58 protein-coding genes and 1 pseudogene (2 of these 59 cut by a window edge) are annotated in these 57,671 nt (G+C 42.3%); 49 read left to right on the forward strand and 10 right to left on the reverse strand.

What is annotated here, in order from left to right; genetic code table 11:
• Nucleotides 1–629, reverse strand: the 5' portion of a protein-coding gene (locus O3621_RS01770) for a hemolysin III family protein (RefSeq protein WP_002918829.1). It extends 19 nt beyond the left edge of the window; 629 of the gene's 648 nt are visible here — the first part of the coding sequence; it begins with the start codon at nucleotides 627–629; its stop codon lies beyond the left edge, outside the window.
• Nucleotides 613–1,074, reverse strand: a complete 462-nt coding sequence (locus tag O3621_RS01775; RefSeq protein WP_125331314.1) for a DUF1836 domain-containing protein — start codon at nucleotides 1,072–1,074, stop codon at nucleotides 613–615. The genes O3621_RS01770 and O3621_RS01775 overlap by 17 nt, the downstream gene beginning before the upstream one ends.
• 129 nt (nucleotides 1,075–1,203) lie before the next feature.
• Between O3621_RS01775 and O3621_RS01780 the strand changes: the two genes are divergently transcribed.
• From O3621_RS01780 to O3621_RS01855, 16 genes are all read left to right on the forward strand, one after another.
• The gene (locus O3621_RS01780; protein ID WP_049553324.1) at nucleotides 1,204–1,788 is read left to right on the forward strand and encodes a VanZ family protein; all 585 of its coding nucleotides are present in this window, start codon (nucleotides 1,204–1,206) and stop codon (nucleotides 1,786–1,788) included.
• 16 nt (nucleotides 1,789–1,804) lie between these two features.
• Nucleotides 1,805–2,533, forward strand: coding sequence for a peroxide stress protein YaaA (gene yaaA / locus O3621_RS01785; protein ID WP_371513458.1), 729 nt, complete (start codon nucleotides 1,805–1,807; stop codon nucleotides 2,531–2,533).
• A gap of 64 nt (nucleotides 2,534–2,597) precedes the next feature.
• The gene (locus O3621_RS01790; protein ID WP_371513459.1) at nucleotides 2,598–2,897 is read left to right on the forward strand and encodes a TIGR04197 family type VII secretion effector; all 300 of its coding nucleotides are present in this window, start codon (nucleotides 2,598–2,600) and stop codon (nucleotides 2,895–2,897) included.
• Nucleotides 2,897–3,256, forward strand: coding sequence for a hypothetical protein (locus O3621_RS01795; RefSeq protein WP_371513461.1), 360 nt, complete (start codon nucleotides 2,897–2,899; stop codon nucleotides 3,254–3,256). Before O3621_RS01790 ends, O3621_RS01795 begins: the two co-directional genes overlap by 1 nt.
• A complete protein-coding gene (locus O3621_RS01800) occupies nucleotides 3,247–4,881 on the forward strand; it encodes an ATP-binding protein (protein ID WP_371513463.1) in 1,635 nt (544 codons plus the stop codon). The genes O3621_RS01795 and O3621_RS01800 overlap by 10 nt, the downstream gene beginning before the upstream one ends.
• Before the next feature lies 1 nt (nucleotide 4,882).
• A complete protein-coding gene (locus O3621_RS01805) occupies nucleotides 4,883–5,515 on the forward strand; it encodes a hypothetical protein (RefSeq protein WP_268701666.1) in 633 nt (210 codons plus the stop codon).
• Between the two features lie 39 nt (nucleotides 5,516–5,554).
• Complete coding sequence (locus O3621_RS01810; RefSeq protein WP_371513465.1) at nucleotides 5,555–5,938, forward strand: hypothetical protein; 384 nt, start codon at nucleotides 5,555–5,557, stop codon at nucleotides 5,936–5,938.
• Nucleotides 5,939–6,012: 74 nt separating this feature from the next.
• Nucleotides 6,013–6,945: an IS30 family transposase gene (locus tag O3621_RS01815; protein WP_126434931.1), complete on the forward strand. Its 933-nt coding sequence runs from the start codon at nucleotides 6,013–6,015 to the stop codon at nucleotides 6,943–6,945.
• On the forward strand, nucleotides 6,935–7,114 hold the full coding sequence (locus O3621_RS01820) for a hypothetical protein (RefSeq protein WP_371513544.1): 180 nt from the start codon (nucleotides 6,935–6,937) through the stop codon (nucleotides 7,112–7,114). Before O3621_RS01815 ends, O3621_RS01820 begins: the two co-directional genes overlap by 11 nt.
• A gap of 240 nt (nucleotides 7,115–7,354) precedes the next feature.
• Nucleotides 7,355–7,870, forward strand: coding sequence for a hypothetical protein (locus O3621_RS01825; protein WP_371513467.1), 516 nt, complete (start codon nucleotides 7,355–7,357; stop codon nucleotides 7,868–7,870).
• Between the two features lie 299 nt (nucleotides 7,871–8,169).
• Nucleotides 8,170–8,835, forward strand: a complete 666-nt coding sequence (locus O3621_RS01830; protein ID WP_125331306.1) for a hypothetical protein — start codon at nucleotides 8,170–8,172, stop codon at nucleotides 8,833–8,835.
• A gap of 39 nt (nucleotides 8,836–8,874) precedes the next feature.
• Nucleotides 8,875–9,375, forward strand: coding sequence for a hypothetical protein (locus tag O3621_RS01835; RefSeq protein ID WP_371513470.1), 501 nt, complete (start codon nucleotides 8,875–8,877; stop codon nucleotides 9,373–9,375).
• A gap of 62 nt (nucleotides 9,376–9,437) precedes the next feature.
• Complete coding sequence (locus O3621_RS01840) at nucleotides 9,438–9,992, forward strand: ABC transporter permease (RefSeq protein WP_371513472.1); 555 nt, start codon at nucleotides 9,438–9,440, stop codon at nucleotides 9,990–9,992.
• Between the two features lie 101 nt (nucleotides 9,993–10,093).
• On the forward strand, nucleotides 10,094–10,636 hold the full coding sequence (locus O3621_RS01845; protein ID WP_371513474.1) for a hypothetical protein: 543 nt from the start codon (nucleotides 10,094–10,096) through the stop codon (nucleotides 10,634–10,636).
• The gene (locus O3621_RS01850; protein ID WP_002918844.1) at nucleotides 10,633–11,178 is read left to right on the forward strand and encodes a hypothetical protein; all 546 of its coding nucleotides are present in this window, start codon (nucleotides 10,633–10,635) and stop codon (nucleotides 11,176–11,178) included. The genes O3621_RS01845 and O3621_RS01850 overlap by 4 nt, the downstream gene beginning before the upstream one ends.
• A 31-nt stretch (nucleotides 11,179–11,209) precedes the next feature.
• Nucleotides 11,210–11,509, forward strand: a complete 300-nt coding sequence (locus O3621_RS01855) for a DUF4176 domain-containing protein (RefSeq protein WP_125331360.1) — start codon at nucleotides 11,210–11,212, stop codon at nucleotides 11,507–11,509.
• 101 nt (nucleotides 11,510–11,610) lie between these two features.
• Here O3621_RS01855 and O3621_RS01860 read toward each other — a convergent pair whose 3' ends face one another.
• Entirely contained in the window at nucleotides 11,611–12,159 is a 549-nt protein-coding gene (locus O3621_RS01860; protein WP_002895223.1) for an NADPH-dependent FMN reductase, read from the reverse strand.
• Between the two features lie 85 nt (nucleotides 12,160–12,244).
• Nucleotides 12,245–12,691 carry a MarR family winged helix-turn-helix transcriptional regulator gene (locus O3621_RS01865; protein WP_002930817.1) on the reverse strand — a complete coding sequence of 149 codons (447 nt, stop codon included), beginning with the start codon at nucleotides 12,689–12,691 and terminating at the stop codon, nucleotides 12,245–12,247.
• Between the two features lie 114 nt (nucleotides 12,692–12,805).
• On the opposite strand from O3621_RS01865, the gene O3621_RS01870 reads away from it, so the two are divergent.
• From O3621_RS01870 to O3621_RS01920, 11 genes are all read left to right on the forward strand, one after another.
• On the forward strand, nucleotides 12,806–13,294 hold the full coding sequence (locus tag O3621_RS01870; RefSeq protein ID WP_125331361.1) for a DUF5590 domain-containing protein: 489 nt from the start codon (nucleotides 12,806–12,808) through the stop codon (nucleotides 13,292–13,294).
• A complete protein-coding gene (locus O3621_RS01875) occupies nucleotides 13,291–14,472 on the forward strand; it encodes a pyridoxal phosphate-dependent aminotransferase (protein ID WP_125331362.1) in 1,182 nt (393 codons plus the stop codon). The genes O3621_RS01870 and O3621_RS01875 overlap by 4 nt, the downstream gene beginning before the upstream one ends.
• Before the next feature lie 264 nt (nucleotides 14,473–14,736).
• Nucleotides 14,737–15,210 carry a hypothetical protein gene (locus O3621_RS01880; RefSeq protein WP_371513480.1) on the forward strand — a complete coding sequence of 158 codons (474 nt, stop codon included), beginning with the start codon at nucleotides 14,737–14,739 and terminating at the stop codon, nucleotides 15,208–15,210.
• A gap of 232 nt (nucleotides 15,211–15,442) precedes the next feature.
• A complete protein-coding gene (locus O3621_RS01885) occupies nucleotides 15,443–15,862 on the forward strand; it encodes a hypothetical protein (protein ID WP_270622653.1) in 420 nt (139 codons plus the stop codon).
• Between the two features lie 14 nt (nucleotides 15,863–15,876).
• Nucleotides 15,877–16,470, forward strand: a complete 594-nt coding sequence (locus O3621_RS01890) for a hypothetical protein (protein WP_314449176.1) — start codon at nucleotides 15,877–15,879, stop codon at nucleotides 16,468–16,470.
• Between the two features lie 9 nt (nucleotides 16,471–16,479).
• Nucleotides 16,480–16,830 (forward strand): hypothetical protein, encoded by a 351-nt coding sequence (locus tag O3621_RS01895; RefSeq protein ID WP_314449173.1) that lies wholly within the window; start codon nucleotides 16,480–16,482, stop codon nucleotides 16,828–16,830.
• A gap of 179 nt (nucleotides 16,831–17,009) precedes the next feature.
• Nucleotides 17,010–17,375: a VOC family protein gene (locus O3621_RS01900; protein WP_002906354.1), complete on the forward strand. Its 366-nt coding sequence runs from the start codon at nucleotides 17,010–17,012 to the stop codon at nucleotides 17,373–17,375.
• A 22-nt stretch (nucleotides 17,376–17,397) separates the two neighbouring features.
• Nucleotides 17,398–18,744: an asparagine--tRNA ligase gene (asnS, locus tag O3621_RS01905; RefSeq protein ID WP_314449169.1), complete on the forward strand. Its 1,347-nt coding sequence runs from the start codon at nucleotides 17,398–17,400 to the stop codon at nucleotides 18,742–18,744.
• 125 nt (nucleotides 18,745–18,869) lie between these two features.
• Entirely contained in the window at nucleotides 18,870–20,057 is a 1,188-nt protein-coding gene (locus O3621_RS01910; protein ID WP_314449167.1) for an MFS transporter, read from the forward strand.
• Between the two features lie 96 nt (nucleotides 20,058–20,153).
• Nucleotides 20,154–21,896, forward strand: coding sequence for an ABC transporter ATP-binding protein (locus tag O3621_RS01915; RefSeq protein WP_314449165.1), 1,743 nt, complete (start codon nucleotides 20,154–20,156; stop codon nucleotides 21,894–21,896).
• The gene (locus O3621_RS01920; protein WP_314449164.1) at nucleotides 21,886–23,622 is read left to right on the forward strand and encodes an ABC transporter ATP-binding protein; all 1,737 of its coding nucleotides are present in this window, start codon (nucleotides 21,886–21,888) and stop codon (nucleotides 23,620–23,622) included. Before O3621_RS01915 ends, O3621_RS01920 begins: the two co-directional genes overlap by 11 nt.
• A gap of 90 nt (nucleotides 23,623–23,712) precedes the next feature.
• Here O3621_RS01920 and O3621_RS01925 read toward each other — a convergent pair whose 3' ends face one another.
• Together O3621_RS01925 and O3621_RS01930 are read right to left on the reverse strand one after the other, a co-directional pair.
• Nucleotides 23,713–24,921: a DNA helicase UvrB gene (locus O3621_RS01925; protein ID WP_314449161.1), complete on the reverse strand. Its 1,209-nt coding sequence runs from the start codon at nucleotides 24,919–24,921 to the stop codon at nucleotides 23,713–23,715.
• Between the two features lie 90 nt (nucleotides 24,922–25,011).
• Nucleotides 25,012–26,544 (reverse strand): ATP-binding cassette domain-containing protein, encoded by a 1,533-nt coding sequence (locus O3621_RS01930; protein WP_111675685.1) that lies wholly within the window; start codon nucleotides 26,542–26,544, stop codon nucleotides 25,012–25,014.
• Between the two features lie 617 nt (nucleotides 26,545–27,161).
• Between O3621_RS01930 and O3621_RS01935 the strand changes: the two genes are divergently transcribed.
• The 5 genes from O3621_RS01935 (at nucleotide 27,162) to O3621_RS01955 (ending at nucleotide 34,735) form a co-directional block, all read left to right on the forward strand.
• On the forward strand, nucleotides 27,162–27,353 hold the full coding sequence (locus O3621_RS01935; RefSeq protein WP_314449157.1) for a hypothetical protein: 192 nt from the start codon (nucleotides 27,162–27,164) through the stop codon (nucleotides 27,351–27,353).
• A gap of 113 nt (nucleotides 27,354–27,466) precedes the next feature.
• Nucleotides 27,467–29,257 carry a serine hydrolase gene (locus tag O3621_RS01940; protein WP_371513485.1) on the forward strand — a complete coding sequence of 597 codons (1,791 nt, stop codon included), beginning with the start codon at nucleotides 27,467–27,469 and terminating at the stop codon, nucleotides 29,255–29,257.
• Between the two features lie 35 nt (nucleotides 29,258–29,292).
• Nucleotides 29,293–31,077: a serine hydrolase domain-containing protein gene (locus O3621_RS01945; protein ID WP_314449154.1), complete on the forward strand. Its 1,785-nt coding sequence runs from the start codon at nucleotides 29,293–29,295 to the stop codon at nucleotides 31,075–31,077.
• A gap of 33 nt (nucleotides 31,078–31,110) precedes the next feature.
• Complete coding sequence (locus O3621_RS01950) at nucleotides 31,111–32,892, forward strand: serine hydrolase domain-containing protein (RefSeq protein ID WP_371513487.1); 1,782 nt, start codon at nucleotides 31,111–31,113, stop codon at nucleotides 32,890–32,892.
• Between the two features lie 64 nt (nucleotides 32,893–32,956).
• The gene (locus tag O3621_RS01955; protein ID WP_371513489.1) at nucleotides 32,957–34,735 is read left to right on the forward strand and encodes a serine hydrolase domain-containing protein; all 1,779 of its coding nucleotides are present in this window, start codon (nucleotides 32,957–32,959) and stop codon (nucleotides 34,733–34,735) included.
• Nucleotides 34,736–34,792: 57 nt separating this feature from the next.
• Here the strand turns inward: O3621_RS01955 and O3621_RS01960 are convergent, their stop codons facing one another.
• Nucleotides 34,793–35,533, reverse strand: coding sequence for an amino acid ABC transporter ATP-binding protein (locus O3621_RS01960; RefSeq protein WP_002895249.1), 741 nt, complete (start codon nucleotides 35,531–35,533; stop codon nucleotides 34,793–34,795).
• Complete coding sequence (locus O3621_RS01965) at nucleotides 35,533–37,701, reverse strand: ABC transporter substrate-binding protein/permease (protein WP_125341400.1); 2,169 nt, start codon at nucleotides 37,699–37,701, stop codon at nucleotides 35,533–35,535. Before O3621_RS01965 ends, O3621_RS01960 begins: the two co-directional genes overlap by 1 nt.
• Nucleotides 37,702–37,896: 195 nt before the next feature.
• Here O3621_RS01965 and O3621_RS01970 point away from each other — a divergent pair, with 195 nt between their 5' ends.
• The 8 genes from O3621_RS01970 to O3621_RS02005 all read left to right on the forward strand — a co-directional run bounded on the left by O3621_RS01970 (nucleotide 37,897) and on the right by O3621_RS02005 (nucleotide 45,786).
• The gene (locus O3621_RS01970) at nucleotides 37,897–38,841 is read left to right on the forward strand and encodes a CPBP family intramembrane glutamic endopeptidase (RefSeq protein ID WP_371513491.1); all 945 of its coding nucleotides are present in this window, start codon (nucleotides 37,897–37,899) and stop codon (nucleotides 38,839–38,841) included.
• 67 nt (nucleotides 38,842–38,908) lie between these two features.
• Complete coding sequence (locus tag O3621_RS01975) at nucleotides 38,909–39,856, forward strand: type II CAAX endopeptidase family protein (protein WP_314449146.1); 948 nt, start codon at nucleotides 38,909–38,911, stop codon at nucleotides 39,854–39,856.
• Between the two features lie 161 nt (nucleotides 39,857–40,017).
• Nucleotides 40,018–42,006: an excinuclease ABC subunit UvrB gene (gene uvrB / locus O3621_RS01980; RefSeq protein WP_002904675.1), complete on the forward strand. Its 1,989-nt coding sequence runs from the start codon at nucleotides 40,018–40,020 to the stop codon at nucleotides 42,004–42,006.
• Between the two features lie 19 nt (nucleotides 42,007–42,025).
• Nucleotides 42,026–43,891 (forward strand): DUF2971 domain-containing protein, encoded by a 1,866-nt coding sequence (locus O3621_RS01985; protein WP_049539146.1) that lies wholly within the window; start codon nucleotides 42,026–42,028, stop codon nucleotides 43,889–43,891.
• Between the two features lie 42 nt (nucleotides 43,892–43,933).
• Nucleotides 43,934–44,479 carry a DUF1697 domain-containing protein gene (locus tag O3621_RS01990; protein ID WP_314449141.1) on the forward strand — a complete coding sequence of 182 codons (546 nt, stop codon included), beginning with the start codon at nucleotides 43,934–43,936 and terminating at the stop codon, nucleotides 44,477–44,479.
• Entirely contained in the window at nucleotides 44,469–45,005 is a 537-nt protein-coding gene (locus O3621_RS01995) for a hypothetical protein (protein ID WP_061591690.1), read from the forward strand. Before O3621_RS01990 ends, O3621_RS01995 begins: the two co-directional genes overlap by 11 nt.
• Nucleotides 44,978–45,445: an 8-oxo-dGTP diphosphatase gene (locus O3621_RS02000; RefSeq protein ID WP_061591691.1), complete on the forward strand. Its 468-nt coding sequence runs from the start codon at nucleotides 44,978–44,980 to the stop codon at nucleotides 45,443–45,445. The genes O3621_RS01995 and O3621_RS02000 overlap by 28 nt, the downstream gene beginning before the upstream one ends.
• Nucleotides 45,446–45,489: 44 nt before the next feature.
• Complete coding sequence (locus O3621_RS02005) at nucleotides 45,490–45,786, forward strand: hypothetical protein (RefSeq protein ID WP_002904668.1); 297 nt, start codon at nucleotides 45,490–45,492, stop codon at nucleotides 45,784–45,786.
• Nucleotides 45,787–45,906: 120 nt separating this feature from the next.
• Here the strand turns inward: O3621_RS02005 and O3621_RS02010 are convergent, their stop codons facing one another.
• A complete protein-coding gene (locus O3621_RS02010) occupies nucleotides 45,907–46,440 on the reverse strand; it encodes a transcription repressor NadR (RefSeq protein WP_196756972.1) in 534 nt (177 codons plus the stop codon).
• A gap of 20 nt (nucleotides 46,441–46,460) precedes the next feature.
• Nucleotides 46,461–46,985, reverse strand: coding sequence for an ECF transporter S component (locus tag O3621_RS02015; protein WP_002914987.1), 525 nt, complete (start codon nucleotides 46,983–46,985; stop codon nucleotides 46,461–46,463).
• Nucleotides 46,986–47,259: 274 nt separating this feature from the next.
• On the opposite strand from O3621_RS02015, the gene O3621_RS02020 reads away from it, so the two are divergent.
• From O3621_RS02020 to O3621_RS02060, 9 genes and pseudogenes are all read left to right on the forward strand, one after another.
• A complete protein-coding gene (locus tag O3621_RS02020; protein ID WP_002920966.1) occupies nucleotides 47,260–47,598 on the forward strand; it encodes a zinc ribbon domain-containing protein YjdM in 339 nt (112 codons plus the stop codon).
• Nucleotides 47,599–47,605: 7 nt separating this feature from the next.
• Nucleotides 47,606–48,241, forward strand: coding sequence for a Pr6Pr family membrane protein (locus O3621_RS02025; protein ID WP_061591692.1), 636 nt, complete (start codon nucleotides 47,606–47,608; stop codon nucleotides 48,239–48,241).
• A gap of 266 nt (nucleotides 48,242–48,507) precedes the next feature.
• A complete protein-coding gene (pyrR, locus tag O3621_RS02030) occupies nucleotides 48,508–49,026 on the forward strand; it encodes a bifunctional pyr operon transcriptional regulator/uracil phosphoribosyltransferase PyrR (RefSeq protein ID WP_061591693.1) in 519 nt (172 codons plus the stop codon).
• A gap of 8 nt (nucleotides 49,027–49,034) precedes the next feature.
• Nucleotides 49,035–50,318, forward strand: a complete 1,284-nt coding sequence (locus O3621_RS02035) for a uracil-xanthine permease family protein (RefSeq protein ID WP_061591694.1) — start codon at nucleotides 49,035–49,037, stop codon at nucleotides 50,316–50,318.
• 107 nt (nucleotides 50,319–50,425) lie between these two features.
• Nucleotides 50,426–51,343, forward strand: a complete 918-nt coding sequence (locus O3621_RS02040; protein WP_002895276.1) for an aspartate carbamoyltransferase catalytic subunit — start codon at nucleotides 50,426–50,428, stop codon at nucleotides 51,341–51,343.
• Nucleotides 51,344–51,457: 114 nt separating this feature from the next.
• A complete protein-coding gene (locus tag O3621_RS02045) occupies nucleotides 51,458–52,534 on the forward strand; it encodes a carbamoyl phosphate synthase small subunit (protein ID WP_314449128.1) in 1,077 nt (358 codons plus the stop codon).
• Nucleotides 52,535–52,557: 23 nt separating this feature from the next.
• On the forward strand, nucleotides 52,558–55,737 hold the full coding sequence (gene carB / locus O3621_RS02050) for a carbamoyl-phosphate synthase large subunit (RefSeq protein ID WP_314449126.1): 3,180 nt from the start codon (nucleotides 52,558–52,560) through the stop codon (nucleotides 55,735–55,737).
• Between the two features lie 282 nt (nucleotides 55,738–56,019).
• Nucleotides 56,020–56,958: pseudogene (locus O3621_RS02055) on the forward strand (metal ABC transporter solute-binding protein, Zn/Mn family).
• A gap of 9 nt (nucleotides 56,959–56,967) precedes the next feature.
• A protein-coding gene (locus O3621_RS02060; protein WP_314449123.1) for a pneumococcal-type histidine triad protein crosses the window boundary here: on the forward strand, nucleotides 56,968–57,671 show its beginning. It continues 2,848 nt past the right edge of the window; the window shows 704 of its 3,552 coding nt (coding positions 1–704); it begins with the start codon at nucleotides 56,968–56,970; its stop codon lies off the right edge, out of view.

Consider the following 57,671-nt stretch of genomic DNA (forward strand, 5'->3'; position numbering starts at 1 on the left):
GCAAGGTATTGCAGGGCGGAAGCAGCTAGAATGAAAAGATGCCAAATCATGTGGAAGTAGGGCTTCTTTTGAGCATAGAAACCAGCTCCTACAGTATAGCAGAGACCACCAGCCAGCATGAGTCCCCAGAAGATAGGTCCAGTTTGACCGATAATCTGCGGAATGATAAAGACAACCAGCCAGCCCATAATCAGATAGAGAGCTAAGCTGAATTTTTCATTGACCTTCTTAGCGAAAATCTTATAGAGAATGCCAAAAATGGTCGTGCCCCACTGGATGGCAATGATGAGATAGCCAAACCAGTTATTCATCAGCGACAGCACGACTGGCGTGTAGCTGCCAGCGATAGCGATGTAAATCATGGAGTGGTCGATAATGCGCAAGATATACTTATGGGTCGAGCCATAGGACATTGAATGGTAGACAGTTGAAGAGAGGAACATAAGAAAGAGGCTGATAACAAAGATAGAAGTTCCGACAGCAGCCACCAATCCGTGCCCTTCATAGCTATAAATAGCTGAGATAGGCAGCAGAATAAGCATCAGAACAGCCCCTACCGCATGGGTAACAGCGTTAGCAATTTCCTCTCCGAAGGATAGTTTTTTACTGAGTTTAAGCGCGTAGTTCAAGATTTTCTTCCTCCTCATTTGGTACTTGGATTAGGGATAAGGTCTTTTGATAGAGTTTGACCGTCTGGCAGGCAGTGGAAATGATGGGTGCCACGTCTAGCTTGCTGCCATTCATGTAGTCAACGAAGTCATTATAGAGATCTTGCGAATCTGCTGATTTATGTAGCATATTTAAAGTAGCAGAAATTTCCTGGATAGAAAAGACCGTTTTTAAGGTCGTGATAGCAATCAAGCGAGCTACCTGGCGGCGTTGATATTTTTTCTTGACTGGCTTGGCAATATAGCCATGCTTGACATAGTTGTTAATCATAGAAGCGGTCAGTCCCTTGTCAGCAGCTGAAATAGAAGAGCCACAGACATTGTTTACATAGAGCAGAACTTGGTCCAAATATAGGTCTAGTTCTGGTAATTCGTCCCACTTGGGAAAAACTTGTTGAGAGTTCAAATCTTTATCACTTTCTTATCTAGTCTTTATAACTAGATGATAACATCTCTGTAAAACAAAGTCAAGCAAAAAATAGAATGTCCCATTGAAATTTGATATAATTTTAAAAAGAAGAAAGGGAGCTTTCAGATGAAAAAACAAACAATCTTTGATATGGCAGCCTTCCTAGGCAGTCTGATTTTTTGGTCTTGGCTCTATATGCGCTTTTTTTATGCCTACGTAGCCGTCGTCTTTTACAAGAATCAGCCAGAATGGAACCTGCTGATACCAGCTTCTATCATCCTGACTCTGACAGCCATTACCTCGCTTTTTATTCGTGGTCTCTACAGTCGGCACATTCCCCGTTGGCAGGTAGTGGCTAGTTACACCCTCTATTTTCTCATTCTATTTTATGCCCTCTTTTTGAAAAATATCGGCAGGCAGGGCTTCAGTCTGGACCTGCAGTCTTTTACCTATAATTGGATTTATGGAGATAAGCTGGTACCAACCATGAATATCATTATGTTCATTCCGCTGGGCTTTCTCTGCAAGTTGTCATGGAAACATGTGGCTTATTTTACCTTAGCTATCGGTCTGGTTGAGGGGAGCCAGTATCTCTTTCACCTTGGCATTTTTGACTTGGGTGATATCTTGACCAATCTGCTAGGCTTCATCATCGGCAGCTATCTACTAGAGACAGCCTTGGGTAAATGGGTTGTCCGCCATATTCACTAAATGAAAGAAGGAAACTATGAAAATTCTTATCCCAACTGCGAAAGAGTTGAATCTAACTGCTCCATCTGCAATCCCTAATCCACTTTCAGCACAAACTCAGGCTGTGTTGGATGAGTTGGCAACCATGTCAGTAACTGACTTGGCATCATTTTATAAAATCTCCCCAGAAAGAGCAGAGGTAGGGTGGCAAGCCATTCAGGCTTTGCGAGAAGGAACTGCGCAGCATGCTCCAGCACTTTATCTTTTTGACGGCCTCATGTACCGCCATATCAAAAGGCAGGACTATACCAAGGAGGAAAGTCAGTATATCGAGAAGCATCTTGCCATCACATCAGCGCTTTACGGAGTCATCCCAGCTCTGGAGCCCATAGCGCCCCATCGCTTGGACTTTATGATGCCACTCAAGCTAGATGGGAAGAGTCTCAAGGCATTTTGGAAAGAAGCTTATGACAAGACTCTGGCAGAAGATGAGGTGATTTTCTCCCTCCTGTCCAGCGAGTTTGAAACAGTATTTTCCAAGGAAATCCGTCAGCGCATGATAGGCTTCAAGTTTCTGGAAGACCGAGGCGGCAAGCTGAAAGTCCATTCGACCATTTCTAAAAAAGCGCGTGGTGAGTTTTTAACAGCTCTAATAACTAACCAAGTAACAGAAGTCGAACAGATGAAGAAATTAAGCTTTGCTGGCTTTACTTACCGACCTGATCTATCTAGTGAAAAAGAGCTTGTTTATGTCAAGGAATTATGAAAAGGAAAAATTGGTTCTTGTAATAATTTTGTAATATTTCCGTGATAAAATTGTTATAAAATAAATGAAGTTTCTAAGGAGTTTTAGAACTATGGGAAAAATTAAGTCGAGTACTATCTCTGCTCAGAATGCTATTAGTGAATTGGTTGGGGTAGATACAAGTGACAAGCAAAATCAACAGGTAGAGTTCAGCTATACTACAGAGATTGCTGGGATGGAAGCAGGCCGTCAGGCATGCAATCAAATGCTGCAGGCTGTCAGTGACTTTAGCGCAGCTGTCCTGGCTCAGGCTAATAAATTTCCTGATATAGCTTATAAAATTGAAAAGCGTGATGTAGATCAAGCGCAACGTTGGAGCAACTGATGATAAAAGATAAAAATCAAGAAAAACGTCAGCAATTACATAAGCAAATCATTCAGCTTGAGAATCAAGAAGAAGATCTTTTAGTTCTCAAAAGGCGTTATGAAGAGAAGGTAATGGATTTTCGTACAGATATTTGGACTATGAATGCCCAAATAGAAAACTTGATAGATTCCGTATCAGAGACTAGTTCTACCAATCGTAAAATATGGGAAGAAAACCAAGCCTTGCAGCAAACAATAGATAGCTACGTAGAGCAGGAGTTGGATAATGTTTCCAAACAAACAAGGGAAGTTCAGCAAAAATTAGATGAAAATCGAGAAAAATTGACGAAAGAAAGGAACTCTTTACCATGGGAGTAAAGTACAGTGCGTCAGAGTCTTCACAGCTGATGGAGGCCATGTCTAGTAATATTCAAGTGGCTAATGAGGTGACAGACCGATTGTCTCAGGGCTGTGACCACCTGATAGCCACCCTAGACTCTGGAGAACTCATGGGAGCAGCCTATACAGCAGGTAAGGGTCTCTTTTCAGAGATTATTATTCCTTCCATTAAGAAACTGCAGGAAGCAGTTGATGACATTCAAACGGAGTTAAATTCATACAGAGCTGCAGATGCTCAGGTAGCTGAGTATGGAAACCTCGATCTGGATCAGCTGAAGAAGACAAAAGAATTGAGAGAGCAGCAGCTAGCCTCTGTCAAAAAGGCTATTGAAGCCAAAGAATCTTTCTTAGAGCGTATGAAGTCTATTGCTACATTTAATATCGTTTCTCACATAGAATCTCTGGTGATTCTCTCTAGTGCAGAGTCGCAAATTGAATCACAGATTAAAGAATTGGAAGAGAAGATTGAAAAGCTGGAGTTCTTTGTCGCTCAAGTCTCCCAATATTTCAGCGATAGTCTAGAAGTCCTCCGTCTAGCTATCCAAGGAGCCAGCCAGCTAAGCCAAGTCCTAGTTGATAGTGATGGAAACTACTCAGTTGATGGTGTAGATATGAGTTGGGCTATTAAAATGAAGGGGCAGAAGATTGAGACATACATACCAATAACTAAAAAAGAGAAATTTATTCAAACTATTAGACAACAGTATGGATTTAGTCGAACTGAATCAGAGATATTACTAAATTTATATCAAAAGCTAGAAAAGGAATATGGATCCAAGAAAGCAAATATAGAATTCTTTAAAATAGTTGCATCTTACTCTTATGGTGATAAATCTTATGGAGCTTGGCAAGTGGTCGGTGGATTATATAGCCCGAATGGGGTAAACGGTATAAATGTTGGTATTAATTATAGAATGAAATCTGTTTTGAGAAAATATGGCTTAAAAGATGATGAAATTGATACGATTCAGAAAGCTATTCAGAATCAGCATAATTTTACTAACCTAAAAAAGATTCAGGAAACAGATTCAGAAGCAGAACTTACTCAAAAACTAGATGCTGGTGCTTCAAAGGCATATGGGAAAGATGTTAGATATGCCGATTTAGATGCCAATCAAAAATCTAGAATAAGAGAATTACTATCTCAATTTGGAGGAACCACAGACTATTCCCATATGGCCGCAACTATTTCCGCACATTATACAGGTAATCATTTTATTGAAAATGAAGATGATTTAGCGGGATGGCAAGGTGATGTAGCTGGTACTATGGGACTTCCGCCGAGTCTTGGTAACGATGACTATCGTTCAGATTTAGATGCTGTTAATATTTACAACAAAATGAAGAATGGAGATAGCGTAGTTGATGTTACAAACTCATATTACGATAGTGTTGAGAGAACATCTGGCTATAGAGCTTATGAATTTGTTCAAAATATTGGAGAAGGGGATTACACGAAAGGAATGAATAAATTAGAAGAAACTTATAAATTATACGTTTCTTCTCATTCTAGTGAACGATCATCAAACTTCGAAAAATTCATGAATGCTATCCAACATTTCCAAAAGGATTTAGACAAACCCAATCCCTCTATCGGAGAGTAAAATGTTAAAAAAAATGAAAAACTATTATAAAAACAAACCAACTCAAGCTTTCTTAATGCTCATAGTTCTTATTTGGTCAGTATACGAGATTGGTGCGACTAGTTTAGCTAACAACTCGGCCTTGACCAAGGAATTCATGCATAGTCGGTATGTTATGGTTTGGCCAATAGTAGATAGAAAGGCGAATCTATACCACTATGCGGAAGAATGGACTAGTAACATCTTGGATGGCATTATGCATCTAGACTATGAAAATATAAAAATGACCTGTTACCCTAGTAAATATGATGATCAGGTTTCCGCTGAATACAATCGGATTCCTAATAAGGAAAATTATGCGATTTCATTTCCTTTAGACGGGTCGTTGTCCAAATCAAATTTTTCGACATTAGATACTAGATACTATCTAATATCAAAGAATGCAGCTATTGTGGAGCAAAAGACAGGTAAGACTATTGAGGAATTAACCCATGAGATAGGGTATGCAAGGGAGGAGTTTTTGTCTGCTCTTGGTAAGATGAAAATCCTTCGTTTGGTCTATTTGATTCTTCGTATGATAGTACTGTTGCTATGTATCATGTTGTCGGGTCAGCGGAGAAAAAGGAAAGAAAACGAAATCTTACAGAATGGATAGAGCTCCAAGATGGTATGACGACTATAAGGAGATTCACAAATGACCTTGAAAAAACAATGGAATTGGAATTTAGGTTGTAGTTTATTGCTTGTTGGAGTTCTGGCATCTGCTTTTCTCTTTTATTTATGGGCACAAAATCTTGGTAAATATACCCTACAACCTGGACAGTCGATCAGCCTAACGGTCAATCCTCGGATACAGGATGTGGAATATTATTCAGAGTTAATTCTAAAGAAAAATGATAAAAATAAACTAGAGTTAAATGGCAGAGAGTATTGGTCTGTAAGTGGTAGTGAGTTACATTATGATTTAAGTAATCAAAATGTGTTCAAATGGGTCAGAGATGAGTCGGGAGAGTTGACTGAATCTTATGTAGAAAATAGTGATTCAGCTGATATTTATATGATAAATTGTAAAATATAGTGCAACAAAAAACCCATAGGTTCTCAAATCGTGTAAACTGTAAGTAACCACACAAACAGACACGAGGAAATCCTATGGGCTACTTACATATTACCATAATTGATCGTCTAAAGATAGAAGCATATCTTGAAGCAGGTTTTAATCTGTCCTATATTGCAACTAAGTTAGGTTTTCACCGTTCATCAATTAGCCGAGAAATCAAACGGTGTCCAAATAAATATTCTGCCGAAGAAGCACAAAGGCAATATGAGGAATTATCTAGACTTAAGGGAAGGAAAACTGCATGTACTTCACAGATGAAGAAAGATATAGAACGTCATTTAAAAGCATCTTGGTCACCCGAGCAGATTCATGGGCGTTATCAGTACGAAAATAAGCCAATCATATCGTTTAAAACGATTTATAATTGGATATATAATGGGCAACTCGAAGTTAGTTTAGAGACGTTAAGACGAAAAGGTAAAACACGTGAACCTCGTGAGACTAGAGGGAAATTCATTATTGGTAAACCTATTTCCAAGCGACCTAAAGAAGTGAAGAACAGGCAAAATTTCGGTCATTGGGAATTAGATACCATGGTTTCTTCCAGAGGGAAAAGCAAAGGATGCTTGGCTACATTTGTAGAGCGCAAAACACGTTTTTATCTGGCATTTAAAATACCTGACCGATCAGCTAGATCAATGTTTTCAGCCATAGAAACACTTCAGAAGATTTTTCCTAAGAACTTTTTAAAAACATTTACATCAGACAGAGGAAAAGAATTTGCTTGTTATCCTCAAGTGGAAGCTTTAGGAATAGACTTTTACTTTGCGGACGCTTATTCATCTTGGCAAAGAGGAAGTAATGAAAATTCAAATGGTTTGCTTAGAGAATATTTTCCTAAGAGAACTAATCTAACCGACATTACTGATGAATCGTTAGTAAATGCTTTACTTGCTATAAATCACCGTCCAAGAAAATGCTTAGGTTACAAAACAGCATTTGAGGCACTTATGGATGAATTTTAGATTTGTTGCACTTTTTATTGCAATTTATCATATAGAAAAATCAAATTTAATTATTCAGTATCAAGGAGAAAAAGTTTTTGACGTCACGAATAACAAACCCTATACTATCACCATCACCAATGTAGACAATAAACCGGCTAAATTTGAGGCTCAAGTGGTGGACAAGTAAGGTAAAGCGTTGGCAACAACTTAGAATTAGCAATCAAGTTACAGACCGACTGCCTAAAAGAGCGTGACTACCTGATAGCTACTCTAGCCTCTGGAGAACGCATGTAAGAAGCCTGTACAGCAGGTGGCCAATTTATTAAGCACGGGAAAAGATGGGATTTCTTATGGAAACCAGATACGGATGAGCATAAAAAATCAAAAGAAGATTTTTATGATTATTTGAAGCGAGGAGAAGATAAAAATGTCGGTACGTAAAAAAATAATAAGCATCCTACTTTTGATAATAACTGTTTTTGTCATTTGGTTGCTCTTTGGGCCTGATGATAGACCTGAACCAGATTTTTCTTCTGCCAATAAAATTGAATTACTGGCAAGTATCCTCGCAGGTAACAACGAGGATATTATCCGAGATGCTGGCTATGGAATTCCGGATGACCCGGTGATTCGGCGATGGGGAATAAATGAACTTAAAATACCTGGTAAATTAAACTTGGATGTACGCCCACCGACTAGTTTGGAAGACAGTGAGCTTCTGATTCATTTTTCTACTACAATTGATGGTAAAGAAATAGATGCAGGTTTTTTCGTGGATAAAGAATTAAAATTGACTTATTCAAGATATACTTATATAGATAAGGATGCTATTAGGAAAAAAATTGAGATAGATGAGACTCAAGAAAAAGAGCTACTACGTCAGGTTCAAACAGAATTGAATCAGTTTTTTGAAAAAATGAAACAGCAACTAGCTTCTAAATAAAGTGTGAGATATTACGGACAGGGAAGAGTGAAGCCTTTCTTGTAGATCATGGTAAAACTGTTGAAGAGGAAAAATCAGGAATACTTTTTGACTATTTTGAAAGAGGGGCTGATACAATGTTCGTTAAATTCAAACGCTATAAATTCCTAGTTATTGTTTTGTCATTACTTCTGATTCTCATTTCTTCCTCTTTTGCTTATGAACAAAAATCAACTGGATATCTTGAGGTGATTGGATGAAGAAGAACCGATTATTCGTTTCGTTTAATTTACATAATTGGGGAGAAGTAAAATTTAAAGATGTTTGGAAAAGACAATAGGGAAACTGATACCAAGGTTAGGTTACTTCAGGAATATTTTAAAACAAAACCCGCTCAATCTTTTTTAATGCTCATTGCGCTTGTTTGGTCAGTATACGAGATTGGTGCGACCAGTCTGGCTAACAACTCGGCCTTGACCAAGGAATTCATGCATAGTCGGTATGTCATTGTTTGGCCAATGGTAGATAGAAAGGCAAAACTGTACCACTATGCAGAAGAATGGACTAGTAACATCTTGGATGGCATTATGCATCTAGACTATGAAAATATGAGAATAAGTAGTTTTCCTAAAAAATGGGAGAGTGAAGCTGAAATATACTATACTTTGTCTGAAGATAAGTATGCTGATAGAGTATATTTTTTCTTAGACGAGCCAATATCCAGAGCCTATACCACTAGTTTAGAGCAAAATTATTATTTAATTTCAAAGAATGCAGCTGTTATTAAAGAGGAAACAGGCAAAACGGTTGAACAGTTAGGTCAAGAAGTGGGACATGCAAGGGAGGAGTTTTTGTCTGCTCTGGGTAAGATGAAAATCCTTCGTTTGGTCTATTTGATTCTTCGTATGATAGTATTGTTGCTATGTATCAAATGGTCGGGTCAGCAGAGAAAACGGAAAGAGGATGAAATCTTGCAGAATGGATAGAGCTCCAAGATGGTATGACGACTATAAGGAGATTCACAAATGACCTTGAAAAAACAATGGAATTGGAATTTAGGTTGTAGTTTATTGCTTGTTGGAGTTCTGGCATCTGCTTTTCTCTTTTATTTATGGGCACAAAATCTTGGTAAATATACCCTACAACCTGGACAGTCGATCAGCCTAACGGTCAATCCTCGGATACAGGATGTGGAATATTATTCAGAGTTAATTCTAAAGAAAAATGATAAAAATAAACTAGAGTTAAATGGCAGAGAGTATTGGTCTGTAAGTGGTAGTGAGTTACATTATGATTTAAGTAATCAAAATGTGTTCAAATGGGTCAGAGATGAGTCGGGAGAGTTGACTGAATCTTATGTAGAAAATAGTGATTCAGCTGATATTTATATAGAAAAATCAAATTTAATTATTCAGTATCAAGGAGAAAAAATTTTTGATGTGACAAACAACAAACCTTACTCCATCACCATCACCAATGTAGACAATAAACCAGTTAAATTTGAGGCTCAAGTAGTAGATAGGTAAAGTTTAGGAAGAATTTGATTTCTCTCAGTCCTAGTTTTTTATTAATATGATGGTATTGAAAAATGAAGAAAACGAAATCTATGGTTATCATAGGCGGCTTTCAAGGTCGAAACATCTTTTATGATGTGAAAAGAAAAAAAGTATATTCTAATAAAGTAAATGAGAGAGTTTTTCCTAATCTCAGATGGTTAGTAATCTCCTTTGGAATTCTAGGAAATGCTTTTCTCATTCAAGTAAACAATATAAAATTTGAATCCCCTATTTTAAGAGTAATTGTTTTGAGTGCGTGCCTTATTCTTATATCTTTGGTTTGTCACTTTGGATTTAAAGATGAGTATTTAGGGCAAAACGTTGAGGCCTTTAATCCCAAATTATATGAACATGTTGGTTGGTTGAATTTTTTAGAAGAAGAGAGAAACCGATTATACATTCTGCTTATTACATTTGCAGTGAGTTCTTTCTTAACTGTTTTTCAAATGAGAGAATATTTGAACGCTCCTAACATGACAAACTTAATAGAAGTTATTGCCTTTTATTTTATATTTTATATGGTAACAGCAAAAAGCAATTTTATGAAAAGAATGACGGCAATAAAGCAATTGATAAAAAATAAATAAAGAGCTTTAGCTTATAATCTATGGATCAAGGTAATGTATGACCAATTACTTACTGAATGGAAGTGCTATGATTATGAACCGTCGCCACTTGGAAGAAATCAATGAATAAAAATGTATTTTGGTTGGGTAATTTCAAAGATAAGAATATTTTTTATGATAGAAAAACTAGAGAACTATACTCTATAGATAAGAAAGAAGAGAAAGCTCCTAATCTCACTTGGTCTATTCTTCCTGCTTCCTTTCTTTTACGAAACATTTATTCAGAAGCAACGGCACCTCAGGTTGCCAGTGTGCCTATCAGAATATTTATTTTGTGTTCGACTGTTCTCTGCGTTTTAGTTTTGATAATATTTGTTCTAAGAAATATTAGAAAAGGAACTATGAAAAGTTTTAATCAGAAACTTTATTTTGACTGGCCTAATTTTCTTTATAACCAACAAACACAATGTAAAGGAATATTGTTTTTTGGGACTATACTATTTTTTACGTCAATTAAATTTATTATTGATTATTATTTTTCAGGAAGCTTCCTTTCTTTTATGGGTATAATTGGTTTTCTCCCGGCATCTGGGCTCATGTTAATAGGAAATAGACCGTTAGAGAAATTGATTATCCTTAAAAGACTGGAAAAGCAATTAAAATGAAGAAAAAAGAATATTTAACCGAACTCTTAGCTTTTCAGGGTAGAAACTATTATTTTGACCCAAAAACTAATAAAATCTATGTCAATGTAGATAGACCAACATTCCATCTGGATCTCACGAATTATGTTCCTGCAGCTAGCATTCTGCTGCTACATGGATTTACTTCTATTTCGAATAGCCAGTTTTCCTTCCTGTGGAAGTTGATTTCTCTAGTATTGGGTTATATTATTCTTGGGTATTTAGTAGAATTACTTGTGAGAACAAAGAAAGAACTGTCATTTAAAGAGTTTCGCTTTGAAACGCTTCCCATTAAGGACGAATTTTTATATATTTTTAGTCGAAATGTATATGCGAAGCTTGTATTCGGTTTGTTTTTTACCTTTTTTGCAATTTATCATGCAACTGAGTATCTAAGCAGAGGTGTCTATGTCTCTTATTTGTTAAGTGATATTGGCTTCTTGATTGTTTATTTTTGTCTCATAAGATCCCATTTATTCAAACAGATAAAAGTTCTAAAAAGATTAAAAAAGAAGAATACTTAGAATTCGAGAAGATTTTTAAAGGAGGTTTCTAATGTCCAAGTTACTACCGATAGGGAGTGTTGTCCAACTTAAAAATGGACAAGTAAAAATTATGATTATTAACCGTTATCCTCTATATAATAATAAGGGTGAAATTGGTTATTTAGACTATTCCGGTTGTGTATATCCTTTTGGTATGACGGATAATCAAGCTTGCTTTTTTAACCAAGAAGATATTGAAAAAGTTTGGTTTGAGGGGTATATAGATGAATCAGAAGAGAAAATGCTAGCAAAAATAGAAGATGAATTATCTCAAATTCCTTATCCTAAATATTCTTTAGCTGATTTATAATACCTGTTCCTGTCAGTAAAGCATTCTAAAAACCCCTCGCAATTATTTGCGGGGGGTTAGTGTCTTATAAGTTTTCTTTTCTTTTTTATAATCTTCTCTTTTTAGTTAAGGGCTGCTAAAAGAGCATCAGCCTGTGCTGAGAGTTCAGCAAGTTTGTCTTCTGCGACAGTCAGTTGACCAGTTCCCCATGCTTCTGGGTTGATACCAACACCTGTGAATGGTTCTACCACGTTCATACGGATGAATGGCAGCAGGCTGCGGTAGTGCTTGAATACTTCATCTGGTGATGTGCCGTTAGCTACAGATGAAACAGTAACAACCTTAGCATTCAGAGCAGATGGACCAGTCGGGTCTGACAGATCCAAAGCGCGTGAAGCCCAGTCCAAGAGGTTTTTCACTACTCCTGGAATAGCCCAGTTGTAGACAGGTGAGAAAATCCAGATAGCGTCAGCGGCCAAGATTTCTTCACGAACCTTAGCAACAGCAGCTGGAGCAGGACTTTCGATGTCTTGGTTGAAGAATGGTACATCTTTGTAATCAAGATATGAAACTTCTGCCTTGCCAGCCAAAGCTTTTTCAGCTTGCTCAGCCAATTGGTGGTTGAAAGAACCTTGACGAAGCGAGCCGACGATGAATAATACTTTAGACATTGCATTGTCTCCTTTTTTATAAAATAAAGAGAAATTTCTCTTGTTACAATATATGTTACAACATTAATCACTAGTTAGCAATTATTTAGCTCATTTTTTTGAAATTTTTTAAAATTCGAATCAAGTCTTGCTTATCGTCTTCTTCGAGAATGGAAAGAGCTTGCTGAATATTTTTAATATGATCAGGCAGGGCGGCTTCAATTTTAGCTCTGCCTTGTTCTGTCAAACCAATCAAAAAAGCCCGGCGGTCATTTGGGTCGCAGGTGCGGACAATCCAGCCGTCGCGTTCCATATTTTTGATGACAACAGTCATGTTGCCAGAAGTTGCCAATATGCGGTCAATCAGGTCCTGAATACGCAGTTCCCCTTTGCTGTACAAGGTTTCTAAGACGGAAAACTGAGTAGGAGTCAAATCATGCTTTTTAAAAATCTGGGCTTCAATGGCACGTATGGTTCTTGCTGCCTTGTGAAAGACAATCATGGTTTTCAAATCAAGCAGAGTTTCTTTGCTTAAATCGTCTGTAATCTTCATAATAATATTTTACCAATAAATAGTATCATATGCAAGGATATTGCTTTAGAATTTTGAGAATATTCTCATCAAAAAAAGATAGAAAAATAGGAGTATTTGTAGTATAATGACGGAGTGAAATATAAAAATAGAAATAAAGCCAGTTTTCCAATTTGGCAGTACCTTATCGGTATTTTTATCGTTCTCAGTGTTCTTGTCTTTTCATTTTTTGCAGTTTTGCAAGTATCTATGCAGCCGAGACAGTCGGCTAAGGAAGCAAGCAGCCGCTTGGCCAAGGAATACGCAGATCTTGAAAAAGTTGACTCATTTGCCTTCTACAATGGGCAGGAATCTTACTACAGTCTTCTTGGCAAGACAAGTAAGGGTGTCGAAAAAGCTGTATTGATTGCAAAAGATTCCAATGAGATTCGGGTCTATCGACTGGACCAAGGCGTCAGTCAGGCTGAGGCGAAGAGCATTGCCAAGGAAAATGGAGCGGGAACTGTTGATAAGGTGACCATGGGCTATTTTCAGGATCAGCCCATCTGGGAAGTCAAGTCGGGAGGCACCTACTACCTGATTGGTTTTGAAAGCGGACTCTTGGTCAGCAAGGAGGGACTATGAAATTATCAAATCGTGTCTTAAAGATGGAAGAAAGCGTGACTTTAGCAACAGCAGCGCGTGCTAAGGCTTTGAAAGCGCAGGGGCGGGATATTCTGTCTCTGACTCTGGGAGAGCCGGATTTTCCGACGCCTAAGAATATCCAAGATGCGGCTGTAGCAGCTATTGAGGATGGCCGTGCTAGTTTTTATACGGTGACTAGCGGTCTGCCAGAGCTAAAAGAAGCTGTAGTAGAGTATTTTGCCAACTATTACGGCTACACAATCCAGCCTAATCAAGTGACGGTGGCAACCGGAGCTAAGTTCTCCCTCTACACCTTCTTTATGAGTGTGCTTGACTCAGGTGATGAAGCTATCATTCCGACGCCTTACTGGGTCAGCTACGGGGACCAGATTAAGATGGCCGAGGGGACTCCTGTTTTTGTCCAAGCTACTGAGGAAAATAATTTCAAGGTGACGGTGGAACAGTTAGAAGCTGCTCGTACTGACAAGACTAAGGTCTTGGTTTTGAACTCGCCGTCCAACCCGACTGGTATGATTTATACAGCAGATGAGCTGCTGGCGATTGGAAACTGGGCTGTAGAGCATGATATTCTGATTTTGGCAGATGATATTTATGGACGTCTGGTTTATAACGGCAATAAATTTACGCCAATTTCTAGTCTATCAGAGGAGATTCGCAAGCAGACAGTGGTCATCAATGGTGTCTCTAAGAGCTACTCCATGACAGGTTGGCGGATTGGCTATGCAGTTGGTGAGCCAGAGATTATAGCAGCTATGAGTAAGATTGCAGGTCAGACGACTTCTAACCCGACAGCAGCGGCTCAATATGCAGCTATCGAAGCTCTGACTGGCGGTCAGGAAACGGTCGAGACTATGCGTCAAGCCTTTGAAGAGCGTCTGAATACTATTTATCCTCTCTTGGCTCAGGTGCCAGGATTTGAAGTGGTCAAGCCACAAGGTGCCTTCTATCTCTTTCCAAATGTCAAGAAAGCCATGGAAATGAAAGGTTATACAGATGTGACCGAGTTTACGACAGCAATTTTAGAAGAAGTTGGCGTGGCTCTGGTGACCGGAGCAGGCTTCGGTGCTCCAGAAAATGTCCGTCTTAGCTATGCGACAGACTTAGAAACTCTCAAAGAAGCCGTTGGACGTCTGCAGCAATTTATGGAGAGTAGATAGACCTCACAATCCGGGATTGCTTGCTAAAGATAATCTACAAAAATTTATAAACAATAGATAAGGACGGACTCAGAGTTCGTCCTTTTCAGTTCCTCTCAACTGCACTGGCAAATAGTTTGACAAAATGGTAAAATAATATAGAAAGAGATGGAAGCGTTTGTAACTCTAGCTAAAATTAGTAAGCTTTAGCATGGATAAATGTTAATTTGCTTCGCTTAGAATTCAGCTGTTAACGGATTTAAACAATAGTGGAAGGGGAACAATATGAAAGGTCGTTTGATTTTCTTATTCTTTCTAGGCGGTCTAGTCTTGCTAGGAGCTTATGTTTTCTTTGATTCAGAGCAGGGGTGGACCACTATTTCCGAATCCAATGGCTATAGTCTGCAAGCTAAAGGTCATCGCTATCGTATCCAATATTATGAGAATGACTCAGCCCGAATTGATTGGTATTTGAACAATTATCAGCCCGAATTGAATTTAAATACGAGAATCTTAGAACGCCCAACTGCTCCAGGTTCTTACACTAAGGAGGAGATATCCGGACAGGGCTCTGCACGCTTTTTGATGGTTTGTAGAACTTGGGGTTCTGCAGAGAACAGTCAAAAGTTTTTAATTAAACGTGCCTATTATAAGGTTGATATTAGACTTAATAAAAAGATGGAGGTAGATACTGAGAAGAGCAGTATGACCTACTGGAAGACGGAAGAAGAGATAAAGAATGATCCGCCAATTGATTAAATAGCAGCTACCAATGCTAGATTAACTATGTATAAGTCACTTTCTGATAGGAATCACCTGACGACTTAAAAATTTGAGGAGTATTTAGTTGAAGACGAGGGTGTTTCGGTGTATAATAAAAGAAGTCCATTTGGTCTAGCCCTGCATTCTATTGACTTGCAGTGTGTTCCTCATGGTCTTTTTACTTAAGTAATAATAGGGATGAAGATTATTTTGTACAAAAGGAGATAAAATGGGTTTTATCAGAAAGGAAATAGGGGAAAGAGAGAAGAAGCTTCTCGAGGATTTTTCTATTGAAGAAAAAGAACTAGCTCTGCCATTTTTACTAGAGGATGAGAAGAGGGGGATTTTTCTCTGTGTCAAGCAATTTCGTATCGGGGAAGGGAAATATCAGGTTTTAGCCATGATGCTCGGAGGGCACTTACTTGAATTTCGCCTAGAAGAAGAACGGGCCGATAGATATCCAGTTTGCAATGAGGAAGATCAAAGTGTAAAAGGTCTATCGACAGAAACAATCTCCCAGCTTGTGATTCCCAAGGTTTTAAAAGGACGAGAGGACAAGATCGTAACAGTGATTCAACATGCCCTGTCGCAAATTAACCCTTATTATGATACAAAGATAAGGGAAGTAAACCACGTGGAGTACAGATAAAGAGGAGATAGGATATGGGATTATTAGAAAAGTGTCTGGATTTTTTTCCTAGTAGGCGGGCTGTAAGTGACATAGAAGAAGAGATGACTTGGGAGGAAGAATTTACCCCTAAAAGGGTTCACCATAAAGAAGTCAGTAGTAGCCCTCAGAAGGAGACTGAGGGAGGAGTATCTCTTCCCCAAGAAGGAAGTTGGAAGTTCGTGCACGAGATGATTTCTGAAGAAGGGATTGAGATTTTAAAAAAGGCTGGGATTGATGACGAGCTAGTCTTTGAGACGGGTGATTGGGTCGCAGATCATGATTTGGGGATTTACCTGGTCCTTTATCGTTTTGGTGGCAGAACCAACTGGAAGAAGACTTATAAGCTAATCTTGCAAGGACAGGTGATTGAATTTAAGACCAAAACCATTTTTCATCAGCAGGATTTTTCTTATGAAGATGGGGAATTCACTAAGGGAGTGATTGTCAAAAACGTCTCCAATATGCTCCTGCCCTTGGCTTTCGAAGGTCAACAGCAGCGGGTGCTCCATATCATTCAAGCGGCTCTGTCAGCAGCTAGCCCAAGCTATGATACCGTCATTTACAGGGCGAACTTTGATTTGGTTTAGGAGGGGAAGATGATATATATTACAAAAGAAGATGTTTTGACTTGGTTGGACAAACATGAGCCAGTGGCCAATCGTCAGGAGGACATTGCGGCTTTTCATAAAGAACTGTCGTTTCGTCTGCAAAGAATGGACTTTCGACCGTCTACCAGTTCCAAAGATCCTCAGAGAGATGTTTGTGAAGATCCTGACCAAGAGCTCATTTTAGCCTTTACTCAGGATGGGGAGGGGAATTATGCGACGATTGACCAGAGTCCTGGAGGTCAGATTCTCAGTGATCAGCGTTTTAAGATGGCTTTGAAAAAAGTCTTGAACTATGATGATGACATGGTTGATCGACTGCTATATGGAACAAAAAATTAGTCCTCTTATTCAGAGAGAGTTATCCGCCAGCCTTTAGGAGGCTGGTTTTTTAATTTTTCTGAGATTTAGACTCTTCAAGGATAGCTATTGCAATCGCTTTATGGTAAAATATAGAACAGATGTCCAAAAGATTTGTCTTGAAATAAAGTGACATTTAGCAACCAATCTAGGAGGCAGATATGATTGATCATTTTGAGATAAAGGTCAGGAATCTACAAATTTCAAAAGACTTTTATACAAGTTTTCTTTCTCCTCTAGGCTACAAATTGGCTTTTAGAAGTAGTTCTCTACTCAGTTTTGTTGCTCCCAACAGCCCACATCCTGGTGGAGATTTTTGGTTGGGGGAGGGAGAGCAGTCTCCGATTCACTTTGCTTTTTTGGCAGAAAACCATGAGCAGGTTCAAGCTTGTTATGAGGCTGGTTTAAAGGCAGGGGGAAAAGACAACGGTGCGCCAAATTATCGGGGGAACCTTTCATCATATTATGCAGCCTTTGTCTTGGATCCAGATGGTAATAATGTCGAGGCAGTCTGTCATAAAGAATAAAAAAATAGAAAAGAGAAAAAACGTGTCAAAGAAAATCGTAACAATTATTGATGTGAAAAATTATGTTGGTCAAGAAGTGACCATCGGTGCTTGGGTTGCCAATAAGTCAGGTAAGGGTAAGATTGCTTTCTTGCAGCTACGTGATGGTTCTGCTTTTTTCCAAGGGGTGGCCTTCAAGCCTAACTTCATTGAGAAATTTGGCGAAGAAGAAGGATTGGCGAAGTTTGATACGATTAAAAAGCTTAGCCAAGAAACTTCTGTCTATGTGACAGGGATTGTCAAGGAAGACGAGCGGTCAAAATTTGGCTATGAGCTGGACATTACAGACATCGAAATCATCGGCGAGTCAAATGACTATCCAATCACGCCTAAAGAACATGGAACGGACTTCCTCATGGACAACCGTCACCTGTGGCTGCGTTCTCGTAAGCAAGTGGCAATGATGCAAATCCGCAATGCCATTATCTACGCTACCTATGAATTCTTTGACAAGAATGGCTTTATGAAGTTTGACAGCCCAATCTTGTCAGGAAATGCAGCAGAAGACTCAACTGAGCTCTTTGAAACAGACTACTTCGGAACTCCAGCTTACTTGAGCCAATCTGGTCAGCTTTATCTGGAAGCAGGTGCTATGGCTCTTGGTCGTGTCTTTGACTTTGGTCCTGTATTCCGTGCCGAAAAATCAAAAACCCGTCGTCATTTGACTGAGTTCTGGATGATGGATGCAGAGTATTCATACTTGACGCATGATGAGTCACTCGACTTGCAAGAAGCTTATGTTAAAGCCTTGATTCAAGGTGTTCTTGACCGTGCTCCTCAAGCTTTGGAAACACTGGAACGTGATGTAGAACTTTTGAAACGCTATATTGCAGAGCCTTTCAAGCGCGTTAGCTATGATGAAGCGATTGACCTCTTGCAAGCCCATGAAAATGATGAGGATGCGGACTATGAGCATCTGGAAAATGGTGATGACTTCGGTTCACCGCATGAAACATGGATTTCAAACCACTTTGGTGTACCAACCTTTGTCGTGAACTACCCAGCAGCTATCAAGGCTTTCTACATGAAGCCTGTTCCTGGAAATCCAGACCGTGTCCTTTGTGCAGACTTGCTTGCTCCAGAAGGCTACGGTGAAATCATCGGTGGCTCTATGCGTGAGGAAGACTACGATGCGCTCGTTGCTAAGATGAATGAACTTGGTATGGATACTTCAGAATATGAATTCTACTTGGATCTTCGTAAGTATGGAACAGTTCCGCACGGTGGCTTCGGTATCGGTATCGAGCGTATGGTAACCTTTGTAGCAGGGACCAAGCATATCCGTGAAGCCATTCCATTCCCACGTATGTTGCACCGTATTAAACCGTAAAACGAATCAAACGCCCATGTGGCGTTTTTTCAAAGCACTAGAAAGAAGAGGTGGAGGTCATGTGAAGCGCAGATTAACAAGTGAGAAAGGATAGAAATTAGAGAACACTTGTTAAAGGAGAAAATATGTTTAAAAGAAGTTATCGGAAAAATATCGGCCTGATGGCCGGAGTAGAATTTTTTGCCTTTCTAGGCATTACTAGTTTTTGGATTTTATTTCTAAGTCAAAACGGCATGTCCCTTTGGCAGATCGGGCTTTTGGAAAGTATTTTTCATGCGACTAGCGTTATTTGTGAAATTCCTTCCGGGATGATGGCGGATCGCTTTTCCTACAAGACTAATCTGTATCTGAGCCGGATAGCCGGGATTGTGTCTTCTGTTCTCATGTTGGCCGGGCAGGGGAACTTTTGGATCTATGCACTGGCTATGGTGATTAGTGCTTGGTCTTATAATTTTGATTCGGGGACAAGTGCGGCCATGGTTTATGATTCTTCTATGGAGGCCGGACTCAAGGAACGTTACTTATCCATCTCCAGTTTTATGTCTGGAGTGGCTGAAGCGACCCGGTCTTTGGGAACGGTCTGGGCTGGATTTTTTGTCCATGGACAATTGCATCTGACCTACTATATCATGATTGGCACCTCTATCATCGTTCTTCTCTTGACCTGGATGCTTAAAGAGCCAAGTGTCAAGGCAGAGAAAGCAGAATGTCTGACCATGAAAAAGATTATCTGGGCTGTCAAAGAGGAATTGCAAAGAAATCCCAGTCTATTTACCTGGATGATTCTTTCCCAAATCATCGGAACACTCATGTGCATGTTTTATTTTTATTATCAAAATCAATTGCCTGACTTAAAAGATTGGCAGATTTCAGTAGTTATGCTGATTGGCAGTGCTTTGAATATCTTAGCGGTCTATCTGGCGAGTGTGATTGGAAAGAAGTATTCTGCCTTGAAACTTTTTCCTTCAGTAGTTCTTCTAACTGGAGTGACTTACCTGTTTTCCTATTTTGGAACGCCAATCATCTATATTTTGATTTATCTAATCAGCAACGCCTTGTATGCTCTTTTCCAGCCGATTTTTGACAATGATTTGCAAAAGCAGCTGCCAAGTGAAGTACGGGCTACCATTCTCAGTGTCTATTCTATGATGTTCAGTCTGAGTATGATTGTCATTTTCCCTGTGACGGGCTGGTTGATTGATCACTTTGGCTTCGATTGGACTTTTATAGGTTTGGGCGGCTTCTTATTAGCAGCGACACCGTTTTTGTATATGGGTCTAAAGAAAATAAGCCAGAACTTACAAGAAGTCTAAAATCAATATTCTCTTTCTGCTGGTCAGAAGGAGAATATTTTTTACCCTTTGAAAATTATGGTAAAATATATACAGTTTAATGGAGAAGTAGGCAGTATGAAAGATTTATTGAAATATTTCAAGGGCTACATCAGTGAGTCTCTTCTTGGGCCCTTGTTCAAGCTTTTGGAAGCCAGTTTTGAACTCTTGGTTCCGATTTTGATTGCGGGAATTGTGGACGAGACCATTCCTAGACACGACAGCTCCCATCTTTACTGGATGGTTTTTCTTTTGATGGGCTTGGCTGCTCTGGGCGTGGTGGTAGCGGTGGTGGCCCAGTATTATTCGTCAAAGGCGGCAGTGGGCTTTACTCGTCAGATGACAGGTGACCTCTACCAGAAGATTCTGCGCTTGCCCAAGGTCAGTCGGGACGAGCTAACGACCTCTAGCTTGGTGACTCGGTTGACAAGTGACACCTATCAGATCCAGACGGGCATCAATCAATTCCTTCGTCTCTTTCTGCGGGCGCCCATCATCGTTTTTGGCTCTATCATCATGGCCTTTACTATCAGTCCGGTCATTACCTTGTGGTTCTTCCTCATGGTGGCAATTTTAACAGCTATTATCGTTCTCATGTCTCGTCTGATGAATCCTCTCTATGCTAAGATTCGTCAGCTGACAGACCAACTGGTCAATCTGACGCGTGAGCAGCTGCAGGGCATGCGGGTCATACGCGCTTTCGGTCAGACCCAGCGCGAGGTTCAGTCCTTTCGCAATCGCAACGAGCTCTATAAAACCTGGCAAATCAGGACGGGAGCTCTGGCTAGTCTGATTAGCCCTCTGACCTTTCTTACGGTCAATGGTACCCTGATTGCTGTGATTTGGCAGGGGAATACCTTTATCGGCAAGGGCTTACTGACTCAGGGGATGCTAGTGGCCTTGGTCAATTATTTATTGCAGATTTTGGTGGAATTGCTCAAGCTAGCTATGCTAGTCAACTCACTCAATCAAAGCTATATCAGTGCAGGTCGTATCAGTCAGGTCTTCGAGCAAGCAGAAGAAGATGTCCTACAGGAATTAGTGCAGGAAACAGCTCTGGCAAATCAAGCCATTAAAGTCCAGCAGGTTAGTTTTTCCTATCCAAATGCAGCTAGTCCAGCCTTGACTGGTCTGACTTTTGATTTGAAAAGGGGTCAGACTTTGGGGGTTATTGGCGGGACAGGTTCAGGGAAGTCTACTCTGGTTCAGCTGCTGGCTCATCTTTATCCTGTGGCTGCTGGTCAGTTGGCCATCTTTTCCCAAGGACGCAGTCCTAAACATCTTAGAGAATGGCGGTCTTGGATCAGTCTGGTGCCTCAGAAGGCGGAGCTTTTCCAAGGAACTGTTCGTTCCAATCTAACCTTGGGTATGTCAACCAAGCCAACAGATGCAGACTTGTGGCAGGCTTTAGAGATTGCTCAGGCAGCGGACTTTGTCTCTCAGAAGGAAGGTGGCTTGGATGCGACTGTAGAGGCCTTTGGTCGGAATTTTTCTGGTGGTCAGCGTCAGCGTTTAACCATTGCCAGAGCTGTCTTGCGGAGGGCGCCTTTCTTGATTTTAGATGATGCGACCTCAGCTCTGGACTATCTGACAGAGGCTAGGCTCTTGCAGTCTATTAAGAAAGAATTGACAGAGACCAGTCTGATCTTGATCTCTCAGCGGACCAATAGTTTGCGCTCAGCGGATCAAATTTTAGTCCTAGATAAGGGAGAACAGGTGGCTCTTGGTCGCCATGAGGAACTCTTAATCAGCTCTGCCATTTACCGAGAAATTCATCACTCACAGCATAGTCAAGGAGAGGAGGGCAAGCATGAAGCATAAGACATCACCTAGCAGCTTGAGGCGTTTGGCTCGCGATTTGCTGCAGGCGCGCTGGCTCTTTCTTCTAGCTAGTCTGGGAACGGTGGTTCAAGTGGCTCTGACTGTTCTTCTCCCAGTTTTAATCGGGAATGCGGTAGATAGTGTTCTTCTCCCTCAATCGGAGCAGCATGTGATGCCGATTTTGGGGCAGATGCTGCTGGTCATCTTAGCCAATACGCTGATTCAGTGGCTCAATCCCTTGCTCTATAATCAGCTGGTTTATCGCTATAGCCAGCAGCTCCGTCAAGGCGTTATCAAGAAAGTTCATTATTTGTCTTTGGCTTATCTGGATCGGCATGGAACTGGTGACTTGGTTAGTCGGGTGACGACAGATTTGGAGCAGCTCAGCAATGGCCTGCTTATGGTTTTTAATCAGTTTTTTGTGGGTTTGCTGACAATTTTAGTGACTATCATTAGCATGGCCAGATTGGACCTTTTCCTCCTGCTTTTGGTTCTGCTTTTGACGCCCCTTTCTCTCTTCTTGGCTCGCTTTATTGCTAGAAAGAGTTTTAGTTTTTTCCAACGTCAGACGCAGGCGAGAGGGGCACAGACCCAGCTGATTGAGGAAAGTCTAACTCAGGAGAGTCTGATTCAGGCTTTTAATGCTCAGGAGCAGTTTGATACAGCTTTTACTCGCAGTAATCAAATCTATGCGGACTATTCGCAGGCGGCTATTTTCTATTCTTCGACGGTTAATCCTTCGACTCGTTTTATCAATGCCCTAATCTATGCTTTGATTGTGGGCTTTGGGGCTGTCCGAATCATTCAGGGAACAGGCTTTACGGTCGGGCAGCTGGTAACCTTTCTCAACTATGTCAACCAGTACACCAAGCCTTTCAATGATATATCGTCAGTCATGTCGGAATTGCAGAGCGCTTTAGCTTGTGCGGAGCGAATTTACAGCGTTTTGGACCAAGAAGAAATAGCTGAGTCTGGTCAGGAAATCCTCCAGTCGGAAGATATCAAAGGACAGATTAGCTTCGAGCATGTAGCTTTTGGCTATGAGCCTGGAAAAGAGCTGATTCAGGATTTGAATATAAGGATTCCAGCAGCTAGTAAGGTTGCTATTGTCGGGCCAACTGGTGCTGGCAAGTCTACCTTGATCAATCTCCTCATGCGATTTTACAATGTAGACAGTGGTCTTATTTCGCTAGACGGTACTCCCATAACGCATTACACTAGAGCCTCTTATCGTCAGCATTTTGGTATGGTACTGCAGGAGACTTGGCTCAAGACGGCGACCATTCATGACAACATAGCTTTTGGCCGGCCAGACGCCAGCCGAGAAGAGGTCATTGCAGCTGCCAAGGCGGCCAATGCTCATTTCTTTATCCAGCAGCTGCCTCAGGGGTACGACACCTATCTAGCGGATGCTGGGGACTCCCTTTCTCAAGGTCAGCGGCAGCTCTTGACCATTGCGCGTGTCTTCCTTGCTGTTCCTAAAATCCTAATCTTGGATGAGGCGACTTCCTCCATCGATACCCGAACAGAAGTCTTGATTCAGGAGGCTTTCAGCAAGCTCATGGTGGGTCGGACTAGCTTTATCATCGCCCACCGCCTGTCCACTATTCAAAATGCTGACATCATCCTCGTTATGGTAGATGGTGATATCGTCGAGCATGGTAATCACCAGGAGCTCATGGATGCCAAAGGTGTTTATTACCAAATGCAGACGGCGCAGGAGTAGAAGGGGAGCTTTATTAAAGTTCACAGATTGATGCTAAACAAAACTAAAAGAGTTGGAAATTCCAACTCTTTTTGCTTATAGACTATAGTACTATGAAACAATAAAATAAATATTCTCATTGTCTATACATACATCTGATGTATGGTTGTAGATTTGGTTCAGTTCATTGAGCCTATCAATAAAAACAGATGTTTTAGCATTTTTTAATTTTTTGAATGATTTAATTATATCTTTTTCCATTTTCTTTGCGCTTTTATTTAGCTCTTCTCCGCCGTCTTGGAGAAATTCATCTGCAGGGCCGTCCTTGATAAAAGGAATATTTCCTAAGAAACCGCCTATTGCTTTGCTTGCTTCTCCTACACCTTTCAATACATTGGATTCAATAGAGGATTCGCTCATTTTTTCTAAATAATTTAGACATTTTGTAAACATGGCAGAATAGGCAGAAGAAAGTTTTTCGATTTCTTCATTGATAGATAATATATTTTTTTCAGCTAAATTTCCACTGAGCATAATTTCGATATAAGATGCCAGTGAATAGGTGTATAGAGATAAGCTGTAGTATTTAAATTTCTTACTAATTTTTTTCTTAGCCGATGAAACTTCTGATTGGATTATAAGAAGAGGGGTAGACTTTAAATCTTCTTCTAATTTCTTTTGGTAGGAAGTCATTTGCTGTCTCGCACTTCTCTGAATATCCATTACCATTTTATGGCTGCTGGAGACGAAGTGGCTATTGTCCCAATTATGCTTATATTTCCTAATTAAATCCATCAATGTCTCGGCATCGGCTTCAATTGAAGATTCTTTTTCGGTTTCTAAAAATGATAAAATTTGTTTCTCAAGTTCAACAATATTGTCTAATCTTTTCTCAACAGAATATAAGAGTGCAGCGACAATGATAACTTGTGGTTGAATCATCAATCCTTCATTTGCAAGTTCACTTATTTCTTGAAGTTGGACAAATTTCGAGCCTCCATCCGCTTTTCGCAGAGCTCCCCAGTAGTTACCATTTTTTGCCTTTTTTAAGGTATCGCCAGCAGCTTTATTAACAATGCGATAGGCTTTTTCGCCATTATTTCCTTGGACAACTTTTGTCAAATTAGGGATAAGAGAAGCTACAGTAGTTCCTAATTCTGACAACTCAATAATTGGTATCTTTATTGTAGTTGGTTGTTCAATTTCAGAACGAGTTTGTAAAAGTATCTGATCTGTGAGTTCAACGAATTGGGTTTGTTCGTTAAAAATCTCTTTTTTGTTAAGTGTGTTTTCAGCAGCAATATTTATGATATCTCCCATGTTTAAAACCTGAACTTTCTATGAAACTATCTTCATTATAAAGGAAGTGACCATAAGTAGTCAATAAAGACAATGAAGAAAATTTTTGAATTACTTTTCAAATTCAACATCTTCCAACCCTGTTTCTGTCAGTTTATAAATCTTCTGGCAGACTTCTTTGAGAAAGATTCGGTCGTGGGAGACAGCTATGATGGCGCCAGGATAGGTCGCCAAAAGCTGGCGAACCTGGGGCTGAGAGGTGGGAGAGAAGTTGCGGGTTGGCTCGTCCAGCAGGAGGACATTGGGGCGGTCTAGGACTAGTTTGAGCAGGAGTAGCTTGGCTTTTTGACCGCCGGAAAGCTGCCCAATCGGGTGGCGGGCCTCGTCGCGCGTGAACTGGAGACTGGCTAGATGCGTCAGGATTTTCTCCTCATGGGACTTGTCGCCAGAGGAAGCCAGAAAGTCCAAGGGACTGCTCTCATCAGTCAGCAAGTCACCATAATGCTGGGGCATGTAGCCTACTAGCATGTCTGTCCGCTCACGCAAGATCTTCCATATTTCCTTAAGCAGAGTAGACTTGCCTACACCATTAGCACCAATCAGCCCGATTTTTTCCTGGCCACAGACCTCCAGAGTCAGGTTCTCCGCCAGTTGTCGTTCGTCTGTTTCCAGTTTCATTCCTTCTAATTTCAGGATTCTTTTGGCCAATGGCAGAGCTTCTATGTCTGAGAAGTGAAGGCTGATGACATCTTCCTGTGTCGGAATTTCGGTCATTTCAGCGCCTGCCTTTTCAAATCGTTTGCCCTGTGAGAGGACGCTTTTCATCTTCTTAGCCACCAGTCGACCTGCAGTAGCGTCGTGGGTGTTTCGTAAAGTATGCTCTACACTCTGCTTAACTCTTCTGTGTTTTTCCATGGTCTTGGCGTGTTCTTCCCGCTCTTTCCGTGCCAATTGAGCTTGTTTTTCAAAGGCCTCCTGACGTTGATGGCGGTAATTTTCATAGTCCAGACTCTTGACACTGGTTCTAGCCTCCTGCTTCTTTTTGATTCGCTCCAGATGAACAATCTTAGTCGCAGCTTGAGCGAGAAAGTGCTCGTCGTGAGAGACGAAAAGGACCGTTCTCTGGCTGTGGCTGATAAAGTTTTCCAGCCAAGTCAGAGTTTCGAGATCAAGGTCATTAGAGGGTTCGTCAAGAAAGAGAATGTCCCAATCACTGGCTAGTTTCTTGATGAGTTGGACTTTGAGCTTTTCTCCTCCAGATAGGCTAGAGAGCTGCTGCTGACTAGCAAAACGCTGGCTGTCAAAGTTGAGCTCCCCAGCATAGCGGTAGAGCTTGTCATAGTCCAGTTCTGTCTCAAAATCAGCAAAGAAATAGTCATTGAGCGTCAGTTGGGCATCCTCTGAAGGTAGCTGCTGGGGTAAGTAGACAGCAGCAGTATAGGACTTATCAATCTGTCCGTTGTAGCTGACATAGGAGCTGACCAGTCGCTCGTCTAGCAGGAGCTTGAGTAGGGTGGACTTGCCATTGCCCTCCTCACCGATAATAGCGACCTTGTCTCCTTGATTGACAGTCAGTGACAAATCTTTGACTAACTCCTTCAGGTCTTTTAGATGGGTAATGGTTAGATTTCTTATTTGAAGCATAGATGTCTCCTTCGTTTTATAACACAAAATACAGCCCTGCTTTATTTAGCAGAGCTGTTTTTAGTTGCACAAAGCAGACACAGGAGTGTCTAAGTAGGATTATTCGTCTATAGGCTTCCAGCTTACACTGTCATAGGAGCGACAGGATTAATCTAAAGATAAGCAAATAAAAGCTAGAAAGCACCAAAAACGAACATCCCGCGGATATGCAGAAACATGACAAAATCTACTAAATAAAGTTTCCTTTAAAAAATAGACTTAATTTTTCATGTCTCCGTGTACCTCCGAAATAGTTCTGCTTTAAGTCTAACAGAAGAAAGTAAATTCGTCAAGCGCTTTCAAATAAATAAAAATTTTTAAAAGATTTTTGGAGCAAATTTTTATAAAACCTCTAAGAATATTGATTTCAAGGCTTTTAAGCTGATTTTGATATATAATTTTTTAATTATATAAAAATTTGACATATACTAGAAAATTATATATAATCGTCTTGTATATAAAAATTATATATATAAAATGATTATACAAATAGGCCTAAAATTTGTAAAAGATAAGAAGAGCTGGAATGGGATAGATTCCAGTCGTCATTTTAAATTGTATCTAAGGAGTAAGAAACCATGCCAAAAACCTTATTTCTCTGGCTTTTGACATTCCTAAGCTTAGGATTGGTAAAAACGCCTCAAGCTAAGACGATGGAGCAATCTTTGAAGTCTAACACGGCGGTCATTCAGATTAGCCAAAAAATTCAGGACTATGTCAAGAAAGATGAAGCGACAAGGGTGGCTGTAGAAGCAGTGACTTTTGATTAGATGATGCAAATCATTGCTTAAGAAAGGAGAAAGCTATGTTAAGAATTTTTATCCGAATGGTATACAGAAGTATTGCCTATGCGATTGTTGAAGCTAAATAGAAAGGAAATATCATGAAAAAATCATTTATTCTAACAATTTTAACGATTATAACTCTAGGACTCTTCCGACCAGTTACCGCCTTGGCTGAGGATCAGAAGTTGCCGTCTGGCACGGAGCGCAGCCAAATTGGTCAGAAAATCGAAAGTTTTGTCAAGGAACATGAAAAAACAACAGCTGGTTTGTCGACGACGGTCTTTGATAAGGATGGCACCATCTACAAAGGAAACTTTGGCTATATGAACAAGGAAAAGAAAGTCAAAACAGATGATAGCAGCGTTTTTGAATGGGGATCGGTTACCAAGCTGACGGTTTGGGTCTCCGTCATGCAGCTCTGGGAAGAGGGAAAGATTGACCTAGAGGAAGACATCCGCACCTATTTGCCAGAGGGATTTTTAAAAAACCTTCGCTATGACAAGCCGATCACTATGATTGACCTCATGAACCATCAGGCGGGATTTAGCGAGTCAATTCAGGGCCTTAAGGAAGAGACAGGATTGACAATTGAGGAAAGCTTAGCCAATAATCAGCCAACCCAGTCCTACGAACCCGGCACCATGACCAGCTACTCAAACTTCTCTGCCGGTTTGGCGAGCTATATCGTCGAGCGAATCTCCGGACAGGACTTCTCTACCTATGTCCATGAGCATATCTTCCAGCCATTAGAGATGAATGATACAGCTATGTCTTCAGATTTGAAGGATAATCTTAAGGTTTATAAGAAGCGAATGGAGGCCTTGTCCTATAGTGCAGATGGTCAGACTTCGAAGGGGACTGCCTATTTATACTCAGCGCTCTATCCAATGGGAAATGCTGCCTCTACCATGGCTGACTTTCAGAAGTTTGCCCAAGCGCTTTTGAAGAAAGAGAAGCTCTTCCAGCGAGCTGAGACTTGGGCGACCCTATACACAGTGACCTCGACCTATCCAGGGACAGAGCTGCCGCTCAATATGCACGGTTTCTGGGCTACAGAGTTTGGCATGACTGTTGTTGGCCATAGCGGTAATACCTTGGGGTATTCCTCTTTCATCCTGCTAGACTTGAAAAATGGCATCGGTATGACTATCATGACGAATCAAGAACACGAATTCGTCTACAACCATGAGATGCCGGCTTTGGTCTTTGGACCTAAGAAAAAGACGGACTCAGCCACCTTTGACAAATTCCAGTCTGGAAATTACCGATCTACTCGCTACTTTGCCAGTGGTCCTATGTCTATCTCTAGAAGCTTATTCCTCTATACTAGTTTTGTCAAGAAATCCGAGGACAATCCACTTTTGAGTCAGGATTTTTCAGTAGTCAGTGGCAGCGGAGATAAGGTCAAGGTGACAGCTGCCTATGGAGGTTATTTCAGAGTCAAGGATAGCGAAATTTTGGCAGACTGGGCCATGATTATTGCAGCGGTAGTCGGAATTGTTTTCAGTATCATTCTCTTTTTGGTACGGGGTGGTTTAGATCTTTTCCGATTGGTATTCAAAAAAGGCCAGCCTAAAACACCTAAGAAACTTCGGATTTGGACTTATCTAACCTCTTTAGCAGCAGTAGGAGTGGCTTTAAATTTCTATGGCCTTGTTGCAGCTTTTCTAGCAAGTAATCGTAGTTACCCCTATAGCATATGGCCTTATATAGTCTTTACAGTTCTAGGTTTAATCTTAGCAGGATGTGCCATCTATCCGTTCTTGAGTAAGGCTCGAAAGGGACTTGGCAAAGGTCGGCTCTTATTGACAGTCATGACGAGTCTATCTGCTCTCGCTATCGTAGCTAACATTCTTTATTGGTCGCTCTACCAGTGGTGGGCGATGTGATAAGTTGCCCGAATAATTCTGCAAAGGAGAATCACATGAAAAAATCATTTATTCTAACACTTTTAACGATTATAACTCTAGGACTCTTCCGACCGGTTACAGCCTTGGCTGAGGAGCAGAAGTTGCCGTCTGGTACGGAGCGTGACAAAATCGGTCAGAAAATCCAAGACTTTGTCAAGGAACATGAAAAGACAACAGCCGGTATGGCAACAACTGTTTTTGACAAGGACGGGACTATTTACAAAGGTAGTTTTGGCTATATGAACAAGGAAAAAGGCATTAAAGCCGACGACAGTAGTGTCTTTGAATGGGGGTCAGTAGGGAAACTAGCTATCTGGGTCTCCGTTATGCAGCTCTGGGAAGAGGGCAAGATTGACCTTGACGAAGACATTCGCACCTATCTGCCAGAGGGATTTATGAAGACTTTGCGCTACGAAAAGCCCGTTACTATGACAGATCTCATGAACCATCAGGCCGGCTTTGGCGAGTCTACCCATGCCTACAAGGAAGATAAGGGCTTGTCTATTGAGGAGATTCTGGCAGTTAATCAGCCAGAACAGTCTTACGAACCAGGCACCATGACAGCCTACTCGAACTTTTCAGCTAGTCTGGCAGCCTATATCGTTGAGAGAATCTCCGGTCAGGACTTCTCGGCCTATGTCCATGAGCATATCTTTCAACCACTAGGGATGAAAGACACTGCTCTATCAGCCGACTTTAAGGAAAATCCAAAGATTTACCAGAAGCGGATGGAGCAGATCTCTTATCGGGCGGACGGTCAGACATCTATGGGCACTAGCTATTATCATTTAGGACTTTACCCAGCAGGGAATGCCGTCTCCACTCTGGCTGACTTCCAGAAGTTTGCCCAAGCGCTTTTGAAGAAAGAAAAACTCTTTAAGAACACTGAGACTTGGACAACCCTTTACACAGCAACATCGAATTATCCAGGAACGGATATGCCGCTCAATATGCACGGTTTTTGGACACAAGAGTACGGCACGACGCTTGTTGGCCATGGAGGAAACTCGACTGGCTACTCATCTTATATTCTGTTGGACTTGAAAAATGGTATAGGTATGACCATTATGACGAATCAAGATCATGAGTTGGTTTATAACTATGAAATGCCAGCCTTGGTTTTTGGACCTAAGAAAAAGACGGACTCAGCCACCTTTGACAAATTCCAGTCTGGAAATTACCGATCTGCTCGCTACTTTGCAAGTGGTCCTATGTCTATCTCCAGAACTTTGCTTTACACTCAGTTTGTCAAGAAATCTAAGGATAATCCGCTTTTGAGTCAGAATTTTTCAGTAGTCAGCGGTAGTGGAAACGAGACTAAAGTAACAGCTTCCTATGGCGATAACTTCAGAGTCAAGGATAGCGAGATTCTGAAAGACTGGTCCTTGCTTATTTCAGCGGCAGTCGGAATTGTTTTCAGTATCATTCTCTTTTTGGCACGAGGCGGACTGGATCTCTTCCGCTTGGTCTTCAAAAAAGGTCAATCTAAAACACCAAAATCTCTTCGCATCTGGACTTATCTAACTTCTTTAGCTGGAGTAGGTGTGGCTATAAACTTCCTCCTCCTCTTCAACACATTTGCTACCAACGATCTGAGCTTTCTAGCTAGCTGGCGTTACATTGTCTTTGCCGGTCTGGGATTGATTCTGGCTGGCTGTGCAGTCTTCCCACTTCTGATCAAGGCAAGAAAAGGACTGAGTAAGAGCCGACTCTATCTGACAGTATTGACTAGTCTGTCAGCTCTAGCTATTGTTATCAATATTCTCTACTGGTCACTTTATCAGTGGTGGGGTCTGTAATAAGCGCAGCTCCATTGCACAAAGGAGTCTCTCATGAAAAAATCTATTCTAATCATTCTTTTAACCATTTTGACGCTAGGAATCTTCCGACCGACAGCTGCTTTAGCTGACTCGCAGAAGCTTCCGTCTGGTACGGACCGCGACAAAATCGGTCAAAAAATCGAAAGTTTTGTCAAGGAACATGAAAAGACAACTGTCGGAATGACGACCGCTGTCTTTGATAAAAACGGAACCATCTACAAGGGAAACTTTGGATATGTGGATAAGGAAAACAAAGTCAAAGTTGACGATGACAGTGTTTTTGAATGGGCTTCAATCACTAAGTTGACGGTCTGGGTGTCGGTCATGCAGCTCTGGGAAGAGGGCAAAATCGACATGGAAGCAGACATCAAAACTTATCTGCCAGAAGGCTTTCTCCGCAATCTTCGCTACGATAAGCCTATCACCATGCTGGATCTGATGAACCATCAGGCTGGCTTTGATGAAATGCCACTCTACAAAAAGGGAGACAAGAGCGACTTGGAAGAGCAGTTCCGTGATTACCAGCCTATTCAGTCCTTTGAGCCGGGTACGACGACATCATACTCTAACTTCAGCACGGCTTTAGCATCTTATATCGTGGAGCGGATATCTGGGCAGAAGTATGCAGACTATGTCCATGAGCATGTTTTTGAGCCGCTGGGCATGGATCGGACTGCTATCTTGCCTGACTTATCGGACAACGCTTATGTACAGGAAAAGCGCAAGGAAGACAAGGGCTATGATGACCAAGGTAAGCTATTGGGTGATACACCATTTAAGCTCTGGATGTACCCAATCGGAGGGGCTGTGGGGACTCTAGGAGACCTGCAGACATTCGCCAAGGCCTTGCTGGAACGTAAGGCGCTCTTTCATCGTCCAGAAACTTGGACCGAGCTTTACTCAACAACCTCTACCCACCCTGGTACGGATATTGTTCGTAATGCTCATGGCTTTTGGGCCAGTCACTACGGTGTTACCTTGCTGGGACACAGTGGTAATGCTGATGGCTTTTCTAGCTATCTTTACTTAGATCTGAAAAATGGCATCGGCCAAGTCATCTTAACCAATCAACTGTATGAACAAGTTTACAATGTTCAAATGCCGGAGCTGACATTTGGCAAGATGCAGACTGTCAGCGAAGCTACTAAAAAGCAATTCAAGCCTGGCTCTTACCACTATCTGAGAAGCTATAATAGGGGGCCACTGTCCTTCATGCTCATGATCCCTGGGGCCATCCAAAAGATCAATAAAGTATCAGATCAGCCAGATCTGCTGAGCACTTTCTGGACTATTGACCGAAGCCAAGGTGCTGACCGCCTCGAATTCGGTGTCCTTAATGCAGAAAGGATTTCTGATTCAGTTCTCTTTAGGCATTATCTAGTCGTGTTTCTCGGAGCTCTGGCGCTCGTGTTTGCTTTGGGAAATGTCTTGATTAGTTCTTTGATTGGCGGTTTCCGTCTCATCCTGCGTAAAGCAAAAAGTTCGGCTCCTCGCTCTTGGAAGATTTGGAATTTCCTGACTTCTCTAGGAATGCTGTTGTTTACTGGCAATCTCATTCTGCTTTTACTGGCTGCCATAAATCAGGATTACTCAATTGTTCAATCTTGGCGCTATATGGTCTTTGCAGGACTGGGCCTGTTCTTAGCAGGATGTGCGGTTTATCCGCTCTTTAGCAAGGCTCGAAAGAGTCTCGGAAAAGGTCGCCTCTTCCTGACGGTTCTGACTAGTCTATCTGCACTCGCTATCGTAGCCAATATTCTCTACTGGTCGCTTTACCAGTGGTGGGTGATGTGATAAGTTGCCTGTCTTCCTTTGGGAAGGTGGGCTTTGTCTGCATAATTCTGCAAAGGAGAATCGCATGAAAAAAACATTTATTCTCACACTTTTAACTATTTTAACATTGGGGCTTTTTCGCCCAGCCACCGCGCTAGCTGAAGAGCAGAAGTTGCCGTCTGGTACGGAACGAGACAAAATTGGTCAGAAAATCCAAGACTATGTCAAAGAGCACGAAAAGACAACAGCTGGCATGGCAACGGCGGTATTTGACAAAGAAGGCACTATCTATCAAGGAAATTTTGGCTTTATGGATAAAGAAAAAGGACTCCAAACGGATGACAATAGTGTCTTTGAATGGGGGTCCGTGACCAAACTAACTGTCTGGGTCTCTGTCATGCAGCTCTGGGAAGAGGGCAAGATTAACCTAGAAGAAGATATTCGCACCTATTTGCCAGAGGGCTTTCTCAGAAATCTCCGCTACGACAAGCCCATCACTATGTTGAATCTGATGAACCATCAGTCTGGCTTTGACGAAGCCCCTCTCTATATGCAAGGGGATAAGAGTTTAGAGGACTTGCTGCTCCAATATCAGCCGATTCAGTCCTTTGAGCCAGGTACAACGACAGCTTATTCCAACTACAGTACTGGATTGGCTGCCTATATTGTGGAGCGAATTTCGAGGCAATCCTTTGTTGATTATGCTCATAAGCATATCTTCAAGCCTCTGGGAATGGAGAGAACAGCCATAGCTCAAGACTTGTCCGACAATGCTTATGTCCAAGCCAAGCGCAAGCAAGTAAAAGGATATGCGGCAGATGGCAGCCTGTTAGGCGATGCTCTTTATGAAGTCGGCCTGTATCCAGTTGGTCGGTCAACAGGAACATTGAGTGATTTGCAAAAATTTGCTCAGGCCCTGCTAAGTCGAAAAACTCTCTTTGCTCGGTCAGAGACTTGGGACAAACTATACACTGGCACTTCGTATTATCCTGGTACAGATATCGTTCGTAATGCTCATGGCTTCTGGGCTAGTGAATTTGCCGTTACAGTGCTAGGACACGGCGGTAATACAAATGGTTTTTCCAGCTTTCTTCGGCTGGATCTGAAGAATGGTATCGGGCAGGTAATCATGACCAATCAAGGCTTGGAAGAAATTTATAATGGTGGCATGCCAGAATTGATTTTCGGAAAACGTCCGACAGCCAGTGCAGAAACTCAGAAAAAGTTCGAACCAGGCTATTATCAAATTCTTCGGAATTTTAACCAAGGTCCGCTCTCTTTGTACCAGCTCTTTCCAGGTAATATGCTTCATATGAAGAAGCCGTCCTCGGAGCGAATGGATCATTTGTTTTGGACTATTTATAAAAGTGGAAATGGCAAAACGAGAATTGCTACTCCAGTCAGTGATTTGGAGAGACTCCCTGACTGGGAAATCTGGACTAAGTTTGGGTTGATTGCTTTGGCTGCTCTTAGTCTTGTTTATGCTTTGGTCAATCTACTTATGCGGCTTGCGCTGGTCCTTTATCGACTGGCCTTTGGCAAGGTGAAAAGCAAGCAAAATCGAGCTTGGAAATGGTGGCACATTTTAACAACTGCAGGAGTAGTGACCGTAGCTTGCAATTTACTGTTGCTCCTGCTTAGCTTCAACGCTACGGATCTCAGTATCATCTCTCAGTGGCGTTATATGGTCTTTGCAGGACTGGGCCTATTCTTAGCAGGATGTGCGGTTTATCCGCTCTTTAGCAAGGCTCAAAAGGGTCTCAGAAAAGGCCGCCTCTTCTTGACGGTTCTGACTAGTCTATCCGCCCTCGCCATAGTAGCTAATATTCTTTACTGGTCACTTTACCAATGGTGGGTGATCTAGTTTAAAAATTTTGAAACAAGAAAAGAGCCGGCATATAAGCTGGCTCTTCGTTTGGTTTTATACATTCAGCACCTTGTCCAAGAAGTCTTTAAGACGTGGATGTTGTGGATTGTCAAAGATTTGGTCAGGCTTGCCGTCTTCTAGGAATTCACCATCAGCGGTAAAGATAACGCGGTTGGCTACCTGACGGGCAAAGCCCATTTCATGAGTCACAATCAGCATGGTCATACCTTGCTGTGCCAGATCCTTCATAACGTTGAGAACATCGCCGACCATTTCAGGGTCAAGGGCAGAAGTAGGCTCGTCAAAGAGCATGATGTCTGGATTCATAGCCAGACCGCGAGCAATAGCTACCCGTTGCTTTTGCCCGCCAGACAGACTGTCTGGACTAGCATCAGCTTTATCAGCCAAGCCGACCTTTTCCAAAAGCTCCATACCCAGCTTGTTTGCTTCGTCTTGGGTCAAGCGCTTGTGCTCAACAGGAGCAAAGGTAATATTTTCCAGAACGGTCATGTGCGGGAAGAGGTTGAAGTGCTGGAAGACCATACCGATATTTTCACGGACCAGATCCACGTCAGTCTTTTTGTCCGTCAAATCAAAGCCATCAACCGTGATAGTCCCGCTGGTCACTTCCTCTAGCAGGTTGAGACTGCGTAGGAAGGTTGACTTACCAGATCCAGAAGGACCGATGATGCAGACCACATCGCCCTCGTAGAATTTAGCAGTAATCCCCTTTAGGACTTCGTTTTCCCCGTAATATTTATGAAGATCATTCACATCGATTTTTAATTTTGCCATTACTTAATCCTCTTTTCTAAGCGTTTTGCCAAGCGGGTCAAGAGTGTGATAATGATGAGATAGAGCACAGCTAGGATAGCATACATCCGGAAACTCTGATAGTTGCGGGCGATGATGTCCTTACCCGTTTTGAAGAGCTCGGCCAGTCCAATAGCTGAGACAATTGTTGTATCCTTGAGTGCGATGACAAACTGATTGACAAAGTTTGGCAACATAATCTTGGTTGCCTGTGGCAGGATAATCTTGCGCATGGTCTTGGAGTAGGAAATCCCCAAGCTGCGGCTAGCTTCCATCTGTCCAACTGGAACGGCCTGGATACCTCCACGGACAATTTCTGCGATATAGGCGCCAGCATTGAGAGAGAGGGCGATGGTTCCTGCAACGAAAGCATTGATTGGGCTTTGTTGACCAGTCATGGATTCGATTAGGTTAGGAATACCCCAGAAGATAAAGGCTGCCACAATCATCAATGGAATACCACGAATGACATCAACAAAGATTTCTGCAATCCAGCGCAGCGGTTTATAAGGGCTGACGCTGAACATACCAAAGATAATCCCAATAACCATAGCAATTGCAAATGAAATCAGTGCCAAAGCAATCGTCACTCCCAGACCTTTAAGCAGTTCTTGGTAGTTGTTTTGCAGCAAGCCCCAAATAGTGGACTCATCTACTGTGGATTCCTTTTCCTCGCTAGCCAGATACTTGTCTAAAATCTCTTGGTACTTGCCACTTTCTTTCAGGTTGGCCAGTCCATTGTTAAACATCTCAATCAGCTCAGGATTGCTGCCTTTTTTGACTGCGAAAGCGACTTTGCCGCTTGGTGTACCTTCAATAGGTGTTTTAAGCTTCTTGCCTTGTTTGATAGCGTATTTGACAACGGGCTCATCATCCATCACAGCTGCGACAGAGCCAGTATTGAGACTGTCATACATGGAAGCTGCATCTGAGAATGTTTTAATAGAGTAGCCGTACTTGCTCTTGTTTTCCTCAAGGAAAGTCTGAGAAGCGGTACCGGTTTTGACACCGACGGTTTTGCCCTTGAGTTCCTCGTAGGACTTGATATTGCTGCTGTCCTTGACTGCCAAGATAGAGTTGGCTGTATAGTAAGGGTCAGAATAATCAAAAGTTTTCTTGCGGGCATCGGTGACAGACATGCCGGCGATAATTCCGTCAGCCTGACCGGTCTGAACGCTATTAATAGCTGCATCAAAGCCAGGATTGGTGACTTCCACAGTAAAGCCTTGGTCTTTGGCAATAGCCTTAATCAGCTCCATGTCAATACCAGTATATTGGTTGCTGTCATCTTGGAAGACAAAAGGAGCAAAAGACGAGTCGCTGGCAATGATATATTTGTCTTTTGTAGGAGTAGCTTTTTGACCGGCAGGAGTAGAAGTCTCTGGGACGGCGGAGTCAGAGCTGCCTTTAGAAGCCGTCCATTTATTAATGATTTCATCCAGACTGCCGTCTTCCTTCATCTGGGCCAAAGCTTCGTTAAACTCAGTAACTAGGTGCTCGTGCTTGCTGCCTTTTTTGACACCGAAAGCAAAGCTACCAACAGCCTCACCCTTCATAGAAATTTTCAGGTTTTGTCCTTGATTGATGGCGTACTCAATGACAGGCTGATCGTCCATCACTGCATCTACATCACCAGCAGAGAGGCTGTTATACATCAAGTCGCCCGTGTCAAAGGTTTTGAGAGTGTAGCCGTACTTATCCTTGTTCTTATCAAGGAAGCGTTGGGCAGCTGTACCGGTTTTGACACCGACTTTCTTCCCTTTCAGCTGTTCATATTTGCTGATGGTGTTTGCCTTGGTCGTCGCGATAACGACCTTGGTGTCGTAGTAGGTATCAGACATGGTAAAGACTTTTTCACGCTCGCTTGTCTTGGTCATACCAGCCATGATAGCGTCCGCTTGGCCAGCTTGGACGGCATTGACAGCTGCATCGAAGCCCGGGAAGCTCATGTCAATGTCCCAGCCTTTGATTTCTGCGACCTTGTTGATGATATCAACGTCAATCCCCTTGTAAGTCTGATCAGAATCTTTAAATTCAAATGGTGCGTAAGCAGTATCGGATACGATTTTGACCGTATCTGCCTGGGCTGTCGCCCCTAACGCAAAAAATGGAAATAATGTTAGCAAGACTGCTAAGAATTTTTTCTTCATTTTCTTCCTCCTTTTTAGCATTCTAGCATTATAGCAAAAAAACACTGATTAGGCAAATTTCTCCTATTTTTATGTTAGGTTTTCTAACATATGAACTCTGTGTTTTTTGTAAGAAGAACCGTAACTTTTCTTTGTTCTTAATGCAAAGTCTGCTATACTGGAAATGAATAAAAGCAAGGATAGAATGAGGTTCTTATGAAAAAATCACGTATCTTGGAGGGGGTCAATCAAGCTCGCTTTGTTCCTCCTTATATTTTGTCTCTTTTGCTGGCAGTTATTTTCGTGCAAGGAGGACAGCAGTTAGCTTATTGGGCTTTGGAGCCAATTTCGACTGTCCTCAGTCTTATGCTAGGTTTCTTAGGGCAAGGCGGATTCTTTGAAATCTTCTTCAATTTTGCCCTGCCTTTTCTCTTGTTTGGCTTTGTTTTTATGATACTGGCTCTCTTTCTCTGGGTGCGCTGGGCTGAAGGACGACCGCTCGCGACTCTGGGCTTTGTTAAAAAAGGAAGCTTGGTGGAGCTGGTCAAAGGATTGGCAGTAGGTTTTTTCCTCTTTAGTCTAGTCGCTCTGCTTATGCTGTTGAGCGGAGCTGGCTCTTTTGAATGGGGACAGCTGACGATGGGGCCTTTTCTCTATATCTTGATTTTGCTTCCGCTTTGGATGATTCAGGGTGGAGCAGAAGAGCTAGTGACAAGGGCCTGGCTGCTGCCAGTTGCTGTCAAAAAGACCAACCTGCCCATCGGTTTGCTGACTTCAAGCCTCCTCTTTGCCCTCTTGCACCTAGGCAATCCAGATATTGGTATTCTTCCCATTGTTAACATTGCCTTATTTGGCCTCTTTGCAAGTCTCTATCTGCTCCGGACGGACAATGTTTGGGGGATTATAGGACTTCATGCTGCTTGGAACTTTACTCAAGGCAATATCTATGGTTTCAGCGTTAGTGGTACTGGTGTTGACGCGGCAGTATTGAACTTTATCCCTAAGTCAGAATGGAGCTGGCTAACTGGTGGAGCTTTCGGCGCTGAAGCTTCTGTTTTCAGCTCACTCATTCTCTTGCTGGCCGTTTTTTACTTGCTTATCAAGATGAAAAAAGACGGTAGTTTGATAGAGCTTGTGAGAAAGTCTCAGAAACAGTTTTGACGGCTAGTTTTTGCTCCTCCTAAAATAATATGCTATAATAAATTCAAACAAGGAAAGGAATAATTATATGTTTAAATCTCGTATGTTGGATGCTATCAAGCAATCGCGTTATATTCCGCCGATTTGGTTGGCTATCTTGATTGCTATTGGTTTTGTTTATGGAGGAGGAATTTTAAGTTTTGTCGGAATGTTGCCAATTGGTATCATTGTCGGACTCTTATTTGGCTTTGCAGATCCGACGATTAATCGGACAGAAGCAATGGCAGCCATTAGTCACTATACGGTCTTTTTTCAGCTCGCTGGTTTCTTCTTTATCGCCCTAGCAGTTTTCCTCTGGGTTCGGTATCGTGAGAAGCGTCCTTTTTCTAGTCTGGGATTCTATAAAGAAGACTGGTTCAAAAATCTCCTCAAAGGCTTCCTTATCGGAGCGGTTCAGTTTTCACTGGTTGTTGTCTTGCTCTTGGTAACGGGGACAGGCAGTCTGAAATTTGGTCAGCTTAACTTGCAGTCTTTGATTTTTGTCCTAGCTATCATTCCTTTCTGGATTCTCCAAGGTGGGACAGAAGAGCTAGTGACGCGTGGTTGGCTCTTTCCAGTAGTTAGTGCTAAGTCAAATATCTTCATTGGTATCTTGATTTCCAGTGCTCTATTTGGGGCTCTGCACCTCTTTAACCCTGGTGTGACCGTTCTTTCTATTGTCAATATCATACTAGACGGTATCTTTGCTTGTTTCCTTATGCTCAAGTATGACAATATGTGGGTACTGGCTGGTATGCACGGCGCTTGGAATTTTGTGCAAGGAAATATCTATGGCATTCAGGTCAGTGGCCAAGGAGCATCTACCTCAATCTTGAACTATAACTCACAATCTTCTGTGGATTTGCTGTCCGGTGGAGCTTTTGGTGCTGAAGGATCTATTTTTTCCAGTATCGTCCTGATTGGCTGCATTGCCTATCTTTACTGGTCACTCAAGAAAGAAAATCGCCTGCCTCAGGCGCTGATCTTTAAGAAATAACCATTTCGCCCAGTTGAGCTGGGCCTTTTTTATATCTTTAAATGAAATGTGTGACCTGGGACAGACGATGGTAGAAGCGTGGCCATTCTACCTACACCCAAATCCAGAGAAAATAGGGCAAATATGGTAAAATGATAGAAGCACAATTTGAGGAATAAAAGATGATTAACAGAATAACAGATAATAAATTTGAATTGGTTTCCAAGTACGAGCCTTCAGGTGACCAGCCCCAGGCTATTGAGCAGCTGGTGGACAATATCGAGGGAGGCGAGAAAGCCCAGATTCTCATGGGGGCGACGGGTACTGGTAAGACCTATACCATGAGTCAGGTTATCGCTCAGGTCAACAAGCCGACACTGGTTATCGCCCATAATAAGACCCTGGCCGGCCAACTTTATGGTGAGTTTAAGGAGTTCTTCCCCAATAACGCGGTGGAATACTTCGTTTCCTACTATGATTACTACCAGCCGGAGGCCTATGTGCCCTCCAGCGATACTTATATCGAAAAGGATAGCTCGGTCAATGACGAGATTGATAAGCTCCGTCACTCAGCGACTTCTGCCCTCTTGGAGCGCAATGACGTGATTGTCGTGGCTTCTGTCTCTTGTATCTATGGTCTGGGATCGCCAAAGGAATACTCCGATAGCGTAGTTAGCCTGCGTCCTGGTCTAGAGATTTCCCGTGACAAGCTGCTTAATGATTTGGTTGATATCCAGTTTGAGCGTAATGACATTGACTTTCAGCGGGGGAAATTCCGGGTTCGTGGTGATGTGGTGGAGATTTTTCCAGCTTCTCGTGATGAGCATGCCTTTCGGGTAGAGTTTTTCGGAGATGAAATTGACCGGATTCGTGAGGTTGAAGCCTTGACAGGTCGAGTCTTGGGTGAGGTGGACCATTTGGCCATCTTCCCGGCCACTCACTTTGTGACCAATGAAGACCACATGGAAGTAGCCATTGCCAAGATTCAGGCCGAGCTGGAGGAGCAGCTTGCTATTTTTGAGAAGGAAGGCAAGCTGCTGGAAGCCCAGCGCTTGAAGCAGCGCACAGAGTACGATATCGAAATGCTGCGCGAGATGGGCTATACAAACGGCGTTGAGAACTATTCTCGCCACATGGATGGTCGGAGCGAAGGAGAGCCGCCTTATACCCTTCTGGACTTTTTCCCTGATGATTTCTTGATTATGATTGATGAGAGTCACATGACCATGGGACAGATTCGGGGTATGTACAATGGCGACCGCTCTCGGAAGGAGATGCTGGTTAATTATGGTTTCCGCCTGCCATCTGCCTTGGACAACCGTCCGCTGCGCCGGGAGGAGTTTGAGAGCCATGTTCACCAGATTGTCTATGTATCGGCTACGCCGGGCGACTATGAAAATGAACAGACGGATACTGTTATTGAGCAGATTATCCGGCCGACAGGGCTTCTGGATCCAGAAGTGGAAGTCCGTCCAACCATGGGGCAAATTGATGATCTTTTGGGCGAAATCAATGCTCGTGTCGAAAAGAATGAGCGGACCTTTATCACAACCCTGACCAAGAAGATGGCGGAAGATTTGACAGACTACTTCAAGGAAATGGGTGTCAAGGTCAAGTACATGCACTCAGACATCAAGACTTTGGAACGGACCGAGATTATCCGAGACCTGCGCTTGGGTGTCTTTGACGTTCTGGTTGGGATTAACCTGCTGCGCGAGGGAATCGATGTTCCCGAGGTTAGTCTGGTGGCAATTCTTGATGCGGACAAGGAAGGTTTCCTCCGCAACGAACGCGGTCTTATCCAGACTATTGGCCGGGCAGCCCGCAACAGTGAGGGGCATGTGATTATGTATGCAGATACTATGACCCAGTCCATGCAGCGGGCTATTGATGAAACTGCCCGCCGTCGGGCAATCCAGATGGCATATAACGAAGAGCATGGCATTGTACCGCAGACCATTAAAAAAGAAATCCGCGACCTGATCAGTGTGACCAAGGCTGCCTTGCCAGACAAGGAAGAAACTGTCGAAATCGAAAGCCTCAACAAGCAAGAACGCAAGGACATGATTAAGAAACTGGAAGGACAGATGCAAGAAGCTGCTGGACTTCTGGACTTCGAACTGGCTGCACAGATTCGCGATATGATTCTGGAAATAAAGGCGATGGATTGAAATTTTAGAAGGAGATAAAATGAAAGAGTTAAATTATTTTTCAGGTGAATTTAATACAAATGAATTACGAAAATATTTTAATTCTTTAGATAATAAAGAACTGAAATATGAAATTGGAAACTTTGTATATCAATATTTACATTTATCTGAAGAAGAACAATTAAAATATGTTGACCATGTTTGTTATGTTTGTAGTAATTTTGAAGCGAAAATTGATAAAACGATAGAAAAAAAGATTTTAGAGACTCTAAATAAAATATTATCAAAAACTCCACAAACATATAGTTGGTATGAAATCTTTTACTATTTATCTATTCTTTATAATTATCTATATCTTACCAAAGAATACGAAGAATATTCTATATTTTTTGAAAACGAGAGTTGTTTTTTTAAAATTCTTGATCTAGTATTAAAAGATAATCTAGAGAAAAGTAAAATAATTTATTCTGATTTACTTTCAGTTTTTGTTAAACTATTCGAACAGAACAGTTTACCAGAAGAAAAAAGAATTTATTTTGAAAGTAAATTAGAACAGTTCATCAGCTTTATATTTGAAAATAATGATTTTGAAAATAATGATTTTGAACATATTATATTTTGGTATTTTGAATTAGAACAGTTTATTTCAATTTTTCAAAATGACCACTTAAAATTGATAAATGACCATTTTATGGAGAATCCTCAATCTGCAAATGTTGGTGAATATCTAGATTTTGTATCAAGGCATTTTGATGATATAATTGAAGAATCGATTGATGTTGTTCGAAAGATAGCAAAAGAAAACGATTCTGATATAATTCGAGATCAAGCAATTAAATTAGTTAAAATGTATGATGAGCGTAATAGTAGTGATGAAGGCGCTATTTTAAAAAAGGAGAGTGATTCTGGATTTATACTGTCTGAAAATTACAAGGAACTTTTGAATCAAGCAGAAGCTATTATTGATGATATTCGTTCTAATTTGACTATTGCTTCTAAAGATTTAAAAACAATCGGCTCTTTTGGACATTATACTAAGATTGATACTTTAACAAATTTTCTTATAAAAGCAGACTGGAAAAATGAAAATAATTCTGAAACTCAACCTCCATTTTTACGACTTACTAATCTAAAACAGTTAAACGATCCAATGGAAGGAAGGGCAATACACGATTATTTGGGTATTGATAATACATTTTTCCATAACTATCAAACTTCCAATGTGTTTATATCTTCCTTAACTGTAGTTTCTGATAGCCTACCTATGTGGAAAGAATACGCAGATTCATGTCAAGGAGCATTCCTTGAATATGACATGAGTTATCTTGAACATATTGTTGCTCATAAATCTATTGAATTTGTTAAAATTCATTACTTAGATTTGAATTCTGGCGCTAAAGATGAATCAGATGTTGGTAAAGCTCTAGATATTCTAAAACAAATTTTTGAAAAAATGCAAGAGTTTGAAGGTGAAACTCCACTAAGTGACTTGGCGGAAAAATTAAAAAAGATTTCTTATCTTTTTAAAGTAAAAGATTACGAATATGAGATGGAGTATCGTATTCTAATCAATCTAGATGATACTTCTGTAAAAACACTTATTGAAAATCATAATAAAAGTTTAGATAAAAATAAAGATTTATTAAATGATAAATCCTTGAAGAAAGAAGATATTGGGTTAGAAATTTTTGATAAAGTTAACTATAACGATTTTAGGAAGTATATAGTATTAAGCCCTAAAGATAATGGCAGATACGATCTATTTGTATACATTAATCTGGCTCCTTTGAAATACTCAAAAGTCATTCTAGGTCCAAAGGTTACAGATGCAGACTATATTGCTCCTTATCTCAAACTTGCCAATCCTGATATAGAGATAAAAAGTTCGAAAATTCCCTATCGTTAGAGAAAATAACCATTTTTTAAACATACAAGCAAGGAGCATCACATGCGTTATGTACTTTTACTCCGCGGCATCAATGTCGGCGGGAAAAACAAGGTCGTTATGGCTGATTTGAAGAAGGATTTGGCTGGGTTGGGTTTTGAAAATCCGGTTTCCTACATCAATAGCGGCAATCTTTTCTTTGATAGCGAGGAGCAGGAGGAGAGGATTCGGGAGAGCTTGACTGCTTATTTCAGTCGGTCTTACGATTTTCCGCTGCCTTTCGTCCTTGTCAGCTCTGCCATGCTTGAAAAAGAAATAGCCAATCTTCCTGCTTGGTGGCAGGATGAAACAGCCTTTCGGCGCGATGTTCTCTTTTATCTGCCAGAGGTAGACAGGGAAAGCGTTCAAGAGTTAGCAGGCAGTTGGGCGAATGACAAGGAGCAACTGCATTTTGGGCAGACGGCTTTCTTTTATAGTAATGCTGACCAAGCGGACTATCTCAAGTCCAACTACCATAAGAAACTTCTCAAATCTAGTTTCTACAAGCAACTAACCATCCGAAACGGCAAGACCTTCCAGAAGATTGTGGAGTTGGTGAATGAGAAGTAAGACCAAAAAGAAAAATAAAAACAAAAGAAAAGTAAAAGTTCAGGGGAATAAGTTTAGTCTTTGGTTGGAAAAACATCGTGTAGTAGAAGCTTTTTTAAATTTTTTAGTCTTAATAGTTGTTGCGATTGGTGTGGGATATTTAACTTTTGGTAATGAGAGCATTCCTGCTCCACTTCGTCATTTTAATTATATTAGTCCTTTATGTGTAAACTTGCTCCTCTTGGTGCTTATTCCTTATTATTCTCGATTTGGTAGCTTGAGAAAAGAAGGATTTACTTCTCTGAAGGTTTTAGCGGAAGGATTTCTTTATCTGAACGGGCCGGTTTTCTTAATCCATTATTTTATAGGAATTCGGTCAAAAGGTGGAAAACATTTTGCACCACCTCTAATCAGTTTGGATTCTCGCTATGTTTGGTTTCCGATTGCAACTTATATCCTATTTTTTTCAATAGCTGGGCTTGCAACTCTTATTGCTATTTATTTAGAGAGGAAGAAGAAATGTCACGTTCCCAAAAAACAATCCTAACAAACATCTGCCTTGTCGAAGATAAGGCGCGAGGTAAAGTCCTAATGCAGTATCGCTCTCCAGAGCTCTATCGTTGGTCTGGATATGCTTTTCCGGGCGGTCATATTGAAAAGGGAGAATCTCTCCATGATTCAGTTGTCCGTGAAATTTTAGAGGAAACGGGGTTGACTATTTCTCATCCGAAATTGGTTGGGGTTAAGAACTGGCATACGGATGAAGGAGTTCGCTACATCGTTTTTTGTTACAAAGCGACCGAATTTTCTGGTCAGATTCATTCGACAGAAGAGGGCGAGATTTCTTGGGTAGACAAGGAAATCCTGCCTCAGCTGGACTTAGCCTACGATATGTTAGAACTTCTGCGTATGATGGAAGATGAGGAACTGTCAGAATATTACTATCACGAGCGGATAGAAGGTGGCTGGCGCAAGAGTATGTATTAAAAAATGTTTCCTTTTGTGTCTGAAGTGCAAAGATAGAAAGGTGGATGACTGTCATGATTTCATTATGGATTGCTATTGTTGCATTTTTTCTTTTGGGCTTAAACCATTTTTTTCCTTCTAGAAATGCTGGATTCGGTTTGAGATTTCCATTTGCTTTTCATACTTTAAAAGGATGGAAGCAGAGCCAATCTAGGTTTTATAGATCAGTGATTTTGCTTAATTTGCTCATTTTTCTTTATTCTTTGTACACAGATTTAAACGAGAATAGGGTCTTGGCCTTGTCAATTATTAGTATTGTATTTTCTGGGATATTAATTTTTTTAATTTCTTTTAAAGAATAGTTTGATTGTTTTATCAGTGATTTTTATAGCGACTATCTATCATTTGAAAGCCGGTTGGCGCAAGAGTATGTACTAAAAAGACTGACTAGGTCGGGGCCTAATCAGTCTTTTTCTTGCTTGTTATTTATCCTGTAAAAATCCTAGGTCTCTCAAGGCAGATTCTACATAGTCCAAATCCTGCTGGGAGTCGGCTTGTACTAGGTGATAGTGGACTCCATCTGTCAGTTCAGATAAGGGGCGAAAGGCACAGGATGCGACCTGTTGGAGAAAATGCTGGACATCTCGGCGGCAGGTCAGCTTCAGATAAGTCTGAATTTCGCCGTAAACTGGATGCTCAATCAAAATAGTCTGCACGCGGCCGCCATTATCCACGATAGCCAGTAGCTCAGCTTCCATATCCTCAGCCCTATGCTGAACCTTGAAGAGCTGATGAAAAGCTGCGCTTTCTTGGCGGTCTTTATAAAGATAGCCTCGGTTGGTTGAGAGGATGGGGGCACCATCAGCCCGCAAGAGGGCAATATCTTGCACGATAATCTGTCTGGTCACATGGAAATGTTCCGCCAGTGACTGACCGTTGAGGGCAGCAGATGATGTTTTCAAAAGGTTTAATAGTTCTTCTCGTCTTTGCTTGGTCATAGCTTCATTGTAAACCAAAAGTCAGGAATCTTCAAGCTCTAGCGGATCTTTTTCAGCGCTTGATAGATGAACTTAGCAATGACAAAGTCGACCATGCTATGGATGACCGTACCAAGTCCAACCAGACCAAATAAGATATAGAAAGCATTAGCTGGATAGGCAGAAGTCGTGTAAAAGAGGATGCAGACGACCACCTCGCCAAAGGCATGAATCAAGGCCAGTAGGAAATTAAATATCCAAGTCTTCTTCTGGCTATCCAGTGTGTCCGGGTGCTTTTGCAGATAAAGAGCGCCGATGCTAGCAAAGAGCAAGTGGGATAGGGCTCTAAGCGTGATGATAAAAGGAAGCCCAGACATAAAAAATCCAATAGTGGAGCCAATCACAACAATCACCGTCATGAGAGGTGAAATAAACATAGCCAAAAAGATAGCGACATGGCTGGCTAAGGTGAAGGAAGCGGGCGGTATGACAATTTTAATCGGCATAACCAGCGGGATAACAATGGCTAGTGCAGTCAAAAAAGCGGTTAGTGTCATAAATTGATTTTTAGATCTTGGTTTCATAGTGACTCCTTTTTATCTGTATATACACTAGTATAGTACACTGTTTTTGCAGAAAGGTCAAGACCTGTAGGAAATCCTAAAAGAGATTTGTCAAAATGCTTAAAATAGCTTATACTAGAAAGGTGTGGAAATAGGAGAAAACTAGATTTTTAGAATTGAGTTGACCTTCACATCGTTTAGTGTTCTGCTGGATTTGAAAAATGAAAGAAGAGCTTAATCATATATAGATGGCTGGTATGGGAATTTAGCAGCCTTGACTAGAAATGGAGAAAAAATGAACAACTTACCAAACTGCCCCAAATGTAATTCAGAGTATGTCTACGAAGATGGAACGCTCTTGGTCTGCCCAGAATGCGCCTATGAATGGAATCCAGCTGAGGTTCAAGAAGCAGAAGAAGGACCAGTAGCGATCGATGCTAATGGCAATAAGCTGACTGATGGCGATACAGTTACCTTGATTAAGGACCTGAAGGTCAAAGGAGCACCTAAGGATCTCAAGCAAGGAACGCGCGTGAAAAATATCCGCATCGTGGAAGGCGATCATAATATTGACTGTAAGATTGACGGCTTCGGTGCGATGAAGCTCAAGTCAGAGTTTGTTAAGAAAATTTGAGGTCTCTATGAATCGCCGTTTTATCTTAATTTATCGAATTGTTCTGTTTATTCTCGCCTTTTTGGGTGTGTATCTGGAAATCACTAAGTATGGCGTGGGCATGCTCATGTACTATACGGTTTTGTCCAATCTCTTGGTCCTGCTCTTTACGGGCTATCTTGTCTATCTGATGACGAGATCTAGCGATGCTTGGAAGGCGCCGAAAATCTTGAGAATCAAGGGTGGGGTAACCATGTCCATCATGATTACTTGTGTCGTTTATCACCTCTTGTTGGCCCCGATTGCGACAGATTTTTACCGTCTAGAGAATTTTCTTTGCCATTATATAGTACCCTTGGTATTTCTTCTGGATACAGTAATCTTTGACAAGTCGCGCCAGTACCGTTGGTTTGATCCGATTTCCTGGACAAGTGTGCCCTTGGTCTATATGGCCTTTGCCCTCTTTAATGGTTTCTTCCTGAAAATAGATATTCCAAGATCCAAGGACAATCCATTTCCTTACTTTTTCCTCAATGTCTTTAAGAAAGGCTGGCCTTATGTCATCCAGATGTGTTTGATTATCTTTGCAGCCTACCTGATCTTTGGTTTTGTCTTTTACGGGATAAAATCCATCCCTTTCTCAAAGAAAAAAGCTTCAGAGTGACATGTGAATTTTAGATGAAAAACAGATTTCACTAATCCTTACCCAGTTGAGCAGAAAAAATACAATTTTTTTCTTGAAATAGTTTTGAATTTGTGATATAGTATAAAAAATTAAATAATCCTTTAATTCTATCCAGAGAGATAGACAAGGAGCAAGTAAAAAGATGGGTGGAGTGTAAGCAAGTGCGTCTTGTTTTCGCTTGCCTGACTAGATTTTCTGAAGTCTCCTTGTAATAAGGAGACTTTTTCTTGTTTGAGGAGGAAAGAATGAAAACAAAAGAAGTTGTCGATGACATCACCATGAACCGTGCGATTACGCGGATTACCTATGAAATCATCGAGCGCAACAAGGACTTGAACCAAATAGTCTTGGCTGGGATTAAGACCCGCGGGGTTCACTTGGCACACCGCATTCAGAAGCGGTTGGCTCAGTTGGAGAATATTGATATTCCAGTCGCAGAAGTAGATACCAAGGCTTTTCGAGATGATATCAAGGTTGAGGAAGATACAACAGTGATTCCAGTAGATATTACCGACCGTCAAGTAATCCTGATTGACGATGTACTCTATACAGGACGGACCATTCGAGCGGCTATTGACAATCTGGTCAGTCATGGACGGCCTTCTCGGGTTGGTTTGGCTGTCTTGGTTGACCGTGGTCACCGCGAGCTGCCTATACGGGCAGACTATGTCGGCAAGAACATTCCGACTAGCCAAACTGAGGAGATTATCGTTGAGATGACCGAAACTGACGGTCAAGATCGCGTGTTGATTATGGGGGAGTAATAAGCTAAATGAGTCAAGATGTTAAGTATGATGTGCATGATATGCCAAAGCCAGGTTTGCTTTTAGGGCTATCCTTTCAGCACTTGTTCGCCATGTTTGGGGCGACAGTCTTGGTGCCGATTCTGGTGGGAATTGACCCAGCGGTGGCTCTTTTTTCCAGCGGTCTTGGAACAATTGTCCATCTGACTGTTACCAAGTACAAGATTCCAGCCTACATGGGGTCCAGCTTTGCTTATATCGCAGCCATGCAGATGCTTATGAAGACTGATGGTATCGGAGCGGTTGCTCAGGGAGCTATCACCGGTGGTTTGGTCTACTTTATCGTAGCACTGATTGTCAAGTTTGCTGGCAATGCATGGATTGACAAGGTGCTGCCGCCAGTAGTGGTAGGGCCTATCATCATGGTCATCGGTCTGAGCTTGGCTGGGACAGCTGTTAGCGATGTGATGAATAAGACTGTAGCTAATGGGGAAAAGGTTTATGATTTGACCTACTTCATTATCGGAATGGTCACTCTCTTGGCAGTCATCCTCTTTAATATCTATGGTAAGAAAATTGTGGGAATCATCCCAGTCTTGCTAGGTTTGATAGTCGGCTACATCTTTAGCTTGATTTTAGGGGCCGTGACTGGGCAGGAAATTGTGTCTTTTGCCAAGGTTGGGCAAGCTTCTTGGTTCCACCTTCCGCCAATGAGTCTGCCATTCTTAGACTATGATGTGAAATTTTACCCAAGCGCAATCCTAACTATGGCGCCTATCGCCTTTGTAACCATGACAGAGCATTTCGGGCATGTCATGGTGCTGAATAGCTTGACAGGTAAGGACTTCTTCAAGGATCCAGGACTGGACAAGACCTTGACTGGTGATGGTCTGGCTCAGATTATTGCAGGGCTTTTCGGAGCACCGCCAGTGACTAGCTACGGAGAGAATATCGGAGTTATGGCGCTCAATAAAATCTACAGCGTCTATGTCATTGCAGGTGCGGCAGTACTGGCTATTGTCATGAGCTTTGTGGGTAAGGTCTCAGCCCTGCTCCAATCCATCCCGAGTCCTGTGCTGGGTGGTATTTCCATCGCTCTCTTTGGGGTAATTGCTTCGAGCGGTCTCAAGATTCTGATTGAGGCGCAGACCAACTTTGACAATAAAAAGAATCTCTTGATTGCCAGTGTCATCCTGGTATCTGGTATCGGTGGTCTGACCTTGCAGCTATCGGGTCTGCAAATCTCAGGAGTTGCCTTGTCAACTATTCTGGGAATTGTCCTCTATCTTGTCCTGCCTGAGCCCAAGGATTGAGCTAGGCGCTAAATCATTAACTTTCGTTCAAAAATAGCTTGCTCTCAGAGCGACTTTACTTGCAGCACTCTGGAAGCCCTCATTCTTTCATAAAGGAGAATTACATCATGTCATCCAATCAAATCGCTCTTAAGAATCTTGTTTCTATGGAAACTCTATCAAATGAAGAAGTTATGGCCTTGATTAAACGCGGAATCGAATTTAAAAATGGCGCTAAAGTCCATTATGATGAGCAGCATATCGTATCTAACCTCTTCTTTGAGCCTTCGACTCGGACCCACAAGGCCTTTGAGGTAGCAGAGTTGAAGTTGGGTTGCGATCTTCTGGACTTTGATGTCAAGACCAGCTCGGTCAATAAAGGAGAAACCTTGTATGACACTATCCTGACCATGTCTGCCCTTGGTGTTGATGTTTGTGTCATTCGTCACCCTGAAGTGGACTATTACAAAGAGCTTGTCGAAAGCCCAACTATTACGACTTCCATCGTTAACGGAGGAGACGGTTCTGGTCAGCATCCTAGCCAAAGCTTGTTGGATCTGATGACCATTTATCAAGAGTTTGGACGCTTCGAAGGACTCAAGGTTGCGATTGCTGGCGACTTGGACCATTCGCGCGTGGCTAAGTCAAATATGCAAATTCTCAAGCGCTTGGGGGCAGAGCTCTACTTTGCAGGTCCGGAAGAATGGCGGAGCCAAGAGTTTGCGGACTATGGTAAGTTTGTCACCATTGATGAGGTGATTGAAGAAGTGGATGTCATGATGTTCCTGCGCGTGCAGCATGAGCGCCATGACTACGAGTCCATCTTTTCTAAAGAAAATTACCACAGACTGCATGGTCTGACTCAAGAGCGTTATGACCGTATGAAAGATACAGCGATTCTGATGCATCCGGCTCCAGTTAACCGTGATGTAGAAATTGCGGATCATCTGGTCGAAGCACCAAAATCGCGTATCGTTGAACAAATGACCAACGGCGTCTTTGTCAGAATGGCTATTATCGAAGCAGTTCTGAAAGGCCGTCAATAATCTCGGACAGTAGGCCGGGAGTGGGTAAAGCTATGTGAAGCAATCCCACTCCCTATTATTATATATCTTATGTGGATGGTCGTGGGCGGTCTGCATCTTGGACAGGAGGGAACAATGGCAAAGAGACTTTTAATATTAGAAAACGGCATGATTTTCGAAGGGGAAGCTTTTGGAGCGGATCTTTTTGTGACAGGCGAAATCGTCTTTAACACAGGCATGACAGGTTATCAGGAATCAATTACGGATCAGTCTTATAACGGCCAGATTTTGACCTTTACCTATCCCTTGGTTGGAAATTATGGTGTCAATCGGGACGACTATGAATCCATTCTGCCGACCTGCAAGGGAGTGGTGGTCTATGAGTATGCACGCCGTGCCAGCAATTGGCGCCAGCAATTGTCTTTGGATGAGTTCCTCAAAATCAAGAAGATACCAGGCATTTCGGGAATTGATACAAGGGCACTAACCAAGATTATCCGCCAGCATGGAACCATGCGGGCAACCATTGCCAATGCGGATGATAGTATTGAGCATTTGCAAGACCAGCTGCAGGCGACAGTTCTGTCAACTGATAACATCAAGCAGGTGTCTACCAAGCAGTCCTATCCAGCTCCGGGAACGGGTCGCAGCGTGGTATTGGTGGACTTTGGTCTCAAGCATTCTATCCTGCGGGAGTTAGCCAAAAGAAATTGTAGCGTGACGGTGGTGCCATATGATACCAGTGCTGAGGAAATTCTCCAGCTCAATCCTGACGGCGTCATGCTGTCCAATGGACCGGGAAATCCGGAAGATGTGCCAGAGGCTCTGGACATGATTCGTGGTGTTCAGGGCAAGATTCCAATTTTCGGAATCTGTATGGGACATCAGCTCTTCTCCATGGCTAATGGTGCAAAGACGCATAAGATGAAGTTCGGCCACCGTGGCTTCAACCATGCGGTACGTGAGATTGCGACAGGCCGAGTTGACTTTACTAGTCAAAATCACGGCTATGCAGTCAGCCGTGAGGATTTGCCGGAATGCCTGATTGTGACCCATGAAGAAATCAATGATAAGTCTGTCGAAGGTGTGCGCCACCGGGATTATCCTGCCTTTTCTGTGCAGTTTCACCCGGATGCTGCGCCGGGCCCGCATGATGCAGATTATCTCTTTGATGAGTTTATGGAAATGATGGATGCCCATCAGGCTTACTAGGAAGCAAGATTGAGAGGTGCACTATGCCAAAACGTAAAGATATTCAGAAAATTATGGTCATCGGTTCTGGTCCTATCGTCATCGGTCAGGCTGCGGAGTTTGACTATGCTGGGACTCAGGCTTGCCTGTCCTTGAAAGAAGAGGGCTACAGTGTTGTCTTGGTTAATTCCAACCCGGCGACCATCATGACGGACAAGGAAATTGCGGACCGAGTTTATATCGAGCCTATCACGCTGGAGTTTGTTGCACGCATTTTGCGTAAGGAACGGCCGGATGCTTTGCTGCCTACTTTGGGCGGCCAGACCGGACTCAACATGGCCATGGAATTATCCAAGTCAGGGCTTTTAGAAGAGCTGGGAGTGGAGCTCTTAGGCACAAAGCTGTCGGCCATTGACCAAGCGGAAGACCGGGATCTCTTCAAGCAGCTGATGGAAGAACTTGGCCAGCCCATCCCTGAGTCAGAAATTGTCAATACAGTTGATGAAGCGCTGGAATTTGCAGCTGACATCGGCTATCCAGTCATTGTCCGTCCGGCATTTACACTGGGAGGAACTGGCGGTGGTATCTGTAGCAATGAGGAAGAACTGCAGGAAATTGCAGAAAACGGCCTCAAACTCTCTCCGGTTACCCAGTGTCTAATCGAGCGCTCCATAGCGGGCTTTAAGGAAATCGAATACGAAGTCATGCGGGATGGCGCCGACAATGCGCTGGTCGTATGTAATATGGAAAACTTTGACCCAGTCGGTATCCACACAGGGGATTCAATCGTTTTTGCACCTAGTCAGACTATTTCAGACTATGAATACCAGATGCTGCGGGACGCCAGCCTCAAGATTATTCGAGCACTGAAGATTGAAGGTGGATGTAATGTGCAGCTGGCTCTGGACCCGCATAGCTTTAAGTACTATGTCATTGAGGTCAATCCGCGGGTTTCCCGCTCATCAGCCCTAGCCTCTAAGGCGACTGGCTATCCGATTGCCAAGTTGGCGGCGAAAATCGCAGTCGGACTTACATTAGATGAAATCATCAATCCAGTGACAGGCTCTACTTATGCTATGTTTGAGCCAGCTCTGGACTACGTAGTTGCTAAAATTCCGCGTTTTCCATTTGATAAATTTGAGCAGGGTGAACGCCGTCTAGGAACCCAGATGAAGGCGACAGGCGAAGTCATGGCTATCGGCCGCAATATTGAGGAGAGTCTGCTCAAGGCTTGCCGTTCTCTTGAAGTTGGTGCGGACCACAATGAGCTGCCTGCTCTCAGCCAAGTAAGCGATGATGAGCTGATGAGGAAGATTGTCAAAGCGCAAGACGACCGGATTTTCTATATCTCAGAGGCTATTCGCCGTGGTTACAGTCCTGATGAAATTGCCGAACTGACCAAGATTGATGTCTTTTTTCTGGATAAGCTGCTCCATATTTACGAAATTGAGCAGGAGCTGGCTAGTCATATCGGAGATAGCTATGTGCTTAAGAAAGCCAAGCAAAATGGCTTTGCGGATACTAAGATTGCTGACTTGTGGGACATGACAGCTGAGCAGGTGCGTCGCATCCGGCAGGAGCAGAAGATTGTACCGGTTTACAAGATGGTGGATACCTGTGCTGCTGAGTTCGAGTCTGCGACGCCTTATTTCTACTCTACCTATGGCTTTGAAAATGAATCTATCAAATCCAGCAAGGAATCTGTTCTGGTGCTGGGTTCTGGTCCTATCCGAATCGGGCAGGGAGTGGAGTTTGACTATGCGACTGTTCATTCTGTAAAGGCCATTCAGGCAGCTGGTTATGAAGCAATTATCATGAACAGCAATCCGGAGACTGTATCGACCGACTTTTCTGTCTCTGACAAGCTCTACTTTGAGCCGCTGACCTTTGAAGATGTCATGAATGTCATTGAGCTGGAACAGCCTAAAGGTGTTATCGTTCAGTTTGGCGGGCAGACAGCCATTAATCTTGCAGAGCCACTGTCCAAGGCTGGTGTTAAGATTTTAGGTACCCAAGTGGCGGACTTGGATCGAGCTGAGGACCGGGATCTCTTTGAGCAAGCTCTGAAGGAGCTGGATATTCCGCAACCGCCGGGTCAGACGGCCACTAATGAAGAGGAGGCAGTAGAGGCTGCTCGTAAGATTGGCTTCCCCGTTCTGGTGCGGCCTTCCTATGTCTTGGGTGGCCGTGCCATGGAAATCGTAGAAAACGAAGCGGATCTACGCTCTTATATGCGGACAGCGGTTAAGGCCAGTCCAGACCATCCGGTTTTGGTTGATTCTTACATTGTCGGTGATGAGTGCGAAGTGGATGCTATTTCTGATGGCTGTCAGGTCTTGATTCCAGGGATTATGGAGCATATCGAGCGGGCAGGGGTTCACTCAGGGGATTCCATGGCGGCTTATCCGCCGCAAACTCTATCTCAGAAAGTCAAGGATACTATTGCAGACTATACCAAACGCTTGGCTCTGGGACTCAACTGTATTGGCATGATGAATATTCAGTTCGTCATCAAAGATGAGCAGGTCTATGTCATTGAGGTCAATCCACGGGCCAGCCGGACTGTTCCTTTCTTGTCCAAGGTGACCGATATTCCGATGGCGCAAGTAGCGACCCGTTTGATTCTTGGGGAAAGCTTGGCAGAGCTGGGCTATGAAGACGGTCTCCATCCAGAAAGTTCCATGGTTCATATCAAGGCGCCAGTCTTCTCCTTTACCAAGCTGGCGAAGGTTGACAGTCTTTTGGGACCTGAAATGAAGTCTACCGGCGAAGTCATGGGCAGCGACCGCACACTCGAGAAAGCTCTCTACAAGGCTTTTGAGGCTTCCTATCTCCATCTGCCAAACTTTGGTAATGTCGTCTTTACTATTGCAGACGATAGCAAGGAAGAAGCCCTGCAGCTGGCTCAGCGTTTTGCCAATATTGGCTATGGTATTTGGGCAACCAAGGGAACAGCCTCTTATTTTGAAAATCATGGTCTACACGTCCGTCTGGTGGAAAAAATCGGCAGTGATGATGACAAAGACATTCCAGCCTATATCCGCAAGGGTAAGGTTCAGGCTATTATCAACACAGTCGGAACCAAGCGGACAGCAGATAAGCATGGCCAAATTATCCGCAGCTCAGCTATTGAGCATGGAGTACCACTCTTCACAGCCTTGGACACAGCTGATGCCATGCTGAAGGTGCTGGAAAGCCGTAGTTTCACTACAGAGGCGATATAGAGCAAGATTTTTGTGTTCCAGATTGTCGTTTGACGCTATCCAAATCGGAAAAGTAATCTCATACAGTTAAGCTTGAGAGAAGCATCTGTCCAAGCTTATTCTGTCTTTGAATAGTAATATTAAATAACCTTTCAAATATATTAAATTAAAAGCAAAGAGGAAGTGGGAAAGAATCCTACTTCCTTTTTCTTTATTTTCTTAAAACAACTTGACAAAGAAGTTGACAAAGTGTATGATATTAACCAGTTAATAAACTGGTTAATAATAAGTTAAGGAGATATTGTGAAACGAGCTTTAAAATTCATAGCCTGCCTTAGTCTGCTGGTCCTGTCCTTGTGTCTCTGGGCTTGTCAGTCTCAAAAGGAATCTAGTCCATCCAGTCCGTCGCAAGGATTGAGGATTGTAACCAGCTTTTATCCTATCTACTCTATGGTCAAGGCTATATCGGGCGATCTGAATGATGTGCGCATGATTCAGTCTAGCAACGGTATTCATGATTTTGAGCCTTCAGCCAATGATGTGGCAGCTATCTATGATGCAGATGTCTTTGTCTATCATTCACGGACCTTGGAGTCCTGGGCTGGCGAGCTGAATCCTAGTCTCAAGAATTCCAAGGTTCAAGTTCTTGAGGCTTCTCAGGGAATGGAGCTGGAGCGGGTTGCAGGCTTGGAAGATGTCCAAGCGGGAGAGGGAGTGGATGAGAAGACCCTCTATGACCCCCATACCTAGTTGGATCCTCAGAAGGCTGTGGAGGAAGCCCAGATTATCGCCGATAGGCTGTCGGAGTTGGATAGTGACCATCGGGAGACGTATCAAGCCAATGCTCGAAAATTTCAAGAAGAGACCAAGGAGCTGACAGAACGCTATCAGGAGATTTTTGATAAAGTGCCCAACAAGACCTTTGTCACGCAACATACAGCCTTTTCTTATCTAGCTAAGCGCTTCGGGCTGACCCAGTTGGGCATTGCGGGTATTTCACCGGAGCAGGAGCCTAGTCCGCGTCAGCTGACAGAGATAGAAGACTTTGTCAAGGAGCATCAGGTGAAGACCATTTTTGTGGAAAGCAATGCTTCTTCCAAAGTGGCTCAAACCTTGGTCAAGGCGACCGGTGTACAAATCAAGGAGCTGAATCCTCTGGAAGCAGATCCAGTCAACCAACTATCTTATTTAGAAAATTTAGAAAAGAATCTAGCTGTTTTAGCTAAAGATTTGAAAGGATAAAAGACAACCATGAAAAAGAAATATTTCCTTGCTTCAGCAACTGTACTAGCTCTCGGCCTCGGAACTTACGGGCTTATCCAATGGCAATCTCAGCCCCGACCTCAGACCAAAGATAATAAAGTAGCCTATATTGAGGATAAGACTTTGGGTGACAAGACGGATAAAAATAAAAATTTGACACCTGACCAAATCAATGATGAGGAAGGTATTGAAGCAGAGCAGATTGTCGTGAAAATCACAGATCAGGGCTATGTCACTTCTCATGGAGACCATTATCATTACTTTGACGGGAAGGTGCCTTTTGATGCCATTATCAGCGAAGAGCTGATTATACGAGATCCCAACTACACGCTGCAGCAAGCAGATATTATCAATGAGGTCAAGGATGGTTATATCATCAAGGTGGAGGGGAAGTATTATCTCTACCTCAAGGATGCCAAACATACCAGCAATGTCCGCTCGGTGGATGAGATTGCGCGGCAGAAGAAGCTGCATAAGACCAAGGAAGAAGGCGATAGTGGCAAATCTTCCACTACAAAATCAAGCAGAACTCGCGATTTCAGCCAGCCCAGCAAGTCCCTCGCTGCGGGAAAGACAGCCGCAGACCTTGCAGGAATTTCTTATCAAGGCCAAGGGGGATATAGGACGGATGATGGTTATACGTTTAATCCGTCTGACGTCATCGAGGATACTGGCGATGCTTTTATCGTGCC

The organism is Streptococcus sp. 20925_1_22 (genome assembly GCF_041431685.1).
GTDB lineage: Bacteria > Bacillota > Bacilli > Lactobacillales > Streptococcaceae > Streptococcus.

Coding starts and splice junctions, on each gene's coding strand:
- O3621_RS01780 (WP_049553324.1), top strand. CDS start 1,204: ATGAAAAAACAAACAATCTTTGATATGGCAGCCTTCCTAGGCAGTCTG.
- yaaA (WP_371513458.1), top strand. CDS start 1,805: ATGAAAATTCTTATCCCAACTGCGAAAGAGTTGAATCTAACTGCTCCA.
- O3621_RS01790 (WP_371513459.1), top strand. CDS start 2,598: ATGAAGTTTCTAAGGAGTTTTAGAACTATGGGAAAAATTAAGTCGAGT.
- O3621_RS01795 (WP_371513461.1), top strand. CDS start 2,897: ATGATAAAAGATAAAAATCAAGAAAAACGTCAGCAATTACATAAGCAA.
- O3621_RS01800 (WP_371513463.1), top strand. CDS start 3,247: ATGGGAGTAAAGTACAGTGCGTCAGAGTCTTCACAGCTGATGGAGGCC.
- O3621_RS01805 (WP_268701666.1), top strand. CDS start 4,883: ATGTTAAAAAAAATGAAAAACTATTATAAAAACAAACCAACTCAAGCT.
- O3621_RS01810 (WP_371513465.1), top strand. CDS start 5,555: ATGACCTTGAAAAAACAATGGAATTGGAATTTAGGTTGTAGTTTATTG.
- O3621_RS01815 (WP_126434931.1), top strand. CDS start 6,013: ATGGGCTACTTACATATTACCATAATTGATCGTCTAAAGATAGAAGCA.
- O3621_RS01820 (WP_371513544.1), top strand. CDS start 6,935: ATGAATTTTAGATTTGTTGCACTTTTTATTGCAATTTATCATATAGAA.
- O3621_RS01825 (WP_371513467.1), top strand. CDS start 7,355: ATGTCGGTACGTAAAAAAATAATAAGCATCCTACTTTTGATAATAACT.
- O3621_RS01830 (WP_125331306.1), top strand. CDS start 8,170: ATGTTTGGAAAAGACAATAGGGAAACTGATACCAAGGTTAGGTTACTT.
- O3621_RS01835 (WP_371513470.1), top strand. CDS start 8,875: ATGACCTTGAAAAAACAATGGAATTGGAATTTAGGTTGTAGTTTATTG.
- O3621_RS01840 (WP_371513472.1), top strand. CDS start 9,438: ATGAAGAAAACGAAATCTATGGTTATCATAGGCGGCTTTCAAGGTCGA.
- O3621_RS01845 (WP_371513474.1), top strand. CDS start 10,094: ATGAATAAAAATGTATTTTGGTTGGGTAATTTCAAAGATAAGAATATT.
- O3621_RS01850 (WP_002918844.1), top strand. CDS start 10,633: ATGAAGAAAAAAGAATATTTAACCGAACTCTTAGCTTTTCAGGGTAGA.
- O3621_RS01855 (WP_125331360.1), top strand. CDS start 11,210: ATGTCCAAGTTACTACCGATAGGGAGTGTTGTCCAACTTAAAAATGGA.
- O3621_RS01860 (WP_002895223.1), bottom strand. CDS start 12,159: ATGTCTAAAGTATTATTCATCGTCGGCTCGCTTCGTCAAGGTTCTTTC.
- O3621_RS01865 (WP_002930817.1), bottom strand. CDS start 12,691: ATGAAGATTACAGACGATTTAAGCAAAGAAACTCTGCTTGATTTGAAA.
- O3621_RS01875 (WP_125331362.1), top strand. CDS start 13,291: ATGAAATTATCAAATCGTGTCTTAAAGATGGAAGAAAGCGTGACTTTA.
- O3621_RS01880 (WP_371513480.1), top strand. CDS start 14,737: ATGAAAGGTCGTTTGATTTTCTTATTCTTTCTAGGCGGTCTAGTCTTG.
- O3621_RS01885 (WP_270622653.1), top strand. CDS start 15,443: ATGGGTTTTATCAGAAAGGAAATAGGGGAAAGAGAGAAGAAGCTTCTC.
- O3621_RS01890 (WP_314449176.1), top strand. CDS start 15,877: ATGGGATTATTAGAAAAGTGTCTGGATTTTTTTCCTAGTAGGCGGGCT.
- O3621_RS01895 (WP_314449173.1), top strand. CDS start 16,480: ATGATATATATTACAAAAGAAGATGTTTTGACTTGGTTGGACAAACAT.
- O3621_RS01900 (WP_002906354.1), top strand. CDS start 17,010: ATGATTGATCATTTTGAGATAAAGGTCAGGAATCTACAAATTTCAAAA.
- O3621_RS01910 (WP_314449167.1), top strand. CDS start 18,870: ATGTTTAAAAGAAGTTATCGGAAAAATATCGGCCTGATGGCCGGAGTA.
- O3621_RS01915 (WP_314449165.1), top strand. CDS start 20,154: ATGAAAGATTTATTGAAATATTTCAAGGGCTACATCAGTGAGTCTCTT.
- O3621_RS01920 (WP_314449164.1), top strand. CDS start 21,886: ATGAAGCATAAGACATCACCTAGCAGCTTGAGGCGTTTGGCTCGCGAT.
- O3621_RS01925 (WP_314449161.1), bottom strand. CDS start 24,921: ATGGGAGATATCATAAATATTGCTGCTGAAAACACACTTAACAAAAAA.
- O3621_RS01930 (WP_111675685.1), bottom strand. CDS start 26,544: ATGCTTCAAATAAGAAATCTAACCATTACCCATCTAAAAGACCTGAAG.
- O3621_RS01935 (WP_314449157.1), top strand. CDS start 27,162: ATGCCAAAAACCTTATTTCTCTGGCTTTTGACATTCCTAAGCTTAGGA.
- O3621_RS01940 (WP_371513485.1), top strand. CDS start 27,467: ATGAAAAAATCATTTATTCTAACAATTTTAACGATTATAACTCTAGGA.
- O3621_RS01945 (WP_314449154.1), top strand. CDS start 29,293: ATGAAAAAATCATTTATTCTAACACTTTTAACGATTATAACTCTAGGA.
- O3621_RS01950 (WP_371513487.1), top strand. CDS start 31,111: ATGAAAAAATCTATTCTAATCATTCTTTTAACCATTTTGACGCTAGGA.
- O3621_RS01955 (WP_371513489.1), top strand. CDS start 32,957: ATGAAAAAAACATTTATTCTCACACTTTTAACTATTTTAACATTGGGG.
- O3621_RS01960 (WP_002895249.1), bottom strand. CDS start 35,533: ATGGCAAAATTAAAAATCGATGTGAATGATCTTCATAAATATTACGGG.
- O3621_RS01965 (WP_125341400.1), bottom strand. CDS start 37,701: ATGAAGAAAAAATTCTTAGCAGTCTTGCTAACATTATTTCCATTTTTT.
- O3621_RS01970 (WP_371513491.1), top strand. CDS start 37,897: ATGAAAAAATCACGTATCTTGGAGGGGGTCAATCAAGCTCGCTTTGTT.
- O3621_RS01975 (WP_314449146.1), top strand. CDS start 38,909: ATGTTTAAATCTCGTATGTTGGATGCTATCAAGCAATCGCGTTATATT.
- uvrB (WP_002904675.1), top strand. CDS start 40,018: ATGATTAACAGAATAACAGATAATAAATTTGAATTGGTTTCCAAGTAC.
- O3621_RS01985 (WP_049539146.1), top strand. CDS start 42,026: ATGAAAGAGTTAAATTATTTTTCAGGTGAATTTAATACAAATGAATTA.
- O3621_RS01990 (WP_314449141.1), top strand. CDS start 43,934: ATGCGTTATGTACTTTTACTCCGCGGCATCAATGTCGGCGGGAAAAAC.
- O3621_RS01995 (WP_061591690.1), top strand. CDS start 44,469: ATGAGAAGTAAGACCAAAAAGAAAAATAAAAACAAAAGAAAAGTAAAA.
- O3621_RS02000 (WP_061591691.1), top strand. CDS start 44,978: ATGTCACGTTCCCAAAAAACAATCCTAACAAACATCTGCCTTGTCGAA.
- O3621_RS02005 (WP_002904668.1), top strand. CDS start 45,490: ATGACTGTCATGATTTCATTATGGATTGCTATTGTTGCATTTTTTCTT.
- O3621_RS02015 (WP_002914987.1), bottom strand. CDS start 46,985: ATGAAACCAAGATCTAAAAATCAATTTATGACACTAACCGCTTTTTTG.
- O3621_RS02020 (WP_002920966.1), top strand. CDS start 47,260: ATGAACAACTTACCAAACTGCCCCAAATGTAATTCAGAGTATGTCTAC.
- O3621_RS02025 (WP_061591692.1), top strand. CDS start 47,606: ATGAATCGCCGTTTTATCTTAATTTATCGAATTGTTCTGTTTATTCTC.
- pyrR (WP_061591693.1), top strand. CDS start 48,508: ATGAAAACAAAAGAAGTTGTCGATGACATCACCATGAACCGTGCGATT.
- O3621_RS02035 (WP_061591694.1), top strand. CDS start 49,035: ATGAGTCAAGATGTTAAGTATGATGTGCATGATATGCCAAAGCCAGGT.
- O3621_RS02040 (WP_002895276.1), top strand. CDS start 50,426: ATGTCATCCAATCAAATCGCTCTTAAGAATCTTGTTTCTATGGAAACT.
- O3621_RS02045 (WP_314449128.1), top strand. CDS start 51,458: ATGGCAAAGAGACTTTTAATATTAGAAAACGGCATGATTTTCGAAGGG.
- carB (WP_314449126.1), top strand. CDS start 52,558: ATGCCAAAACGTAAAGATATTCAGAAAATTATGGTCATCGGTTCTGGT.